Raw genomic sequence first — 57,671 nt, forward strand, 5'->3', positions numbered from 1 at the left:
GCCGGCGACTGCGCGGGCGCTGCTCGCCCGGGTGCGGCGGGAACTCGCCCTCCTCGCTGCGCAGGGCGGCGACTGGCAGGCGATCGTCCCGGCGATCCGCCCCCACGTCCCGGCCCTGTGGGCCGGCGCCTCCGATGCGGAGCGGGCGCGCTTCCTGCGCCACCTGCGCCGCTACTGGGAAAACGCGCTCCACCGCTCGCCCGGCCCCTCCCACGCCACCTTCCGGGCCGTCGCCGCGCAGGGGCGCTTCACCGCCGAGGCGGGCCGGGTCACCGGGCTCGCCCGCGAGGGCGGCCGCCTCGTCGCCACGGTCGCGGCGCGCGGCGGGGCGGTGCGCCCGGTCGCCGTCGATGCCGTCGTGAACAATCTCGGCTGGGACTATTCCTGGATCCGGGCCGGCGCCGTCCGGCCCCTCGCCCGCACCCTGATCGCCCGCGGGCTGGTGCGGCCCGGGCCCCTCGGCTCCGGGCTCGACGCCGACGCGGCCGGCGGCCTGATCGGCCGGGACGGGACGGCGAGCGGGCGCCTGTTCGGCATCGGCCCGGTGCTGCGCGGCCGGCGCTGGGAATCGAACACCGTGATGGAGATCCTGACCCAGGCCATCGCGCTCGCCCCCCTTCTGGCGCGGGCGGAGAACGCCGTTCCCGCCGCTTCGGCGGCCTGAGACGGTTTCCGGAAGATCACTTTCGGAAACCGGATCACGAGCCCGCGCGGCGCCTGAGCGAGGCCGGTTTCCGCATCGCGAAGCGATCATCCGGAAACCGTATGAGACGGCCCGCCCGCGGCATCCGCCGCGTCGCGGGCCGGCGCGGCGGACGGCCATACGCGATCGTGCCACCCCCGGCAGGATCGCGGCAGCGCGCATCGCCGGCCCGCGCCTGCCGCGCTGCTCTCGGTTTCTGATTTTACGGCATTGTCTGCGACGAACCGGCATCCGCTTCGTCGGGCAATGCTCGAGAGAGAGGGGGATTCCCCGCTTCACCCGTCCTCAGCGGGCCGGCTCGCGGTCGCCGCCGGACCGTCGGAACCGCGCCGCCGGATGGCTCTCCGGCAGCCGCTGCCTCCCGGTGCCGAACACCTTCTGGCGCAGGGGACCGGGGGCGTAGCCCGTCTTGTAGCGGCCCCGCCGCTGCAGCTCCGGCACCACGAGGTCGATGACGTCGCCGTAACCCTCGGGCGTCACCGCGTAGCTCAGGTTGAAGCCGTCGATGCCGGTCTCGTCCATCCAGGCTTCGAGCCCGTCCGCCACCTGCTCGGGGGAGCCGATCAGCACCGGGCCGCGCCCGCCGATGGCGTTGTGCTGCACGATCTCGCGGATGGTCCAGCGCCGCTCCGAGCGCGCGAAGGAATCGACCATCGAGGTCACCGCGTTGTCGCGGCGGATCACCGGGAACGGATCGTCGAGCGCGTGGGCGGACAGATCGATGCCGGTCCAGCCGGAGAACAGGGCGAGCGCCCCCTCCGGATCGACGTAGGCGAGGTAGTCGCGGTACTTGTCGTGCGCCTCCTGCTCGGTCCGCCCGACGATGACCGTGATCAGGGCGAAGAACAGGATGTCCGCCGGGTCGCGGCCGCGGGCCGCAGCCCGGGCCCGGGTATCCGCGACCGTGGCGGCCACCGCCCGCTTCGCGGGATCGCTCAGGAACACCGCCTCCGCATGCGCGGCCGCGAAGTCGCGCCCGCGGTCCGAGGCGCCGGCCTGGAACAGGAAGGGCGTGCGCTGCGGCGAGGGCTCGACGAGGTGGATGCCCTGCATCCGGAAATGCTCGCCCGCATGCTCGATGCGGTGGATCCGCGCCGGATCCGCGAAGAGCCCGCGCGCTTGGTCGCGCAGCACCGCCCCGTCCTCCCAGCTCCCTTCCCAGAGCTGGTAGACGCAGTCGAGGAACTCGTCGGCGATGTCGTAGCGGGTGTCGTGCGCGGTGATGCCGGGCCGTCCGACCGCCCGCGAGGCGGCGTCCGAGTAGCCCGTGACCACGTTCCAGGCGATGCGCCCGCCCGTGAGGTGGTCGAGGGTCGAGAAGCGCCGGGCGAGGGTGAAGGGCGGCTCGTAGGAGACCGAGGCGGTGACCCCGAAGCCCAGATGCTCGGTCGCGGCCGCCATGGCGGAGACGAGGAGCATCGGGTCGTGCTTGGGCACCTGGGCGGCCCGGCGGAGCGCCGCGTCCGCATTGCCCGCGTAGACGTCGTGGATGCCGATGCCGTCGGCGATGAACAGCGTCTCGAACAGCCCGCGTTCGAGGAGCCGCGCGAGGTCGGTCCAGTAGGACAGCGTGTTGAAGTCGAGCGAGCGGTCGCGCGGGTGGCGCCACAGGCCGGGCGAGAGATGGACCGGGCTGTGGATCGCGAAGCCGTTGATGCGGATGGGTTTTGGCGGGACGGGAGCGGTCATGGCGCGCCTCACGCGAGGCGCCGGAAGCCGGCGCCCGGATGGGTGGATTTCAGCCGCGCGCCCGAGCCCGGAAACAGCTTCTCGCGCAGGGTGCCCTCCCGGTAGCGCGTCTTGAACACGCCGCGGTCCTGGAGTTCCGGCACCACGAGGTCGACGAAGGCCTCCAGGGTCTCCGGCACGACGACGCGGGTGAGGTTGAAGCCGTCCACGTCCGCCGCCTCGGCCCAGGACAGGAGTTCGTCCGCCACCTCGCTGGCCGAGCCGACGATGAAGGGCGCGCGGGCGCCGAGCGGCCCGAACTGCGCGAAGTCGCGCACGGTGAAGCGGTGATCCGCGTTCACCGTCAGGTTCTCCACCAGCGACTGCATGGCGTTGGTCTTCACGTAGGCCAGCGCCTCCTCGGGCCCGAGGGCCGAGAGGTCGATGCCGGTCCAGCCGGAGACGAGGGCGAGCTGGCCCTGGACGTCGAGGTAGCGGGCGTATTCGTCGCGCAGGTCCAGCGCCTCGGCCCGGGTCGGCGCCACGATCACCGTCGCGCCGAGGAACATCAGGATGTCGGACGGGTCGCGCCCGTGGTCGCGCGCCGCCTCGCGGATGCTCCGCACGGCCTTGGCGGCGATCGGCTTGGTGTGCCCGTTGAGGAAGACGCACTCCGCGTGGCGCGCCGCGAAGGCCCGGCCGCGCGAGGAGGTGCCCGCTTGGTAGAGCACCGGGGTGCGCTGGGGCGAGGGCTCGGCGAGGTGGCGGGCGTCGACCCGGTAATAGGGGCCCTCGTGCCGCACCCGGTGCACCTTCTCGGGCCGGGTGTAGAGGCCGCGCTCCCGGTCGCGGACGACGGCATCGTCCTCCCAGCTCCCCTCCCAGAGCTTGTAGGCGGCCTCCATGAAGTCCTCGCCCGCCGCGTAGCGGGTGTCGTGCGCGCGCGCCTCCGCGAAGCCCATGCCGCGGGCGCCGCTCTCCAGGTAGCCGGTGACGATGTTCCAGCCGGCCCGGCCTTGCGTGAGATGGTCGAGGGTCGAGAAGCGCCGGGCGAACTGGTAGGGGTGCTCGTAGGTGAGGTTCGCCGTCACCCCGAAGCCGATCTGCGTGGTCACCAGCGCCATCGCCGGCACGACGAGGAGCGGGTCGGCATTCGGCGCCTGGGCCGCTCCCGCCAGCGCCGCATCGGCATTGCCCCCGTAGACGTCGTAGGTGCCGAACACGTCGGCGAGGAAGATGCCGTCGAGGAGCCCGCGCTCGGCCGTGCGGGCGAGCGCGGTCCAGTAGTCGAGGGCGGTGTAGCGCACCGACGCGTCGCGCGGATGGCGCCACATCCCGGCCCAGGTATGGCCGGGGGCGTGCATGTGGAAGGCGTTCAGCCTCAGCTCGCGGCGGCTCATTCGAAGTAATCCGGCAGCTTGAACCCGTCGTAGAAGCGGTCGGCCCGGATCGCCGCCTTGAAGGCGTCCGAGCGGTAGGCGCCGACGATGTCGCGCGCCCACGGCGTCTCGGCGGAGGCCTTGCGGACCGCGACGACGTTCACGTAGGGCGAGGTCATCCTCTCGAGGGCGAGCGCCTCGCTGAGCTTGAGCCCGCTGAAGATCGCGAAATTGCCCTGGATCGCCGCGAAGTCGACGTCGTCGAGCACCCGCGGCGCCTGGGCGGCTTCGAGGGGCACCAGCCGGATCCCGGCCGGGTTCTCGATCACGTCGAGTTCGGTCACGTCGACCGGGTTGCCGTTGGGACGCAGCTTCACCCAGCCGAGGTCGCGCAGGATCTTGAGCGCCCGCTCCAGGTTCACGGGATCGCTCGGCACCGCCACCGAGGCGCCGCGGGGCACCGCGTCGGTGCTGCGGTGCTTGCGCGAGTAGAGCCCCATGGGCGGGGTCGGCACCTGCACGATGCCGACGAGGTCGGTGCCGTTCCGGTCGTTGTAGGCCTTCAGGTAGATGCTGTGCTGCATCACGTTGGCGTCGACCTCGCCCCGGTGGATGGCGGCGTTCACCTCGAGCCCGGTGCTGAAGTGGAAATACTGCACGCGGTAGCCCTGGGCGCGCAGGGTCGGCTCGACCCCGACCTTGAAGGCATCCTCGTAGGGGCCCGGCACGAAGCCGAGCTTGAGGTCGGGCTTGGCCGGCTCGGCGAAGGCGCTGCCCGCCGCCGCGAGCGCGGCGATGAGCGGGAGGAGCAGGCGGCGCATGGTCAGGCCCTGCATGGTCAAGCTGCCTGGGCCAGCCGGCCGGCGGCCGCGAGGCCCCGGTCGAGATCGGCCAGGATGTCGTCGATGTGCTCGAGCCCGATCGAGAGGCGCACGTAGCCCTCCGACACGCCGGTGGCGCGCTGCTCGTCGGGCGAGAGCTGCGCATGCGTCGTGGTCGCCGGATGGATGGCGAGGCTGCGGGCGTCGCCGATATTGGCCACGTGGTAGAACAGCCGCAGGCCGTCGATGAAGCGCCGTCCCGCCTCGCGCCCGGCCGCCAGCTCGAACCCGACGAGCCCGCCCTGGCCCCCCGCGAGGTAGCGGTCGGCCCGCTCGCGCGCTGCGCCGGTCTGGAAGGCCGGATGGATCACCCGCGCCACCTCCGGCCGCCGGGACAGGTAGGTGGCGACCGCGAGCGCGTTCTCGGCGTGGCGGGCGATGCGCAGGGGCAGCGTCTCGATGCCCTGCAGGATCTGGAAGGCGTTGAAGGGCGAGAGGGCCGGCCCGAGGTCGCGCAGCAGCCGCACCCGGGCCCGCAGCGCGTAGGCGATCGGCCCCAGCGCCTTCGCCTCCTCGACCCAGACCGCTCCGTGATAGCTCGGATCCGGCTCGGTCAGTGCGGGCTGGCGCTCCGGGTGGGCGCTCCAGTCGAAGCGCCCGCCATCGATGATCAGCCCGCCGATCGAGGTGCCGTGGCCGGCGAGATACTTGGTGGTGGAATAGACCACGATGGCCGCGCCGTGATCGAAGGGCCGGGCGATGAGCGGGGCGGCGGTGTTGTCGAGGATCAGCGGGATGCCGAGCGGCCGGCCGATCGCCGCCACCTCGGCGATGGGGAAGACCGTGAGCTTCGGGTTCGGCAGGGTCTCGCCGTAATAGGCGCGGGTGCGCGCGTCGGTGGCGCGGCGGAACGCCTCCGGATCCGCCGGATCGACGAAGCGCACCGCGATGCCCTGCTCCCTGAGCGTGTTGGCGAAGAGGTTCCAGGTGCCGCCGTAGAGGTCGGTGGCGCTCACGACGTTGTCGCCGGCCCGCGCGAGGTTCTGCACCGCCAGCGCCGAGGCCGCCTGGCCCGAGGCCACCGCGAGGGCCGCGGCACCGCCTTCCAGCCGGGCGGCGCGCTGCTCCAGCACATCCGTCGTCGGGTTCGTCACCCGCGTGTAGATGTTGCCGAGTTCCTTGAGCGCGAACAGGTTCGCGGCGTGGTCGGAGTCGCGGAACTGGTAGGAGGTTGTCTGGAAGATCGGCACCGCGACGGCGCCGGTGGACGGGTCGGCGCGCCAGCCGGCGTGCAGGGCCAGGGTCTCCGGCCGTAATCCGGCCGGATCGAGGGTCTCGGATGCCATGTGACGGGATCTCCCGGGGATCGGACGCCGCCGCCGACAGGCCGCGCGGCGGCCCATGAACGCTCTCGCGGTGGGGCTCCGGTGTCAACGAGAATGTTCTTTTTAAAGAACGATGATTCGGAGTCGTGATCCGCGTTCCGCTGCGGGTATTCGGTGTTTTCCTTCTCGGTCCGCTCGCGACGGGGCGATCATTGATGTTCGCGGTGCCACGGGCGTCGATGGTGCCGCGGCCGGTTCGTTTTGAAAAACGGTCCGGAGCCGCACCGGAGCGCTTGTGCCGGTCTCCAATTGGTCTATCAGATAAATGTACTAATCGCCAGCGTGGCCGTGCCGGCGCGGCGGCGGAGCCCGCCCCGGCGGCCGGGCCCAGGACAGGAGCAGGATGCATGTCGCAGATCCAGGCAGGGTGGGGAGCGGGGCCGAGCGCCCGCTACGACGATCTGGCCGAGCGCTTCCGGCCGGTCTTCCGGCGCATCCGCGAGACGGCCGCGGCGCGCGACCGCGACCGCCGGCTGCCGCACGAGGAGATCGCGTGGCTCAAGGAGGCCGGCTTCACCACCCTGCGCCTCCCGCGGGCCCGCAACGGCTACGACGCGACGCTGCCGGAGCTGTTCAACCTGCTGATCGAACTCTCGGCGGCGGATTCGAACGTCACCAACGCGCTGCGCGCCCATTTCGGCTTCACCGAGGACGCCCTGAACTCGCGCTTCCCCGCGTGGCGCGAGGCCTGGATCGAGCGGATCTCCCGCGGGGAGACCGTGGGAAGCGGCGTCTCGGAGGCCGGCTCCGCCAAGGTCGGCGCCTTCGAGACGGTGGCGCGCCGGGATGGCACCGGCTGGCGGCTCGACGGCACCAAGTACTACACGACCGGCTCGCTCTTCGCGGACTGGATCCACCTCGCCGCGCAGGACGAGAGCGGCGCGCCGGTGGGCGCCGCCGTGCCCCGGCGCGCGCCCGGCGTCGCGGTGATCGACGATTGGGACGGGTTCGGTCAGGCGCTCACGGCCAGCGGCACCGTGCGCTTCACCGACGTGGCATTGACCGCCGACCTCGTGAATCCCGATCCGGGCCGCTTCCGCTACGCGATGGCGTTCTTCCAGCTCGTCCACCTCGCGACGCTCGCCGGCATCGCCCGGGCGGCGGCGGAGGATGTCGCCCGCCTCGTCGGCGAGCGCCGCCGCGTCTACAGCCACGGCAACGCGGCGAGCGTCGCCGAAGACCCGCAGATCCTCCAGGTGGTCGGCCGGGTGCGCGGCGGCGCCTATGCGGCGGGGGTGATCGCGCTCAAGAACGCCGAGGCGCTGCAACGGGTCTACGAGGCCGATCAGGCGGGCGACGCCGAGGGCGCGGAGGCCGCCGGCTCGGTCGCCGATGTCGAGGTCAACCAGTCGGTGACCGTGGTGACGAACCTCGTCCTCGAGGCCACGACCCTGCTGTTCGACGCGCTCGGCGCCTCGGCCACCGCCCGCGGGCTCGGCCTCGATCGCTACTGGCGCAACGCCCGCACCATCGCGTCGCACAACCCGCGCATCTACCGCGACCGCATCGTGGGGGATTTCGCCGTGAACGGCACGGTGCCGCTCAAGCAGTACCGCGTCGGGCAGGGGTGAGGCCCGACGCGGCGAGAACCGATGCGGGACCCCGGGGGCGCCGCTCACGCCCCCGGCCAAATCACGCGCCCGGCCAAATCACGCGCCCGGCCAAGCCGGCACGAAGGCCGGCAGGTTGCGCTCGATGAAGGTCTTCACCGCGGGCGCCTTGAAGGTCTCGATGAAGCGGCGCAGGCGCGGATCGTCCTTGCGGTCCTCGCGGGCGGTGAAGCGCAGCACGAACTGGTCGTCCGCCGAGCGGTCGAGGAGGAGCGCCGTGTTCGGATCGCCGCCCGCCGGGATCAGGTAGGTGAGGTTCACCATCGCGAGCGTCACGTCGTCGAGCGAACGGTAGAGCTGCGCGGCGTCGAGCTCGATGATCCGGAGCGCCTTCGGATTGGCGGTCACGTCGAGCGGCGTCACCGCGAGTCCCTTGCCGGGGGCGAGCGTGAGCAGCCCGGCCTTCTCCAGGAGGCGCAGGGCCCGCGCCCCGTTGAGCGGCTCGTTGGGGATCGCCACCGTGCCGCCGGCCGGCACCGCCTCCAGCGACCGGATCTTCTTCGAGAACAGGCCGATCGGCGCAATCAGCCCGACCGGATCGGCCTGCACCAGCTTGGTGCCGCGCTTGGCGTTCTGCAGGGCGAGGAAGGCGGCGTGCTGGAACAGGTTCGCGTCGAGATCGCCCGTATTCACCGCCTCGTTCGGCGTGACCCAGTCGGTGAACTCGACCACCTCCACGCGCTGGCCGCGCTCCTTGGCGAGGCCGGCGGCGAATTGCACCGCCTGCGCCACGGGGCCGGCGGTCACGCCGATCCGCAGGGGTTTCTCGTCGGCCTGCACCGCGCTGAGGCCCAACAGGACCAGAAGGACACCAAGCACCATCGGCCGCATCGGGCTCTCCATCGCTGTGACAAGATGATCGTGGGGTCCGGAGCGCGATGCGGATGATGATGAAAGAATAGAGTGGCATGCGGCGCCGGATTGATCGTTTCATCACATGCACGGATGGCCGAGATCAACAGAATCTATTGCTGTTTTTGCGGCCCGGGAACGGAGGTCGTTCTCTGGGGCGCGGCGCCCGGGAAAGCCTCCCGGCCAGCGTGCCGCCCTCCGCCACCCGCTCCGAGCCCGGACGGACGCCGATGCCGGGTCCGGGCGGAGAGAATGAAATTTCTCTCCAATACGTTGGTGTGGATGATTTTCAGCTGTATTGATCCATATTTGGAAGTCTCTATTCATTGACCTGAACAGGATCGCATCGGCATAGTGCCGCGCGATCTTTGGCGGCGACGTCTGCGCATGCATGCCGTCACGGAGATCGGCACGTCCAGACTGGCGGCCTCGCGCGGGGCCGCCCGCACCCGCAAGGAATCGTCCCGCCCATGTCCGGCCTCGTCCGCGTCCTCGTCTCTGCCCTCCTGATCCTCGTGGCCGCGGCGGCGGAGGCACGCACCCTGCGTCTCGGCTACCAGCGCTCCTCGACCCTCATCGCCCTGCTGCGCGAGGACGGCTCGCTGGAGAAGGCCCTGCAACCCCTCGGCGTCACCGTGTCCTGGCACGAATTCACCAGCGGCCTGCCGATCATGGAGGCGCTGAATCTCGGCCAGATCGACGTCTCGGCCGACGTCGCCGATACCGTCCCGGTCTTCGCCCAGGCCGCGCAGGCGCAGATCGTCTACGTGGCGGAGGAGGCGGCCTCGCCCGCCGCCCAGGCGATCCTCGTAGCGGGGAATTCCCCCGCGCGCAGCGTCGCCGACCTCAAGGGCAAGCGGGTCGCGGTGACCAAGGGCGCGGGCAGCCACTACCTGCTGCTCGCCGCCCTGGCGGCCGAGGGCCTCTCCTTCAAGGGCATCAGCCCCGCCTATCTCACCCCCGCCGATGGCCGGGCGGCGCTGGCGAGCGGCGGCGTCGAGGCCTGGGTCGCCTGGGACCCGTTCCTCTCCGCCGCCCAGGCGCAGGGCGGCGCCCGCATCCTGCGCGACGGCACCGGGCTCTCGCTCTACAAGCGCTACTACTTCGCCTCCGAGAGTTTCGCGGCCAAGAATCCCGACGTGCTCGCCATCCTGTTCGCCCGCCTGCGCGACACCGGAGCCTGGGTGAAGGCCCGGCCCGACGAGGCCGCCGCGCGGCTCGCCGCCCTCTGGCGCCTCGACCCCGCGGTGGTCCGGCAGGCCAACGACCGGCGCAGCTACACGGTCGAGCCCGTCACCCGCGCGGGCCTCGCCGAGCAGCAGAGGATCGCCGACGCCTTCCTGGCCGAGGGCCTGCTGCCGCGGGCCGTCGACACCGCGGCCCTCGGCATCTGGGAGCCGCCGACCCGCTGAACCCCTTGCAGCCGACCCGCCGGGGCTCGCTCCGGCGGGTCGGAAGCGTCATGGAGGACGTTTCAGGTGCCGGGCCGGCGCACCGCGTCGGCGATGCTGAGGGGCTTCGGCAGCAGGCCGAGCCGGTGGAAGGTGTCGGCGACCCGCTGCTGGTCGGCGATCGCGGCGGCGTCGAGCGGCGCGACGCCGTAGGTCTGGCGGCGCAGCGCCACCGTCAGGACCGGTGCCGGGATGCCGACGAGCGGCGCGAGTTCCTGCGCCACCGCGTCGGTGTTGTCCTTCGCCCAGGCGTCGATCTCGGCCACGGCCGCGAGCGTGGCGTCGAGCGCCTTGCCGTGCTGGGCCACGAAGGCGCGCCGCGACAGGTAGAACTGCCGGTTGGGCACCAGCCCCTCGCCGGTCGCCAGCGTGCGGGCCGCATGGGCCTGCTCGCCCGAGGCCAGGAACGGATCCCAGATGGCCCAGGCATCGACGCTGCCGCGCGCGAAGGCCGCTCCCGCATCCGCCGGCGCCAGGAAGGCGAGCTTCACCTGGTCGTAGGGCACGCCCGCCTGCTCCAGGGCGCGCACCACCAGGAAATGCACGTTCGAGCCCTTGTTGAGCGCGATGGTCCGGCCGCGCAGATCCGCCACCGTCCGCACCGGGCTGTCCTTCGGCACTAGGATCGCCTCGCCCTTCGGCGCCGGCGGCTCGTTCGCCACGTAGACCAGGGCGTCGCTCGCCGCCTGCGCGAAGATCGGCGGCGCCTCGCCCGCCGAGCCGAAGTCGATCGCCCCCGCGTTCAGGGCTTCGAGCAGGGGCGGCCCCGAGGGGAACTCGGCCCAGACCACCCGGTAGCCGAGCGGCTTCAGCCGCTGCTCCAGGAGGCCCTTGCCCTTGAGGAGCACGAGCGTGCCGTATTTCTGGTAGCCGACGCGGATCACCGCCTCCTCGGCCCGCGCCGTCGCCAATGTGAGGAACACCAGGGCGAAGGCCGCGAGCAGCAGCAGGGTCTCGAACAGGCCCCGGCGCCGGAGAACCCGGCGGGCGGCGATTGCAGGCATGAGGATACTCCCGATCGGCGCGGTCTTGTCCGCGCCACGATGGCGCCAGGATCCGCGATCCGGATGCGCCGCATCTCACCGGCTGATCATCATCCGGTCAATGAAATCGGTTTCCATTGTTGCTTGAGGCGGGCGCATTCGATTTTACGAAGACTGTGACGAGGGGAAGATTCGTGTTGCGCGCGTCCGGGGCGGGGAGCCGGGCTCAGGCGAGGGCCGGCGCCCGCCTCCGATCGGGGATGGCCTCGACCGCGGCGGCCACGAGGGCGGCGACCTCCGCGGCCTGGTTGCGGATGTCGGGCACCGCGAGGCATTCCCACGACGCTCCACGCAGGAGCGGCCCGAGGGTCCAGAGGCGGCCCGGCCGGGCGCCCCGCACCCGGTAATCCGGGCCGACCTCCAGGCCGAGCCGGAAGGGGCCCGGCCGCACGAGGCCCCGCGCCGTCAGCCGGCGCAGCAGCGGGTCCGCGCTCTCGTCGATGCGCCCGATCCCGGTCGCGTCGAGGATGCCCTGCACCGGGACCGCGACGTCCCGCCCCGTGCCGCGCGGGCGGAGCGTCACGACGGCCTGCCCGGCCTCGTCGGCGATGGCCAGGATCCGCCCGGCCCTCACCTCCAGGCGCCCGGAGGCGATCTCCGCGCCGATCGCCTCCGCCGAGGTGGGGGCGGCCCGGTGCCGGTGCACGTCCCAGAACGGCCGCAGGTGGCGCAGGAAGCGGGCGCGCTCCGCCGCCGGCAGGCTGCGCCAGAGATAGTCGGTGACCGGCCGCAGGGCGTCGATCACGTCGCGCCAGTCGCGGCCGCTTCGCCGCGCGGCGGCGACCTCCGCCCGGATCCGGCGGGTCAGCCGGGTCAGCGAGGCGAGATCGGCCGGCGCGAATTCGGGCAGCGGCCAGACGGCGGCCGGGGCGTGGACGTTCGGCAGGAGGCCGCGGCGGGAGAGGGCGAGGATCCGGCCCGTGAAGCCGTGGCCGCGCAGGGAGGCCACCGCATCGACCATGGTCAGCCCGGTGCCGACGATCAGCACCGGGAGATGCGGGTGCAGCCGGCCGAAGGCCTCGGGCTGCCAGGGATCGAGCCGGTGGCGGCTCGGGGGCGCGCCGGGGCCGGTGAGATGGCCCATGGCCAGCACCGCCCCGGCCACCGGGTGATCCTGCCCGCCCTCCGTGCGCAGGAGGTAGCCCCCGGGCGCGGGGACGAGATCGGTGACGGCGTCGTGGACGAGGCGCAGCCGCGGCGCGCCCTCGGCGCCGAGGGCGCGGGTCAGGAGCTCGGCGAGGTAGCGGCCGTAGAGCCCGCGCGGCGCGAAGGTGCCGGCCGGGGTGGTGCGGATGCCCAGCGGACCCGTCTCCGCGGGATCCGCCGCCAGCCGGGCGAGCCACTCGGAGAAATGCTTCGGCCGGTCCGGGAAGGCGCTCATGTTGATCGCGCGCAGGTTGAGCAGGTGGTCGGCCGCCGCCGTGCCGTAGGCGAGGCCGCGGCCGAAGGTGCTGCCCCGCTCGCACAGCAGCACGGACCAGTCCCGCGGCAGGGCGGCGAGCAGGTGGAGCGCCGCCATGCTGCCGCTGAACCCGGCCCCCACGATCGCGATGACGCGGCTCACGGCCGTCCTCCTCTCTCGGTCTCGCAGCGCTTCCCGCCGAAGTGGATCCCGGTTCGTCGCAGAAAATGCCGTAAAATCAAATAACTAGCGCAGCAGGAAGGCCAGCGTGGCCAGGATCAGGGTGGCGCAGAGGATGATGACGACGAGCCCGGGGCTGGGCTCGGTGGGATGGGGGTGGACGGGGGCGGACGGGTCGTGCTGCAGGCTCAAGACGCTCTCCCATCGGATGGAGAGCCCCCGGACCGGGGGCTCCCGTCGGGTGCCGATCCGGCGATCAGAAGTCCGGCGCGGCCGGGGCGGGCAGGGCGGCCTTGTCCTTCGGCCGCTCGGCGACGAGGGCCTCCGTGGTGACGAGGAGCCCCGCCACCGAAGCCGCGTCCTGCAGCGCGGTGCGCACCACCTTGGCGGGATCCACGATGCCCGCCTCGATCAGATCGACGAAGGTCTCGCTCTGCGCGTCGAAGCCGTAGGTGTCGGAATCGCTCTCGATCACCTTGGCCACGACGATCGAGCCCTCGACCCCGGCATTGGCGGCGATCTGGCGGATCGGCGCTTCGAGGGCCTTGAGCACGATCTTGATGCCCGCCTCGATGTCCGGGTTGGCGCTGTGCAGGGCCGAGACCGCCCCGCGGGCGCGCAGCAGCGCGGTGCCGCCGCCGGGCACGATGCCCTCCTCGATCGCCGCCCGGGTGGCGTTCAGCGCGTCGTCCACGCGGTCCTTCTTCTCCTTCACCTCGATCTCGGTGGCGCCGCCGACCCGGATCACCGCCACGCCGCCGGCGAGCTTGGCCAAGCGCTCCTGCAGCTTCTCCCGGTCGTAATCCGAGGTGGTCTCGGCGATCTGCGCCTTGATCTGCGCCACCCGCCCGGCGATCTCGGCCTTCTCGCCCGCCCCGTCGACGAGGGTCGTGCTCTCCTTCTCGATGCGCACCCGCTTGGCCTGGCCGAGCTGGGCGAGCGTCACGGTCTCGAGCTTGATGCCGAGATCCTCGGAGATGACCTGTCCGGCGGTGAGGATGGCGATGTCCTCCAGGATCGCCTTGCGGCGGTCCCCGAAGCCCGGCGCCTTCACGGCCGCGACCTTCAGGCCGCCGCGCAGCTTGTTGACGACCAGCGTCGCCAGGGCCTCGCCCTCGACGTCCTCCGCGATGATGAGGAGCGGCCGGCCCGACTGCACCACCGCCTCCAGCACCGGCAGCAGCGGCTGCAGGGAGGAGAGCTTCTTCTCGTGGATCAGGATGTAGGGCTCTTCGAGTTCCGTGATCAGCTTCTCGGCATTGGTCACGAAGTAGGGGGACAGGTAGCCCCGGTCGAATTGCAGCCCCTCGACCACGTCGAGTTCGGTCTCGGCGGTCCTGGCCTCCTCGACGGTGATCACGCCCTCGTTGCCGACCTTCTCGACCGCCTGGGCGATGAGCCGGCCGATCTCCGCGTCGCCGTTGGCCGAGATGGTGCCGACCTGCGCGATGGCGTCGGAGGCGGTCACCTTGCGGGCGCGCCCGGCCACCTCCTGGATCGCCGCGGCCACCGCGAGGTCGATGCCGCGCTTGAGGTCGAGGGGGTTGAAGTTCGCCGCGACGGCCTTGGCGCCCTCCTTGACGATGGCCTGGGCCAGCACGGTCGCCGTGGTGGTGCCGTCGCCCGCCAGATCATTGGTCTTCGAGGCCACCTCGCGCAGGAGCTGGGCGCCGAGATTCTCGAAGCGGTCCTCCAGCTCGATCTCCTTGGCGACCGTCACGCCGTCCTTGGTGATGCGCGGCGCCCCGAAGCTCTTCTCGATCACCACGTTGCGGCCCTTCGGGCCGAGCGTCACCTTCACCGCGTCCGCCAGGATGTCGACGCCGCGCAGCAACCGCTCGCGCGCATCCGCCGAGAACTTCACGTCCTTCGCAGCCATGTCCGTCGTCCTTGCTTCGAATGTCGTCGGGATTTCGCTCAGGCCGCGATGACGCCGAGGATGTCGGTTTCCTTGAGGATCAGGAGATCCTCGCCATCGACCTTGACCTCGGTGCCGGACCACTTGCCGAACAGCACCCGGTCGCCGGCCTTCACGTCGAGGGGCAGGACCGCGCCGCTGTCGTCCCGGGCGCCGGGGCCGACCGCGACGACCTGGCCCTCCTGCGGCTTCTCCTTGGCGGTGTCGGGAATGATGATGCCGCCCTTGGTCTTCTCCTCGCCCTCGAGTCGGCGCAGCAGCACGCGGTCGTGCAGGGGTCGAAACGCCATTGTCCGGATTCCTGTCTGGAAGGGGCCGGGCCGGGCCCTCGCGGGCCCGCTCCCGATGCCGACAGGGTGTCCGGGCGCGTTCGTTTAGTCAACGAGATTGTTCTTTTTAAAGAACACGGGGTCGGAGAGAGAGCCTTCGCCGCGAGCGGCGCTTCCGAGAAGAATCCGTGCGGCCTCCGCCGCGGGGGCCGGGACCGGGGCATGGATGGGCCAGGGACTGCGCAGATCGGCCCGTCGTCCTAAGTTTCCCCGAACGACGCACGAACAGGCGTCGGCCAGGAGGAGCACGCCGATGTCCCTTTCCATCAAAGCCGAACGCTCTCTCACGACGCAGGACGAGTTCGAGTTCCTGGCGCAAACCCACATGCCGGGTCTGCTCGGCCTGGAGGACGGCGCATTGTCCGCCGCACAGCGGCGCCTCCGTGATCTTCGTGCGAAGGAGCGCACCCTCGCCCGGGAGATGAGGAGGGGCATTCGCGGCAAAGGCGAGCCGCGGGGCAGCAGCTTTCCTGGGAACATCGAGAAGCCGTCCCGGCGCAAGCAGATCTTCGCGAGCGCCTTGAAGCGGCTCAACGGCGAGATCGCACGCCGACGCTCACGCGCCGCCCGCGACGCGCTCAAGGCGTCGGCGCGGCGCGCGCTGCAACTCAAGACCAACGCGGCCCGTCGGCACCGCCGGCTCGCCCCCGGCCGGTCGAGCGGCGCGGGTATGAGGCCGATCGAGAGCGAGCGTCCACGCATGGAGGTCAATCCCGCGATGGTCGGCCGTGTGTCGCAGGCAACGAAGACCGCGCAGGCAGCAAAGGATACGCGCTCGCAAGACGAGTGACGCCAAGGAGCCTGGATATGGGCGATCGAGAGATCCGAACGGCCCTGGATCACCACTGGGCCGCCTCCGATGCGAACGACCTTGAGGGAGAGCATGACATCTACCGCGAGGACGCGGTGCTCGAATATCCGCAATCGGGAGAACGCATCCGCGGCCGGCAGAGAATTCAATCGTCTCGCGAGGCGCAGCCGAGCCGGAAGCGCTTCACGGTGCGGCGCATCATGGGTTCAGGGGATTTCTGGGTCACCGAGTACGTCCTCACCTACGATGGCCGGCCCTCCTACACCGTGAGCATCATGGAGTTCCGCGATGGCCAGGTGACCCGCGAGACACAATATTTATATTTCGGCGACCCTTTCGAGCCGGGGCCTTCGCGGGCGCAATGGGTCGAGCGGATGCCGTGAGACCATCCGCCGGGCCGCCCGCGCTCGATCCTCCGGCGCTTCGTCTCCGCCGCGCGGCGTCCGGAGCGCGGGTCGCGGGCGTCCATCCGGCGCTTCATCCATGGATCAAAGCCATGCGCCCCGCGTTGCTCGCCTGCTGATCATGGAGAATGGCGTGCGCTCCGGTTATCGTGCATCGAATTCCCTGGCAGCTCTGACTGTTCTGGCTCTCGCCGCCATTCCCATCACAGCCGATGCGCAGGAGCGTCCCTCGACCACCGACATGACGTGCCGGCAGGCGAGGGGTGTGCTGGCGGAGCGTGGCGCATCGGTGCTGGGCACCGGTGGGTTCACCTACGACCGGTTCGTGCGTGACCGGAGCTTCTGCGAGCCGACGCAGGTGACGGCCAATGCCTTCGTCCCGACGCGCGATAATCCGCAATGCCTCGTCGGCTATCGCTGCATCGAGCCCGGGATCGACTCATTCGGGGATGACGAGTAGCGCCGAAAGCCGTTTGGTTCGGATCGGGCGGCCGAGCCGATCGTCCGGACGCTTCACGGCCGCAAGTGCTCTTGGTCGGGGATCCCGGTCACCGCCCTCGATTGCGGCCTGGGGCCCGAGGCGCAGAGCTGGCTCGCCGCTCACGGCGTGAGCCCGGCTGGGATCACGCCTTCGACCGTCGGCCATGGTGGCGCGGCCTCACCGGCCGGACGGCGCGATCATCGTCTGGCTCGACGCGGATTGCCGGGTCCCGGATTGCGCCGCGGCGATCTCCTGCGGCGGGCGCCGCGCGCGACGGTTTCGCGATCGTGCCCGAACTCGACCGATCCTGCCCGTCATACGGTTTCCGGATGATCGCTTCGCGATGCGGAAACCGGCCTCGCTCAGGCGCCGCGCGGGCTCGTGATACGGTTTCCGAAAGTGATCGTCCGGAAACCGTATCACTCAATGGGGAGGCGTCCGACGTCGCCCATCTCGACGCTTGGCATCGGGCCTGCGTCGACGCCGAGACCGCCCAAGGCGGAGCGGGTGGCGCCCGCCCACCGGCAGGGCTGCTCCCGGGGCCGGAAAGAAGCCCTGCTGGACCGGATCCCCAGGGGCCGATGACCGGGCCCGTGCAGGGCATGGCCGCAGGCGCGGCAGCGCGCACGGAGGATCGCCGTCACGCCGGTTTCCTTCCGGCGCCGGGCGTTCCTGCCAGGGCCGGTTGATTCGGGCGCCCGGTTCGGCCAGTCCGTCCCGTCGCCCCGGCCTGTCGGGACGCGGAGGGAGCGGGATGATCGTGGTGACGGGAGCCGCCGGCTTCATCGGCTCGAACGTGGTCGCGTCGCTCAACGAGCGGGGCGTCGAGGACATCCTCGTCTGCGACCGTCTCGGCTCGGACGGCCGCTGGCGGAACCTGCGCGACCGGGCGGTCGCCGCCTTCGTCACCCCCGAGGCGCTGTTCGAGCGGTTGCGTGGGCGCGGCGACGTCGAGCACGTCATCCATCTGGGCGCGATCTCGTCGACGCTGGAGACGGATGCGGACCGGGTGATGGCGGAGAACTACCATTTCAGCCTGCGGCTGATCGATTGGTGCACCGAGGCTGCCGTCCCGATCGTCTACGCCTCGTCGGCCGCGACATACGGCGACGGCGCGCAGGGCTTCGACGACGATCCCGCGCTCGCCGCCCTGCGGCGCCTGCGCCCGCTCAATCTCTATGCCTGGAGCAAGCATCACCTCGACCTTGCCGTGGCCCGGCGGCGCGAGACGGGAGCCTCGCTGCCACCGCGCTGCATCGGGTTGAAGTTCTTCAACGTGTTCGGCCCGAACGAGTACCACAAGGGCGCCATGGCCAGCCTCGTCACCCAGATCCACCCCCGGGTGCGCGCGGGCGAGACGGTCACGCTCTTCGCGAGCCACCGGCCGGACGTTCCGGACGGCGGTCAGCGGCGCGATTTCGTTCCGGTCGCCTATGCGGTCGAGATCCTGCTATGGCTGATGGCCGGTCCGGTCCACCAGGGCCTGTTCAACGTCGGGACCGGTCGCGCCCGCAGCTTCGCCGACCTCGCCCGGGCGGTCTTCGCGGCCGAGGACAGGCCCGAGGCGATCGCCTATCAGGCGATGCCCGAGACCTTGCGGGAGGTCTACCAGTACGCGACCGAAGCCTCGACCGGGCGGCTGCGCGCCGCGGGCTGGACCGGACAGGCGCCGGCGCTGGAGGACAGCGTGCGCGATTACGTGGCGTCGTATCTGCGTCCGCTCCGTTACCGCTGAAGCCGAAACGGGGCTGACCGCTTCATCGTGGTGCGGCCGGCATGGTAGGGCCCGGTATCCCGCCGTGCCGGAACCTGCCCGCGACCCGGGTACCGGGTCAGGACGCTTCAGACACGCTTCCGGGATGCCGATGCGCACCGCATGAAGACAGCTCTGATCACCGGCATCACCGGTCAGGACGGCGCCTATCTGGCGCAACTCCTCCTTGAGAAGGGCTACGCCGTACACGGCCTCGTGCGCCGCTCCAGCGGCATGGAGATCAACGATGCCCGCCTGCGCTGGCTCGGCATCGCCGACGCGGTGCACCTCGTCGACGGCGACGTGACCGACCTGTCGAGCCTCCTCCGGGCTGTCCGGACGGCGCGGCCGGACGAAGTCTACAACCTCGCGGCGCAATCCTCCGTGATGACTTCCTGGCATCAGCCTCTGCTCACCGGCGGCGCGACCGCCCTCGGCTGCGTCGGCGTGCTGGAGGCGGTGCGGACCGAGCGGCCGGAGGCGCGGATCTGCCAGCCCTCCTCCTCGGAGATGTTCGGCCGCGTTCGCGAGTCGCCGCAGACCGAGGCGACGCCGTTCTTCCCGCGCTCGCCCTACGCGGCGGCCAAGGCCTACGCGCACTGGATGACCGTGAACTACCGCGAGAGCTTCGGCCTGCACGCGTCGAGCGGGATCCTGTTCAACCACGAGAGCCCGCTGCGCGGGATCGAATTCGTGACCCGGAAGGTCACGGACGGGATCGCACGGATCAAGCTCGGCCTCGCGACCGAGCTGCGGCTCGGCAACATCGACGTCGCGCGCGACTGGGGGCACGCGCGCGATTACGTCCGGGCGATGTGGCTGATGCTGCAGCAGGAGGTCCCCGACGACTACGTGATCGCCACGGGACGGACCGTCACCGTGCGGGAGATGTGCGGGATCGCCTTCGGCTACGCCGGCCTCGACATGGAGCGCCACCTCGTGATCGACGCGGCCCTGTTCCGGCCAGCCGAGGCCGCCACCTTGCAGGGCGACGCCTCCAAGGCCCGGGCCCGGCTCGGCTGGGCGCCCGAGGTCACGCTGGAAGCGATGATTCACGAGATGGTCGAGGCGGACCTGCGGCGCCTGTCGGGCGACGCGCAGGGCGTGCCCGTGCGGGAGCGCCCGGCCCGCGCGCCGTGACGCCGCGCGGGGACAGACCGTCCCCGGCACGGGGCATCGGGGGATGGTCGGCTCGATCACCGTCCGGCGCCGGCGCGCTCGGCCACGCCAACATCCTGACGATGGAGCGTGCCCCGAAAGGTCTCTCGCCCGGGATGGTCCCGCATCAGCGGCTCAAGGGCAAACCCGCACTGGCTCATACGGTTTCCGGATGATCGCTTCGCGATGCGGAAACCGGCCTCGCTCAGGCGCCGCGCGGGCTCGTGATACGGTTTCCGAAAGTGATCTTCCGGAAACCGTATCAGTCGAACGTGAAGTTCGCCGCGGTGAGCGCGCGCAGCTCGGTATTCTGCAAGGTCAGCGTGTCACCCGTGCCGTAATCGATCACCGTGTCCGAACCGTCCTGCCGACTCGCCGCCAGGACCGCGGCGAAGGACGAGAAGGCCCCGTTGTTGAACGCGATCACATCCGCGTCCGGTCCGTCGATGACGAAGTCCCGAACCAGATCGGCCCCATCGCCGCGTCCGAAGGCGAAGATGTCGGAGCCGTCCCCGCCCACCAGCGTATCGGCGCCGGCATTGCCGAACAGCAGGTCGTCACCCGCGCCGCCGAACAGCAGGTCGTCACCCTCGCCGCCGCTCAGGTCGTCGTTGCCACCGCCGCCGAACAGGGTGTCGTTGCCCTGCTGGCCCAGCACGCGGTCATTGCCCGCGTCGCCGGAGACCCGGTCGTTGCCGGTCCCGCCATAGACGGCGTCGTCGCCCTCGCCGCCCGTCACCTCGTCGTCGCCGTCGTCGCCGTAGACGGCGTCGTTGCCCAGGCCGCCATCGACGCGGTCGTTGCCGTAGCCGCCGGAGACGAAGTCGTCGCCCGCATCGCCCCGGACCAGGTCGTCGCCGTCCTGGCCGAACACGACGTCGTTGCCCTCGCCACCGGAGACGAAGTCGTCGCCCGTGCCGCCATAGACGCGGTCGTTGCCGGCCTCGCCGTAGACGCCGTCGCGGCCCTCGTCCCCGAACAGCAGGTCGTCGCCGTCCTCGCCGTGCACCTCGTCGTTGCCGTACCCGCCCGACGCGAAGTCGTTGCCCGATCCGGCCCCGATGAAGTCGTCGTCGTCCTGGCCGAACAGCACGTCGTCGCCGAGTTCGCCGAACACCGTGTCGTTGCCCGTTCCGCCGAACAGCGAGTCATTGCCTTCGCCGCCGAGCACGCTGTCGTCGCCCTCGTCGCCGAACAGCGTGTCATTGCCGCCGGCGCTGGCCACGGTGTCGTTGCCGCCCCCGCCGTGCAGGATGTCGTCATCGGCACCGAGATACAGGTACTGCCGGTTGCCATCGCCGTAGACGATCTGCTGGCCGTCGCCCCCCACCAGCGTGGCGTTGCCGACCACGGCGACGAACTCGATGTTGTCGAGCCGGATGGTCACGGGGCCCGGCACCGCGGTGGTGTCGATCACCAGGGCAGTCGGCATCGTGCTGCCGGTGCCGGTGCCACCCAACGTGTTGCCGCTCACCCGCATCTGCACCGGCTGCCCGGGGGCCAGGCCCGGCGCGCGGATGTCGATGGCGCGGACGAGGAGCAGGGCCTGCGAGGACAGCTCGGCGAGGAAGCCCGAGCCGCCGCCGGTCAGGTCGGCCCGCGAGGCCGTCCCCTGGCCGGTGCGGGCCTCGATGGCGGCGATCAGGCCGGCCAGCCCGGTCTGGGCCTGGCTGGCGGTCTGCCGCTCGGCGCTGCCGGTGGCGACGACACCCACCCCGGTGGGAACGCTGACCGTCAGGGTGGCGACGCTGGAGGACTGACCGGTCTGTGGATCGACGACCGTCTCGCGAACCACCGGCACGTCGGCGAGATCGGGGTTGCTGCTGCTGGTGTCCTCGACGCGGCTGGCGTCGGTCGCCGCGATCGTCACAGTGGCGACACGGCTGCCGTCGGTACCGGTGACGACCTCCGAGTTGACGGTAGCACCGTCTATGGTCACCGGCCCAGTGACGGGTGCGACCGGGTCGGGGACGGTCGCGGTCAGCTTCTGCGTCGCCGCCGTGACGGGGGCCGAGGCGTTGCCCGCCGGATCCGTCAGGCGGAGCGCCAGCGTGAGGGTTCCGTCGCCCAGGCTGGACAGGTCCAGGCCGCTCACCCGGGTCGTGCCGGCGGTCGTCACGCCGCGACCGATGACTTGGCCGCCGCCCGAGGAGGTGATGGTCCAGGTGAAGGTGGCGCCGGCCTCGGCGCCGCCGATGAGGAAGGCGCTGCTTCTCTGCTCGACGGCGTCGATGCTTCCGTCCTCGAACAGCAGGGTCGCTGTGGGTGCGGTGGTGTCGAGGGTGAGCGTCTGCGTGCCGGCCGCGGAGAGGTTGCCGGCCGCGTCCCTGGCGGTCGCCGAGACGGCGTTGGGACCGTTCGGGTCGAGGCTCAGCGTGCCTGTCACCGGCACCGCAGTGGCGAGGTCGAGCGACCAGCTCCCGCCCGTCGCAATCGCGGTGTAGCTCGCACCGCCCACCGTCACGGTGACGGCGCTACCCGCCTCCGCTGTGCCAGTGAGGGTCGGGGTGGCGCTGTTGCTCAGCGCCGCGCTGGTGACCACCGGGGCATTCGGGGCGGTAGTGTCGAGGGTGAGCGTCTGCGTGCCGGCCGCGGAGACGTTGCCGGCGGCGTCCCTGGCGGTCGCCGAGACGGCGTTGGGACCGTTCGGGTCGAGGCTCAGCGTGCCCGTCACCGGCGTGGCGGTGGCGAGGTCGAGCGACCAGCTCCCGCCCGTCGCAATCGCGGTGTAGCTCGCACCGGCCACCGTCACGGTGACGGTGCTGCCCGCCTCCGCCGTGCCGGCCAGGGTCGGGGTGGTGCTGTTGCTCAGCGCCGCGCTGGTGACCACCGGGGCATTCGGGTTGGTGGTGTCGAGGGTGAGCGTCTGCGTGCCGGCCGCGGAGATGTTGCCGGCCGCGTCCTCGGCGGTCGCCGAGACGGCGTTGGGGCCGTTCGGGTCGAGGCTCAGCGCGCCGCTCACCGGCACCGCAGTGGCGAGGTCGAGCGACCAGCTCCCGCCCGTCGCAGTCGTGGTGTAGCTCGCACCGCCCACCGTCACGGTGACGGTGCTACCCGCTTCCGCCGTGCCGGCGAGGGTCGGGGTGGTGCTGTTGGTGAGCGCCGTCGTCACCACCGGGGCATCGGGGCTGGTGGTGTCGACGGTGACCGTCAGGGGGGCGGAGGCGAGGCTGGTGTTGCCGTAGACGTCGACCCGCGTCGCCGTGAGGGTGTGGGCACCCTCGCCGAGCCTGCTCGCCTGCGCCGCCCAGGCACCTCCGGCATCCGCCGTCGCGGCGCCGACGATCGTCGTGCCGTCGTAGAGGGCGATGACGTCGCCCGCCTGCGCCGTGCCGGTGATGGTCGGGGTGCGGCTGCGCGTCCTGAGATCATCCTGGACGCCCGTGTCCGAGGCCGGCGCGAGCGCGAGGCCGGTCGGGGCCGCGGCCGCGATGGCGATGTCGAGGAGGAGGGGGCCGGATCGGCCGCTGAGGTTCCCGGTGACGTCGACGGCCGAGGCCGTCAGCGTGTGAAGTCCGTCGGCGAGGTTCGGTGTGGTGAAGAGCCAGGTGCCGAGGCCGCTCGCCGTGACGGTGCCGATGGCGGTCCCGTTGTCGTAGAGCGTGACCGCGGCCCCGGCCTCGGCCGTGCCCTGGATCATCGGCGCGGCGATGTTGATCCGGCCGTCGCCGGCATCGCGCCCGGTGTCCTGGCCGGTGACGAGCATCGGCACGCTCGGCGTGTCGCCGGTCGTGTCGATGGTGACCGTTATGCCGTCGCGAGCGATGTTGCCGGCGCCGTCATCCGAACTGACGGAGAAGGTGTTCGCACCGGTGCCGAGCGGTCCGGCGGTGTAGAACCAGAGGCCCGAGCCGTTCGCCGTCACCGTCGCCACCGGCACCGTGGCAAGCGCGATGGTGACCGCTCGATTCGCACCCGCCTGACCGGTCAGGACCGGCTGGGTGTGCGACGTGATCCGATCGCCGACGAGGCCGGTGTCCGAGCCGCTATCCAGCCCGACCGTGACCGCGTCGGGCACCGTATCGATGGTGATGGTGAGCGATGCGGAGGCCGGGCTGGTATTGCCCGCCCGATCGACGATCGTGGCGAACAGCGCGTGCGGCGCGCCCGTGCCTCCGGTGAGTATCCGGTCGCTGGTGATCGCCCAGAAGCCGGCTCCGTCCGCGACGGCGGTGCCGAGAAGGGTCTCGATGCCGCCGGCCGCCGTCGCCGCACTCTCGTAAAGCATCACGACGCTGCCGGCCTCTGCGAGGCCGTTGACGGTCGGCCGCTGGCTCGCCGTGATGCCGTCGCCGAGGATTCCGCTATCGGACGCCGCGGCGAGCGCGAGACCGGCCGGCTGTGCGGCTGCGGTATCGACCGTGAGCGTGAGACCGGTCGATGCGGTGCCGGTATTGCCGGCCGCATCGGTGGCGACGGCGACGAGCGTGTGCACGGTCCCATCGGCCGAGCCGGACAGCGCGCTGCCGCTGGTGATCGTCCAAAGGCCGCCCGCCCCGGCCGTCGCGATGCCGAGGCTGGTGGTGCCCTCGTAGAGCACGACCCTGCTGCCGGCCTCTGCCGAACCCGTGACCGTCGGCGTCGTGACCGCGGTCACCCGGTCGCTGCCGGATGTCCCGCTGTCCGAGTTCCCGGCCAGGGTGAGCGCACTCGGCGCACCCGGTGCGGTGGTGTCGACCGTGACGTCGAGGACCGACGAGGCGATGCTGGTGTTGCCCGCGAGGTCGATCAGCCGGGCCGTCAGCGCGTGCGTGCCGTCCGACAGGCCGAGGCTCGTCACCGTGAAGGCGCCGTCGAGGCCCGCCGTGCCGGTGCCGACGAGGGCCAGGCCGTCGTAGAGCTGGACCAGCCCGCCCGCCTCCGCCGTGCCGACCTGGCCGACGAGCGTCGGCGTGCCCGTGTCGATCAGCCGGTCGGTCGATGAGAGCCCGCTGTCGACCGCCAGCGCGAGGCCGGTCGGCGTCGCGGCATCGGTATCGATCGTGACGGTGAGGGACGCCGAGGCGGCGGAGGTGTTGCCGGCCCGGTCGACCGCGACCGCCGTCAGCGTGTGTGTTCCGGCGCTCAGGGCCGTGGTCGCCGTCGACCAGACGCCGAGTCCGTTCGCGGTGGCGGTGCCGATCGCGGTCCCGCCGTCGAGCAGCGTGACGGTGCTGTTCGCCTCGGTGGTGCCGGTCACCGTGGGCGTCACGGTCCGGGTGATCCCGTCCGTGCTGGAGACGCCCGTATCGGTCGCGGCGGTGAGCGCGAGCGGCGAGAGCACGGGGGCCACGGTGTCGATGGTGACGGAGAGAGGGTTCGACGCCGCGCCCGTGTTCCCGGCCACGTCCGTGACCGTGACTCTCAGGCTGTGCTGACCATGCGTGAGCGAAGTCCCGGCCGCGACCGTGAACAAGCCCGTGCCGCCCGCGGTCGCCGTGCCGATCGCCGTGCTGCCGTCGAACAGCGTGACGGTGCCGTTGGCCTCGGCCGAGCCGATCAGGGCCGGCATCGCGATCCGGGTGATCCGGTCGGTGTTCGAGCTGCCGACGTCCGAGCCCGGAGCAAGCGCCAGGCCGGTCGCCGCGCTCGGTGCCACGGTGTCGATGGTGACCGCGAGCGGCGCGGATGCCACCGAGGTGTTGCCCGCCCGATCGACGAGCTGGGCCGTCAGGGTGTGCGCCCCGTTGGCGAGTGGGTTGCTCGTGAGCGTCCAGGCGCCCGCGCCGTCGGCGGTCGCCGTGCCCCGCACGGTCGCACCCTCGTAGAGGGTGATGACGCCGCCGGCTTCGGTCGTGCCCGCGAAGGTGGGCGTGCTGTCGTTGGTGATGGCGTCGCCCGTCGTGCCGCTGTCGCTCCGCAGCGCGGCCGCGTCCAGGGCGGGTGCGTCGGCCCGTGTGTCGATGGTGACCACGAGGTCGGCGGAGGGCACGGAGGTGTTGCCGGCCCGGTCCACGGCGATCGCCGTGAGGGTGCGGGCGCCGTCCGTCAGCGCCGCCGTCGTCAGCGTCCAGGCGCCGAGCGTGCCCGCCTGCGCGGTGCCGACCGCGCTTCCGTCGGCATGGACGGTGACGGTGCTGCCCGCCTCGGCCGTCCCGGTGAGAAGGGGCCGGTTCTGGGCGGTGACCCGGTCGCTGTTCGAGGCGCCCGTATCGGAGGCCGGCTCCAGGGCGAGGCTCGGCTGGCCGGTCGAGACATCGACCGAGACGGTGAATGGCGCGGAGGCCGCCGAGGTGTTGCCGGCCGGGTCGACGCTGCGCAGGGTCAGGCTGTGGTCGCCGGCACCGAGGCTCGCGCCCAGGATCGTGAAGGCGCCGGCGCCGTCCGCCGTCGCCGTGCCGAGGGACGTCCCTCTTCCGTAGAGCGTGACGACGCTCAGCGCCTCCGCCTGGCCGGCGATGTCCGGAAGCAGGAGGCGGGTCAGGCCGTCGCCCGGGACCCCCGTGTCGCTCGCGGCCGTGAGGGCGGCGCCGAAGGGAGCGTCGTTGACCGTGTCGATCGTGAGCGTCAGTCCGGCCGAGGCGGTGGAGCTGTTGCCCGCGAGATCGACCGCCGTGGCGGCCAGGGTGTGCACGCCGTCGGTCAGCGTCGGCGTGCGCAGGGACCACGCGCCCGCGCCATCGGCGGTCGCGATGCCGAGGAGCCGCGTCCCGTCGTGGAGCGAGACCGCGGCGCCGGCCTCGGCGGTGCCGGTGACGACCGGGGCCGCGACGTTGGTGAGCCGGTCGCCGAGGGTGCCGCTGTCGGAGCCGGCGTTCAGTGCGGGGGCGGATGGCGCGGCGATGGTGCGATCGACCGTGACGGTGAGCGCCGCCGAAGCCGCCGAGGTGTTGCCGGCCGGGTCGATCGCCGTCGCCGTAAAGGTATGCGCGCCCTCCGTGGCGCCCGCGAGGGTGAAGCTCCAGGCCCCGGTGCCGTCGGCCTGGACCGTGCCGACCGGGTTCGCGATGCCGCCGTCGTAGAGGGTGACGAGGCTGGCCCCCTCCGCCGACCCGGTGAGGGTGAGCGTCGAGGCCCGGGTCACGCGGTCGCTCGCCGACAGGCCGGTGTCGCTCGCCGCCGCGAGGGCGAGGGCGGAGGGCGTATCCGACGCGAGGTCGATCGTGAGGGCGAGCGCCGCCGAAGGTGCGCCGGTATTGCCCGCCGCGTCGGCCGCCCGCGCCGTCAGGCTGTGGAGACCCGCCGCGAGGGTGACGTTCGCGATGCTCCAGGCGCCGCTCGTCGCGTCCGCGGTCACGGCCGCGAGCGCGGTCCCGTTGTCGTAGAGGGTGACGAGACTGCCGGCCTCCGCCGTACCGCTGAAGGTCTGGACCGGCTCGCGCGTCACGCCGTCGCCCGGCGTGCCGGTGTCGGCCGAGGGAGCCGGGGCGGTGGGAGCACCGGGCGCCGTGCTGTCGACCGAGAGGACGAAGTCGGCCGAGGCGGCGCTGGTGTTGCCGGCGCGGTCCACGATCTGCGCGGTCAGGGTGTGCGTGCCGTCGCCGAGCGCCGCGGCGCCGACCGTCCAGGCACCGGACGCGGGATCGGCACTCCCCGTGCCGACGAGCTGGCTGCCCGCGTAGAGCGCGACGCTGCTGCCGGCCTCGGCCGTGCCGGTCACCGTGGGTGCGGTCTGGCGCGTGAGATGGCTGCCGCCGGTCCCGCGGTCGTCGGCGAGGGTCAGGATCGCGGGGGCCGCCGCGTCCGTGTCGACGGTGATGTCGAGCCCGGCGCTGGCGCTCCCGGTATTGCCCGCGACGTCGACCGCCCGCGCCGTCAGCGTGTGTACGCCCGCGCCGAGGGTCGCGGTTGCCGACCATGCGCCGTCCGCCGCGCTGGTCGCGTGACCGACCACGGTGGTGCGGTCGCTGTCGTAGAGGGTGACGAGGCTGCCGGCCTCCGCCGTTCCGGTGACGACCGGGGTCGTGGCCCGTGTGACGCGGTCGCTCGACGAGGCGCCCGTGTCCGATGCCGCCTGCAGCGCGAGCCCGCCCGCGTCGGGCCCCGTGGTGTCGATGGTGATCGTCAGCGGCGTCGAGGTGCCGAGCGTCGTGGTGCCGTCCAGGCCCATGGCGCGCAGAACGTGGGTTCCTTCGCCGAGCGCGGTGGCGGTGATCGCCCATGCGCCGGTGGTGTCGGCCGTCGTGGTGCCGACCACCGCCGTCGTGCCGTTGTCGTAGAGCGTGATCACGGCGTCGGCGAGGGCCGTGCCGGTGATGGTCGGCGCGGCGACCCGGGTGATGCGGTCGCCCGGGTCGGTGCCGCTGTCGCTGCCGGCCGCCAGCGCGAGCCCGCCTGGAATGCCCAGACGCCCGGCCAGGGTCAGCGTGATCTGCGCGCTGCCGACATTGCCGGCGGCGTCCATCGCCTGGGCCACCAGAGTGTAGGTGGCGGGCGCGAGGTCGGGCGTCTTGATGCTCCAGGCGCCGGCCGAGCCCGCGGTCGCCGTGCCGAGCACGGCTCCGCCCGAGGGGCTGCCGTAGAGGGTGACGAGGCTCCCGGCCTCCGCGGTGCCCGAGACGGTCGGCGCCACGCCGTCGGCATCGGCGGTGGGCGTGCCGATGGCCGGGGCGGTGGTGTCGATCGTGACCACGAACCCGGCCGAGGCTGCGCCGGTATTGCCGGCCCGGTCCGCGGCGACAGCCGTCAGGGTGTGGGGGCCGTCGATCAGGGTGTTGGCGGCCTGCACCGACCAGAGCCCGCTGACGGCGTCGGCCGTGCCGGTGCCGACGAGGGCGGTGCCGTCGTAGAGGTCGATCCGGCTGCCGCTCTCGGCGCTGCCGGTGATGACGGGCGCGGTCCGGTTCGTCACGCCGTCGCCGGCCGTGCCGCTGTCGGAGCCGCCGTCGAGGGCGAGTCCGGACGGGGCGGCCGGGGCCACGAGGTCGAGGGTGATGGCGAGTTCCGCGGAAGCCGCGCTGGTGTTGCCGGCCGGGTCGACGGCGACGGCCGTCAGGCTGTGGCCGCCGCCGGTGAGGACGGAACTGCTCACCGTCCAGGCGCCCTGTCCGTCTGCCGTGCCGGTGCCCAGAAGGGTCTGTCCCTCGTAGAGCCGGACGCGATCGCCCGCCTCGGCGAGGCCGCGGATGGCGGGGGTCGACAGGCGGGTGATCCCGTCGCCCGGGTCGCCGGTATCGGAGGCGGCCGTGAGGGCGAGGCCCGTGGGCGCCGGCGGGCTGGTCAGGTCGATGGTGACGGTGAGGCCGCTGCCGTCGCGGGTGTTGCCGGCCGCGTCGCGGGCCCGGGCCGAGACCGTGTGGGTGCCCTCGCCGAGGGTGCTCGACGTGATCGTCCAGAGGCCCGCCCCGTCGGCGGTGCCGGCTCCCACCAGGGAGCCGCCGACCAGAAGGTCGATCGTGCTGCCGGCCTCCGCGCTGCCCGTGAAGGTGGGTGCGGCGACCCGCGTGATCTGGTCGCTGTTCGAGGTGCCGGTGTCCGAGGCTGGCGCCAGCGTCGGCGCGGAGGGCGCGGTCGGCGGCGTGGTGTCGATCGTGACGGTGAGCGATCCCGACGGAACGCTGGTGTTGCCCGCGCGGTCGACGGCGCGGGCGGACAGGGTGTGCGCACCCTCCGAGAGGGTGCCCAGGGTGAGCTGCCACTGGCCCGACGCGTCCGCACTCGCGCTGCCGAGCAGCGCGCCGTTCTCGATCAGGCTGACGACGGCGAAAGCTTCCGCGCTGCCGGCGATGACCGGCGCGTTGACGGCGGTCAGGTCGTCGCCCGCGATCCCCGTGTCGGAGGCGAGGTCCAGGGCCAGGGTCGGGGCCGCCAGCGAGGTGTCGATCGTCACCTCCAGCTGGCTTGAGGCCGTGCCGGTATTGCCGGCCGCGTCCATGGCGCGCGCGGTGAAGGTGTAGGTGCCCTCCGTCAGGGGCTGGGCGGCGGCAATCGACCAGACGCCGGCGCCGTTCGCGGTCGCCGTGCCGATCGCGAGGGCGCCGTCGTAGAGCGTGACGGTGCTGCCCGCCTCCGCCGAGCCCGTCAGGGTCGGCTGCACGACGTTCGTGAGGCCGTCGGTGGTCGAGGCGCCGGTGTCGGAACCCGGCGCGAGTCCCAGGGTCGGGGCGGCCGGCGCCGTGGTGTCGATGGTCAGGAAGAGGAAGGCGGAGGCGGCGCTCTCCGTGCCGGAGGCGACGCTCCGCGCCATCAGGGTCCAGGCGCCGTCGGCCAGGGCCGTGCCCGTGGTGATCGACCAAAGGCCCGCGGCGTCGGCCGTGCCGCTTCCGAGGGCGAGGACGGTGGCTCCGCTGGGCGGCGCGCCGTAGAGGTTGATCACGCTCCCGGCCGCCGCGGTGCCGGTCAGGGTCGGAACGGCCGTGCCGGTCCGCAGGTCGCCCTGAACGCCGGTATCGGATGCGCTGGCGAGGGAGGGAGCGGACGGAGCCGCGGGGGCGGTTGCCGAGAACGGGAAGACCACCTGGCGGCTCTGGCCGGTGACGTCCAGGGTCTGGCCGGTCTGCGCGACATAGAGGGTTTCGACATCGCTGACGAAGATCGTGCCGGCCGCCTCGGTCAGGATGACGACGTCGGTGCCCGCGCCGCCGATCAGGGTCTCCACCGCCTCGACCGCGACCGTGTTGCCGCCCGCGTCGAGAAGGACGACGTCGGTACCAGCGCCGCCGGCCAGGGTCTCGATCCCGGCGACCTGCATGGTCGTGCCGCGGGCCGAGGCGGCGGCCGTCAGGCCGATGACGTCGGTGCCTGAGCCGCCGATCAGGGTCTCCACGGCCTCGACCGCGACCGTGTTGCCGCCCATGTCGAGGAGGAAGACCTCGGTGCCGACCCGGCCGACGAGCGTCTCGACCGCCGACACCGACAGGGTGCCGCCGCCATTGTTGAGGGAGACGATCGCGTCCTGGCCGGACGTGCCGATGATGGTCTCGATCAGCGAGACCAGCATCGTGTTGCCGGCGGTGTTCCACGGGATCGGCCCCGTGCCGACGATCGGCGTGCCGTCCAGCATCGTCAGCTGCACGACGTCGTTGCCGCCACCGCCGATCAGGGTGTTGAGGCTCCCCACCGTGACGGTGTTGCCCTGGTCCAGCAGGATGGCCGTGTTCCTGGAGCTGGTTCCGCCGACGATCATCTCAATGCTCGAGACGGCGACGGTGCCGCCGCCCGACGCAACATTGGCGCTTCCGGCCTTCCACCCGAGCGCCGCGACGTCCCGGGCGGCGGATCCGATCACCGTCTCGACGAAGGCGACGCCGATAGTGCCCCCGCCGGCGAGGGTGAGGACGTCGCTGAAACTCGTGCCGGCGTTGCCGAGGAAGATCTCGATGCCGGTCAGGCTGACGGTATTGCTGCCGCTCGCGTTGGTCGCGATGAGATCCATACCGCCCGCGGTACCGATCAGCGTCTCGACGAAGGAGACCGCCGTCGTGGTCCCGATCTCGCCGGCGGCGCCGAAGGTGATGACGTCCTTGCCGGCCCCGCCGATGATCGACTTGAGGTAACCGACCGACATCGTGTTGCCGGCGGTGCTGGTCAGGGCGATCAGACCGGTGCCGGTCGTGGCACCGAGGACAGTCTCGATGCCCTCCACCGCCATCGTGGATCCGGTGCTGGCGATCTGGACGACGTCCCGGCCGCCGCTGCCGTACATCGTCTCGAGGAAACTGACCGAGATCGTGCTCCCGCCGTTGGACGGCAGCAGCGTGACGACCTCCTTGCTGGTGATGGACCGGGCGCCGGTGATGTGATCGAGCTGGGTGACGGTGAGCGTGCTGCCCCTCGTGTTCAGAGTGACGCCGCGGGTGCCGTTCCCGACGATGCCGCTCCAGACCTCGGTACTGCTGAAGACGTAGTCGGAACCCGTCGAGAGCGTGAGCGTCCCACCAGCCGCCATCGGTCGGATCCCATCCACCTTCTGCGGGACGATCGCGGCTCGTCAGCCGTCCGCCCCCATCCATCGAACACGCCCGGATCATCCGGTGCGCTAGCCAGGGCCCACGCGCCCGACCACCGGTGATGCGTGCCCAGATGTGATGAAGGACCGGTTAACCGGTCCTGCCCGGCGCCGCACACGGTCCGCACGAGACGATCGCGCAGGCCGCCATCGACATCGGATGACAAGTCGAAGACGAGAACCATCTTCGATTCGTCTGAGCAATGTCCTGAAGGGCTTCGCCGATCCGGATGGACGGCGTGAGTGAACTGTCGCCGGGACCGTGGCGATGCCCGTCCCGACGCGGCATTCACTCCGATTGATTCTGTACCCGGTCCGCGGCGAGACTGGGAAGGGGGGCGTTTCGGTCATCCATGGGTTGTGCCGGGGGGTGTGCTGTTTTGGCGACAGGGACGGCTGTGGACGCGGTCGATGGATCCGTCGGGCGCCTGATCTCGGAGGGGATCGATCATCTCGGGGCCGGGCGCGTCGAGGCGGGGATCGCGAGCCTTCGGGCGGCCCTGGCCGGGGCGCCGGGTCGCCGGGACGCCCTGCTCGTGCTCGGTCTCGCCGCGGCGCGTGCGGGCCGGACCGAGGAGGCGGTCGAGGCCCTGACGGCCGTGCTCGGACGCGACCCCGAGCAGCCGGATGCGCTCTTCCACCTCGCCGACCTGCTCGCCCGCGGTCCCCGCGCGCCGGAGGCGATCGGCCTGCTGCGCCGGCTGCTGCGCCTGCGCACCGACTATCCGGGCGCCGCTCTCCTCCTCGGAACGCTGATGGTCGCCGGTGGCGAGCCCGCGGCGGCCGAGGCCGCTCTCCGCCTCGCCCTGATCGACGCTCCCGGCGCGGCCGGGGCCGCCAACAATCTCGGGGCGGCCCATATGGCGCGCCGCCGCCTCGGGCCGGCGGAAACCTGGTACCGGCGCGCCGTCGCGGCCGATCCCGCCGACCCGCACCACGCCAAGAATCTCGGCATCTGCCTGCTGGCCGCGGGGCGGCTCGCGGAGGGTTTCCGGCACTACGAGGCGCGCCTGCTCCAGCCGGTCTGGCGCTGGCGCCCGGATTTCGGGCCGGTTCCCCTCTGGCGCGGCGAGCCGCTCACCGGCCGGACCATCCTGGTGCATTTCGAGCAGGGCCTCGGCGACAGCGTGCAGTTCGTCCGCTACCTGCCGCTCCTGAAGGCGATGGGCGCCCGCACGGTCTTTCTGTGCCAAGCCCCCCTCCGGGGCCTGCTCGCGAGCGCGCCCGGCATCGACAGGCTCGTCGCCGAGGGCGAGGACCTGCCGCCCTTCGACTGCCATCAGAGCCTGATGAGCCTGCCCTATCTCTGCGGCACGCGCCGGGAGACGATCCCGGCCGCTCTGCCCTATCTCGCGCCGGAGGCGGCGCGCGCCGCGGCCTGGGCCCGCCGCCTGCCGCGTCGGGGCCTGCGCATCGGCATCCACTGGCGCGCGAGCGGCGCCCTCCGGGCGATCCCTCTCGCGGCTTTCGCGCCGCTGGCCGCCCTGCCGGGCGTCTCCCTGCACAGCCTCCAGCGCGTCGAGGGGCTGGACGAGCTGGCCGAACACGGGGCCCGGCTCGGGATCGCCCAGGCCGACGCGGATCCGGACGGGGACGCGGACGGCTTTGCCGACGTGGCCGCGCTCGCGGCCAATCTCGACCTGATGGTCTGCTGCGATTCCTCCGTGGCCCACGTCGCGGGGGCGCTCGGCCGGCCGGTCTTCCTGGTCCTGCCCTGGATGGGCGACTGGCGCTGGATGGAGGATCCCGAGCGGACGCCCTGGTATCCGGGCCACCGCCTGTTCCGCTGCCCGCGCCCGGGGGACTGGGCCGGCGCGATGGCCCGGGTCGCGGCCGCGGTCGCCGCCCTCGTCCGGGATGGGGCAGGCGCGGGCGGCACCGCGACGCTCCCGCCTCGCGTCCGGGACGCATCCCGGATGATGGAGACGGCGCTGCAGGCCTATCTGGACGGCCGGCTCGACCGGGCGGAGACCCTGGGCCGCGACGCCCTCGCCGCGACGCCGGAGCGTGCGGACATTCGGCTGCTCCTCGGCGCGATCGCCGCCGCCGCCGGGCGGCCGGAACCGGCCGCGGCTTTGTTCCGGGACGCGCTCTCCCTCGATCCGGGCATCGCGGATGCCTGCGTCAATCTCGGCCGGCTGCTCTGCGAGCAGGGCGATGAGAGGGAAGGCCTGCGCCTTCTGAACCGGGCGGTGACGCTCGATCCGGAGCACGGCGAGGCCTGGCTGATCCGGGGCGCCGCCCGCCTGGCGGCCGGCGACCGGGCGGCTTCCGACCTCGACCGGGCCGTCGCCCTGCGGCCCGAGGACGTGCGGGCCCGCATCCTGCTCGGCGCGGCGCTGCGGGCGGAGGGCCGCGCCGCCGCGGCCCGGAGCGTCCACGAGGCGGCCGTCGTGTGGGCGCCCGAGTCGGTCGAGGCCTGGCACGAGCTCGGCCATACGCGGCGCGGGGCGGGGGACGGCGCGGGCGCCGCCCGGGCCTACCGGCGCGCCGCCCGCCTCGATCCGGACCGGGGCGACATCCTCAGCGCAGGGCTGTTCTCGAGCCGCGCGTCCGGCGACTGGGAGGCGGACGAGGCGATCACGGCGCGCCTGCGGGCGGTCGCGGCGGCGGACGGCGTCGTCCTGCCCCTGGTCAACCTGCTGATCGACGACGATCCGGCCCGGCAGCTCCGCTCGGCCCGGGCCTTCCGGCGGACGATGCTCGGCCCGGTTCCCGCCTGGGGGCCGCCCGACCGGCCGGAGGATCCGGAGCGGCCCCTCACGGTCGGCTACGTGTCGGCCGATTTCCACGAGCACGCCACCGCCTATCTGGCCGCCGAGGTGTTCGAGCTCCACGACCGGGCGGGCTTCCGCGCGGTCGGCTACGCCACGCGGCCGGACGACGGCGGCCCGATGCGCCGGCGGCTCCGGGCGGCCTTCGACCGCTTCCACGAGGTCGCCGGCCTTCCGGACGCCGCGCTCGCCGAGCGGATCCGCGCCGACGGGATCGATATCCTGGTCGATCTCAAGGGCCCCACCGAGCACGGCCGGCACCGGCTCTGGCGGCGGCGCCTCGCGCCGCTGCAGGTGCACTGGCTCGGCTATCCCAGCACGCTCGGCGGCGCGGCGGTCGATTATCTGATCGGCGATCCCGTGGTCACGCCGCCCGAGCACCAAGCCTTCTTCGACGAGCGGCTGGTGCGCCTGCCCGACACCTACCAGCCGAACGATCGTCGGCGGCCCCGCGCCGCCGCGCCCCCCGCGCGCAGGGCGCTCGGGCTGGCGGAGGACGCCTTCGTGTTCGCCGCCCTGAACGCGCCCCACAAGATCGGTCCGGCGCTCTTCGCCCGCTGGATGCGCCTGCTCGGGCGGCGGCCCGGCGCGCAGCTCTGGCTCACCGCGCCGGACGCCGCCTGCTTCGCGCGGATGCGGGCGCGGGCCGCCGCTTCCGGCATCGCGCCGGAGCGCCTGGTCTGGGCCGCGCCCCTGCCGCAGGCCGAGCATCTGGCCCGCATCGGCGCGGCGGATCTGTGCCTCGACAGCTTCCCCTATACCGGCCACACCACGACCTCGGACGCCCTCTGGGCCGGGGTTCCGGTCGTGACCTGCCTCGGCGAGGGCTTCGCCGCCCGCGTCGCCGCGAGCCTGCTGCGGGCGGCCGGCCTGCCGGAGCTTGTCGCCGCCTCCCCCGACGCCTACGAGGAGCTCGCCTCCTGCCTCGCCGCGGAGCCGGAGCGGCTCGCCGGCCTTCGGCGGCGGCTGGCGGAGGGGCGCGGCACCTGTCCGCTCTTCGACACGCCGCGCTTCGTCCGCCACCTGGAGAGCGCGTGGCGCCGGATGTGGCGGCGCCACGCGGCGGGATTGCCGCCGGAGGCGTTCTGCGTGGAGCCGGCCGTTTGATGCGAGTGTCCGGACGATGACCTCCGGAAACCGCACCTCCGGCCCGCGCGGCGCTTGAGCGAAGCCGGTTTTCGCATCGCGACGCGATAAGCCGGAAACCCTATGACGGAAGCGGATCCGAAGACCCGATGAGCATGTCCGGACATCACGCGGCGGCGATCGCCTACCTGGAGGAGTCCCGCGACGTGCTCCAGCGGGCGATCGACGACCCGGCCTTCCTCGACGCCCTGACGCGCGCGGCGGACCGGGTGGCGGGGGCGCTCGCCTCGGGCGGCAAGCTCCTGGCGCTCGGCAACGGCGGCAGCGCGGCGGACGCGCAGCACATCGCCGGGGAGCTGCTCTCGCGCCTGAACTACGACCGGGCGCCGGCTGCGGCGCTCGCGCTGACCACCGACACCTCCGTGCTCACCGCCATCGGCAACGATTACGGCTACGAGGCGGTCTTCGCCCGTCAGGTCCGCGCCCTCGGGCGGGCGGGCGACGTGCTGCTCGCGCTCTCCACCTCCGGCCGCTCGCCGAGCGTGCTGCGGGCGATGGAGGCGGCCCGCGCCGGGGGCCTCGTCGTCCTCGCCTTCACGGGACGGGGCGGCGGCGCCATGCCGGAGCGGGCCGACCTCGTGCTGCACGCGCCCACGGACCGGACGCCGCTGATCCAGCAGGTGCACATCGCCGCCGCCCACATCCTGTGCGGGCTCGTCGAGGAGCGCCTGTTCCCGCGCCCGGAGGCCTGAGATGGCGCAGGTTTGAGATGGTGGAGGTCTGACATGGATTGCGCGGTCCCGCGCCCGGCGGTCTTCCTCGACCGCGACGGCGTGCTCAACCACGATCTCGGCTATGTCGGCACGCCCGAGCGCTTCGTCTGGATTGCGGGCGCCCGCGAGGCGGTGGCCGCCTGCAACGCGGCCGGCTACCGCGTCTTCCTCGTCACCAACCAGTCGGGCGTGGCGCGCGGCCTCTACACGGAGGCGGACGTGGCGGCGCTGCACCGCCACGTGGCGGCCGAACTCGCCGCCGCCGGAGCCCGGCTCGACGACGTGCGCACCTGTCCCTACCATCCAGAGGCTCCGCTCGCCCGCTACCGGCAGGCCCATCCGTGGCGCAAGCCCGCGCCCGGCATGCTGCTCGACCTGATCCGCGCCTGGCCGGTCGACGTCGCGCGCAGCCACCTCGTCGGCGACCGGGAGACCGACCTGACGGCCGGCCGCGCGGCGGGGCTGCGCAGCCATCTCTTCCCGGGCGGCAACCTGCTCGACTTCATGCACGACGCGGGCATCCTCGCCGCCCGGTCCGCGCCCTGAGGAGGACAGCTTGGCTTCGCCGACATTCGCCCTGTCCTGGCAGCTCTCGGAGCTGCACGGCTGGGGACTCGTGGGCACGCATACCTGCCTGCACCTGCTCGACGCGGGGCGGCCCCCGCTGCTCCTCCGCGAGCCGGCGCTCGAAAGCCTGCGCCCGCATAACCGCGCCCGGATCGAGCCCCTGATGGAGAGCTGCCGACGGATCGGCGCGATCTCCGCCGCCCGGGATGGGCGGCCCCTGCGGCTGGGCGGCACCGTGATGCTGCACGCGCTGAGCAACGGCATGGTCTGGGACGAGCCGAGCCGGCTCTACCAGGGCGAGCGCAACATCGGGGTCATCGCCTTCGAGGATACTGGCCTCGACGCGGACGCGATCGAGCGGGCGCGCCGGTTCGACCGGATCGTGGTGCATTCGACCTACAATCGCCGCCTGCTGCGCGAGCGCGGCCTGGCGGACGTGGCCTGCGTCTTCCAGGGGGTGGATCCGGGCGAGCTGGAGCCGGTCGCGCCGCGCCGCGCCTTCGGCGACCGCTTCGTGATCTTCTCCGGCGGGAAGCTGGAATTCCGCAAGGGGCAGGACATCGCCCTCGCGGCCTTCACCCGCTTCCACCGGCGTCATCCCGAGGCGCTTCTCGTCACCGCCTGGATCAATCCATGGCCGCACACGGCCCGCGGCATGGCCGAGTCGCGCCACGCCCCCGTTCCGGTCGGCGTGGCGGAGGGCCGGCTCGATCTGGAGGGATGGGCCGTGGCGAACGGCGCCGCGCCCGGCAGCGTGGTCGATCTCGGCTTCCTCCCCCGCGACCGGCTCGCGGGCCTGTTCGCGGAGTGCCACGCCGCGCTCTTCCCCAACCGCTGCGAGGGCGCGACCAACCTCGTGGCCATGGAGGCGATGGCCTGCGGCGTGCCGACGATCCTCTCGGCCAATACGGGCCATCTCGACCTGATCCGGGAGGGCACCTGCCTGCCGCTCCTCCGCCAGGATCCGGTGCCCGACCCGGAGGGGCGGCGCATCGGCTGGGGCGAATCCAGCGTCGAGGAGGCGCTCGCGCATCTGGAGGCCCTCTATCAGGACCGCGCCGCCGCCCGGGACCTCGGGGCGAGCGGCCGGGCCTTCGTGCGCGCCGAGCGGAGCTGGGCGGACTTCGCCCGGGCCTTCACGGAGGCGGCGGATTGACCGGCCGGACCGGGCACGGGACGTGTCGCGCCGGCCCGCGTTGCGCGGACCGGAGAAGCCGTCCAGAAGCCTCGATGGCGGGGGCCGGCGATGGCGGGGGTGGGAGAGCCGTGAGCGAAGGTGTGGCGATGGCGGCGACCGCCCGGATCACGGAGGAGCGGGGGACGGGCGACGGACTCGGCCTCTCCGTCGCCGTGATGGATCCGGCGCCGCTGCTCGCCCGGGCCACCGCCCTGCACAGGGCCGGCCGGGCCGGGGCGGACGCGATCTACCGCCGCGTCCTCGCCCTCGACCCGGCCAATGCGGACGCGCTCCACCTGCACGGCGTCGTCGTGCTCCAGGCCGGCGCCGCGGGGCGCGCCCTCGGCTGGATCGCCCGCGCCACGGCGGTCGACGGGACCCAGGCGATCTACCGCAACAGCCTCGGCGAGGCCCTGCGCGCCCTCGGGCGGCCGGAGGCGGCGCTCGCCCGCTACCGGCAGGCGCTGGCCCTGCGGCCCGATTATCCGGAGGCGCTCGCCAATCTCCTGAAGCAGCCGGCCGGCCCGGGCGGGGCGGCGCGCTGGCTCGGCCGGTTCTGCCGCCTGCGGCCGGCCGCCCCCGCCCTGGTCGCGGTGGCGACCGCCCACCTGCTGGCCGGCCGCGGCGGCGAGGCGGAGCGGGCCGCCCGCGCGGCGATCATCCTCGAGCCGGGGGGCCCGGAGGCCTACGTCAAGCTCGGCATCGCGGCCTCCCTGCGGAAGGACCAGGCGCTGGCGGCAGGGGCCTATGCCCGCGCCCTGCGCCTCGCGCCGGACCAGCCCGAGGCGTGGAACAACCTCGCCAGCGCCCGCTGGGGCCTCAACGACGGCGCGGCGGCCCTGCGCGGCTGCCGCAACGCCATCGCCCTGCGGCCGGACCACCCCGACCCTTACGCCAATCTCGGCCATATCCTGCGCTCGCATGCGCAGGGGGCGGCGGATTTCCGCGAGGCCGAGACCCTGTGCCGGCGCGCCCTGCGGCTGCGGCCCGGGCACCTGTCGGCCCGCAACAACCTCGGCATCGTCCATCTCGACCTCGGCGACCTGAAACGGGCCGAGACCCTGTTCCGCGGCGTGCTCGATGCCGAGCCGCAGCATCCCGACGCCCGCTTCAACCTGTCGCTCGCCCTCCTGAAGGGCGGGCGGCTGCGGGAGGCCTGGGACCTCTATGAGGCGCGCTGGGAGACCGGGCAGCTTCCCAGGGTGAGAGCGGATCTCCGGCCCTGGCGGGGCGAGCCCCTCGAAGGCCGGACCATCGCGCTGCACGCCGAGCAGGGCCAGGGCGACACCCTGCACTTCGTGCGCTACGCCCCCCTGGTGGCCGAGCGCGGCGCGCGGGTGGTCCTGCTCGTGCAGCCGTCCCTCAAGCGGCTGGTCGCCGGGATGCCGGGGGTCGCCGCGGTCTACGGGACGAGCGAGGCCTTCCCGCGGCCCGATTTCCACTGCCCGCTGCTGAGCCTGCCGCGCCTGTTCGGCACCACGCTGGAGAGCGTGCCGGCCCGGATGCCCTACCTGTTCCCGCCGGCCGAGGCGGTGGCGCGCTGGCTCTCCGTGCCGCTGCCGGGCGGGGGGCTGCGCGTCGGCCTCGTCTGGTCGGGCGATCCCCGCCCCGGCCTGATCAGCGCCCATCTCACCGACCGGCGCCGCAGCATGACCCTGGCCGATTTCGCACCCCTCGCCCGGGTGCCGAACCTGCGCCTCGTCAACCTCCAGATGGGCGCGCCCGCCGCGCAGCTCGCCGACCCGCCGCCGGGCCTCGCGCTCCACGATCCGATGGGGGCGGTGCGCGACTTCGCCGACAGTGCCGCCCTGATCCTGCGCCTCGACCTCGTGATCACCGTCGACACCTCGGTGGCGCATCTGGCGGGAGCGCTCGGCAAGCCGGTCTGGGTGCTCTCCCGCTACGACGGCTGCTGGCGCTGGCTCCAGGACCGCGACGACTCGCCCTGGTACCCGACGATGCGCCTGTTCCGGCAGACCGAGCCGGGCGGCTGGGCCGGCGTCGTCGCGCGGGTCGCGGCGGCGCTGGCGGAGATCGCGGGGCAGCCCCCGTCTCATACGATTTCCGGTTGATTGCTTCGCAATGCGGAAATCGGCTTCGCTCAAGCGCCGCGCGGGCTTGCTGATACGCAATCCGCTTCGATCAAGCGGATTGCGTATCATACGGTTTCCGGATGATCGCTTCGCGATGCGGAAACCGGCCTCGCTCAGGCGCCGCGCGGGCTCGTGATACGGTTTCCGAAAGTGATCTTCCGGAAACCGTATCAGGCCGGGTCGGCCGTCGCCAGCCAGTCCTGCCACAGCGCGCGGTAGGCCGCTTCCACGGTCCGGGCGAAGCGGGCCGGGTCGCCGAGCGGCGCGGCCAGCATCCGCCTGCGCAGCTCCGTGCGGAGCGTCGCCCGCCGCGCCGGATCGGCCGCGAGTGCGGCGGCGATGTCCAGATAGGCGTCCTCCGTCTCGGCCACGAGGTCGGGCAGGCCGCAGGCGTTCAGCAGGCTGACGCCGACCCGGGCGACGTGATGCGTTCCGGCGAGCGTCACCACCGGCACGCCCATCCAGAGCGCCTCGCAGGTCGTGGTGGTCCCGTTGTACGGGAAGGGATCGAGGGCGACGTCGACCCGGTGGTAGGCGCGCAGGTGCTCGTTCATCGCCGCGACATGGCCCGCGAGGATCAGGCGCTCCGCTCCCACGCCCGCGCGGGCGAACAGGGTGCGGTACCGCTCCCGGGTCCAGGAATCGGCGAGGGCGCCGCTCTTCAGGACGAGCCGCGAGCCCGGGACCGCCCGGAGGAGGCGGCCCCACAGGGCGACGACCTGCGGCGTCAGCTTGGCGAGGTTGTTGAAGGAGCCGAAGGTCGGGGGCTCCTCCGGGCCCCGGGCCGGCCCCGGCTCCGCCTCGGCCAGCGGCTCGAAGCACAGGAAGCCGCCGGGCAGCCGCACCAGCCGCTCGCTGTGCCAGCCGTCGCTCGGGCCCGGCGGATCGGCCCATGCGTCGGTGAGGCGGTGGCCGATGGCCGGCATGCCGGTGGTGTCGGGATAGCCGAGCCAGGCGACCTGCACCGGCGCCGGGGTGCGGGCGAAGATCAGGGGGCGTGCGCCCGCCGTGTGGCCCGCGAGATCGACGAGGATGTCGACGCGGTCGGCGCGGATCAGCGCGGCGGCCTCCGCGTCGTCGTGGCCGGAGAGCGGGCGCCACAGGTCGACCCGGCGCTCCAGGCGCTCCGTCACCGCGTCCCGCCGCTCGGAGAGGGCATAGGCCACCACCTCCACCGCGCGCCGGTCGTGCGCGCCGAACAGCGGCAGGATGAAGGAGGCGCAGGCATGGGTGCAGAGATCCGGCGAGACGTAGCCGATCCGCAGCCGGCGCGCCGGGTCGCGCGCATGGGCGTAGACGGGCAGGTCGGGCCGGAATCCTGCGGCGTGGCGGCGGTTCCAGTGCGCGTGCGCGCGGGCCAGGACCGGAGGCGGGACCGCGGGCAGGTAGTGCAGGGTCAGCAGCAGGTTCGCGTGCAGCAGCGGGAGGTCCGGATGCAGCGCCAGCCCGTCCTGGAGCAGGATGGCGGCCTCCCGCGCCAGCCCCTGCGCCTTCAGCGCCTCGCCGAGATTGACCCGGGGCTGCGGCAGATCGGGCCGGTGGCCGAGGGCGGTGCGGTAGCAGGCGACCGCCTCCGCCAGGGCCCCGGCCTCGGCCCGCATGTCGCCGAGATTGCTCCAGGCCCCGGCGAAATCGGGCCGGGCCCGCGTGGCCCGGCGGTAGGCGCGCTCGGCGCCCGCCCGCTCGCCGTGGCTGCGCAGCAGGTTGCCGAGGTGGAACCAGGCCTCGGGAAGGTCCGGCTGGAGGGCGAGCGCGCCCTCCGCGAGCGGGCGGGCGCGGTCCGGCCCCGAGGACTCGGCGACCAGGGCCGCGAGGCTGGCGCGCAGGCCCGCCGCCTCCGGCGCCGCGCGCAGGGCACGCGTCAGCACGGCGATGGCGTCGGCCGCACGACCCGCTGCGCAGAGGAGCGAAGCCAGGTTGCCCGCCGCACCCGGATGGCCCGGCGCGGCGGCGAGGACCGCGCCGTAGCCGGTCTCGGCCGCCCCGGCGCGGCCGGCCTCGTGGTCGCGGCAGGCGGCCCCGAACCGCGCCTCGACGGCGCTCATGCGCCCTCCGGCCGCGGGGCGAGGCCGAGCCCGCCCAGGATCGTCAGCAGGGTCGCGGCCGACTGGTCCCAGGTGAAGTGCCGCCGCAGGTGGTCCGCGGCCGAGGGAAGCGCCGCCCCCTTCCGGATCACGGCCTGAAGGGCCGCGACCGCCGCCTCCTCGTCCGGCTGCCACCAGTCCAGGCCGTGGAAGGGCGCCCAGGGCTCGTCCTCGTAGGGGCGCGTGGCCGGCGCGGTGCCGGCCGGGATCAGATGGGCGATGCCGTCGTGCAGGTAATCGAGGTAGGCGGTGTGGCGCGGCGCGATCAGCCCGAGGCCGAGCGCCCCCGCGGTCGCCATCGGGAGGTCCCAGCCTTCCCCATGCGACAGGCTCCAGTAGTGGGTCGCCGCCCGGTAGAGGCCGTTCATCCGGGCCTCGTCCAGAACCGCGTCGACCAGCAGGATCGGCGCGGCCTGCGCGAGGCGCCGGCCCGTCGCCGCCTCGCCGCGGCGCACGAGGTCGGCGAGTTCGGTCCGGCCGTGCGGCCGGCCGCCGATGGCGAGCTTGAGGATCAGGCAGGCCGGGTCCCGGCGGTCGGTGGCCCGCAGCCAGACCCGCAGCAGCCCGTCGACGTTCTTGCGCGGGATGAAGTCCGAGACGTTGAGGAAGCGGTAGGGGATCTCCGCGACGGGACGCCCGTCCGGCAGCGTCAGGTGCAGGGGCGCGCCGTCCCCCGATTCGGGGTCGATCCCGAGCGGGCAGAGGCGAAGCCGCGCCTCCGGGAAGCCGCGCGCGATCCAGGCCCGGCGGGAGGCGCGCGTCGGCACGACGACGACGTCGCTGCTGCGGCTGTGCACGAGCCAGCTCGGCGGGATGGGATGGCCCTCGAACATCGTGAAGGTGACCGTCGGCAGGCCCGGCACCCGCTCCACCGCCATCGGGATCAGCACGTTGAGCAGCGCGCGCGCCCGCACCGGCCGGTCGAGGGGCTCGAACGGCCAGCGCTCGTCGGCGAGGAGGCCCAGGATCTCCAGGGGGATGCGCCGCCGTCTCAGGGCCTCGATCAGGCGCCGTGCCATGTGGCTGTAGCCGCTCGCCGTCGCGAAGGCGCCGCGCAGGGCGAGCCCGTCCGGCCCGGCGCCCGAACGGGCAGCCCGCGCGGTCGCCCGGTAGCGCGCGACGCGCACGCGGCCGTGGCGCGCATCGGCCGCCGCCGGGTCGAGGCGCAGGGCGCGCGCGTAGGCCGCCTCCGCCGCGTCGAGATCCCCGGCCCGTAAGCAGCAGGCCCCGAGCAGCCCGTAGGCGAAGGCGCCCTCGGGCCGCAGGGCGATCGCTTGCCGAAGGGCCCGGATCGCCCGGTCCGGCGCGCCGGTCTGGCAGAGGGTCGCCGCGAGGTTGAAGCGCTCCTCGATCCCGTCCGGGACGAGCCGCGCCACCCGGCGCAGAACCGCCTCGGCCCCGTCGAGGTCGCCCATCTCGGAGAGCGTCGCGCCGAGGAGCCTCAAACCGTCCCGGAGGCCGGGATCCAGCACCAGGAGGCGGCGCAGGCAGGCCGCCGCGGCGCTTCGGCGCCCGGCGCCATTCCGGAGCGCGGCGAGGTTCAGGAGCGCTTCCGCATGGTCGGGAGCCAGAGCCAGGGCCGCGCGCAGGGCCGTTCCGGCCTCGTCCGTCTGCCCGGCCGCGTGCAGGCAGACGCCCAGCAGGTTCAGGACGGCGGGCTCGCCGGGACGATGGTCGGCCAGAGCGCGCAGCATGGCCACCGCCTCCGCGCCCCGGCCCGCGCGGTAGAGCCCGAGCGCGGTCTCGAACGCGTTCTCCATCCTGCCGACGATCGTGTCCGTGCTGCGCGGGCTCGCCTGGACGGCGAGGCGGTATCTGATAAAGCGCGGACCCCATCTAGGCTAGCGGAGTCCCGGCCCCGATGGACGCGATCATCGCCGATCTGGCCGCCGGCCGCCTCGCCGAGGCCGAGCGGGGCTGCCGCGCCGTCCTCGCCGCCGCGCCGGACCGGGCGGAGGCGCTCCATCTCTGGGGCGTGTGCCTGCTGCAGGCCGGCCGGCCGGCGGAGGCCGCGATCCGCGTCGCCCGCGCAGCCCGCCTCGCGCCGCGCGTCTGCGCCTTCCGCCTCTCCCACGCCGCTGCCCTGCGCATGGCCGGCCGCCTCGCCGAGGCCGAGGCGGAGGCCGTCGCGGCCCTGCGCCTCGCCCCCCGCACGCCGCAGGCCTGGAACACGCTCGCGAACATCCTCGGCGACGGCGGCCGCCACGCGGAGGCGGCCACCGCCCTCGCGCGGCTGACCGAACTCGACCCGCTCGGCACCGAAGCCCGGCTCGCGCTGGCGCGCCACCTCATCCTGGCGGAGCGGGCGGACGAGGCCGTCGAGGTCCTGATGACGCTCCTGGGGATGAACCCGGTGCTGGCCGCCGCCTACGGAAATCTCGGCGTCGCCCTCCGGCGGCTCGGGCGGGATGCCGAGGCGGAGGCCGCCTATCGGAACGGCCTCGGCATCGACCCGGAGGAGCCGGGCCTCCTCAACAATCTCGGGATCGCGCTGCAGGATCGCGGCGACCACGACGGGGCCGGGCGCTGCCTGCACCGGGCGCTGGCGCTGCGGCCGGCGGATGCGGCGTCCTGGCTGAACCTCGCGCTCGGCGCCCAGCACGGGATGCGCCCGCGTCAGGCCGTCGCCGCGGCGCGCCGGGCGATCCGGATCGAGCCCGGGCTGGCCGAGGCGCACACCACCCTCGGCTTCAACCTGCTGATCGAGGGCCGCGACGCGGAGGGCTACGCGGCCTACGAGTGGCGCAGCCGCATGGCCGATTTCGGCGCCTCGCCGACCTTCGCCTCGCCGCGCTGGGCCGGCGGCGACCCGGCGGGGCTGACGCTTCTCGTCCACGAGGAGCAGGGCGCGGGCGACACGCTGCAATTCGCCCGCTACGCCGGCCTGCTCGCCGCCCGAGGCGCCCGGGTCATCCTGGCCTGCAACGGCCATCTCGCCCGGGTCCTCGCCGGGCTGCCGGGCCTCGCCGCGGTGATCCGCAACGGCGATCCGGTCCCGCCGCACGACGCGCACGCCGCGCTGATGAGCCTGCCCCACCTCATGGGCCTCGCCGGGGAGGATCCGCCGGGCCCGCATCCCTATCTCGTCGCGGAGCCCGGGCCCCGGGCGGCGTGGGCCGGCCGCCTGGCGGGCCATCCGGGCCTGCGGGTCGGGCTGGTCTGGGCCGGCAACCCGACCTTCCGGGGCGACCGGGCGCGCTCGCCGGGCCTCGCGGCCTTCCGGCCCCTCCTCGACGTGCCGGGCGTGAGCTTCCTCGCCCTGCAGAAGGGGCCGGGCCACGCCCAGCTCGCCGCCTGCCCGGAAGCCGCCGCGCGCCTCGTCGATCTCGGGCCGGACCTTGCGGATTTCGCCGACACCGCCGCGGCGATGCGCGGGCTCGACCTCGTGATCAGTTCCTGCACCGGCCCCGCCCATCTCGCGGGCGCGCTCGGCTGCCCGACCTGGACGGTTCTGCCCTTCGCCTGCGACTGGCGCTGGCGGACCCGCGGCGACCGGACGCCCTGGTACCCGACCATGCGCCTGTTCCGCCAGGAGCGGCGGGGCGACTGGGGCGGCGTGATGGAGCGCGTGCGCGCGGCGCTGGCCGGCCTGCTCGCGGCCCGCGCCCTGGTCGGGCAGGCATCCCGATCCCCGCCGTGACGCGCGCTCCCGAGCCGGACAGGCCTTCGGTCTGGCGCAGGACGCTCCGGCAAAGGATTCCCGGCACGCCGCGTCACGTCCACGGCCGGAACGGGCGGATCCGCCGCGCCGCGAGGTCGGGCTCCACGGCGAGGCGCAGGCCGGGATTGAGGCGGGCGGCGAGCGCGCTGAAGCCGCTGGCGGCGCTGACGCCGACGATGTCGGCCCGGGACAGGACGTGGAAGTCCTGCAGGTAGTCGAGACCCGGCCAGGGCTCGGCCACGTCCGCCAGCGACAGGGGATCGAACTCGGCGAAATCGGCCCGGACGGCCGCGAGATCGTCGCTCGCGAGGTAGAGCACCGGCCGGTCGAGGGTCGGCCAGAGTTCGCGCAGCCACGCCACGTACCACCCCGCATCGGTGATCGGGTAGCCGCAGGCGACGAAGTCGCCGCGTCGCAGGTGCAGGGCCACCAGGGTGCGGCCGAGGAGCCGCAGCCGCGCCACGGCCGGGTCCAGCCAGGGTGCGAAGGCGGGCCGGGGCCGCAGCCAGGACTGGACCCGCTCCCGCACCGTCTCCGGATAGGCGAACAGGAAGAGCGGCGAGAGCGCGTCGCAACCGGCGAGCGGCGGCCGGTGGGGTTCCCCCAGCACGCCCTCGTTCAGGAGGTGGCGGCCGAAGAGCAGGGGCGCGAGCGGGCCGGCCGGGGCGGGATCGTCGAGGGCGAAGAACAGGCCGCCGACCCAGTCGGGCGTCTCCAGCACCAGCCCATGGCGCTCGGCGTAGAGGCGCAGGAGGACGTATTCGAGGACGTTGTGGGCGAAGCGCCCCCGCGTGCCCAGCGTGCTCGACGCGAGGCGGGGCCGGCCGGGATCGGCCGGGATGCGCACGAGCGTCTCCCCGCGTTCGGCCAGGGCGAGACGCAGGGCCGCGACCGAGCGGAGGGTGAAGGTCCAGCCGGCCTCGCCGGCGACGGGCGCGAGCCGGGCCTGGGCCGCGGCGGGGCGCCCCTGCGCGAGGTCGGCTGCGGCGAGCGCGGTGCGGCCCTCGCCGGCATGGAGCCTGCCGGCGAGCGGTTTCGTCTCGAAGGGCGCGAACAGTGCCCGCAGCTCCGGGATCCGGCCCTGCGCCAGGAGGAGGCCGGTGAGCTGCTCGACCGCGTCCGGCACGGCGGTGCCGGGGAGCGGCAGGGCGGCGCGCAGCTCGGCCTCGGCCTCCGCCGCGCGGCCGAGATCGGCCAGCGCCGCGGCGAGCCGGGTGCGCGCGAGCCCGAGCCCGAGCCGGACCGCGCGCCGGTTGCAGAGCAGGGCGGCCTCGGTCTCGCCGCGGGCATGGCGGACGAGTCCGAGATTGTACCAGCATTCCGGGCTGCCGGGGGCGAGGCACACGGCGCGCAGCAGGTGGGCGAGCGCCCCGGCGCGCTCGCCCCGGCCGAGGAGGGCGTTGCCGAGGCTCATCTCCGCCTCCGCATCCGGCCGGAGCGCATGGGCGCGGCGCAGCGCCCCGAGCGCCGCGTCGAGCTGCTCGGCCTCCCGCAGGGCGAGGCCGAGCCCGCGCCACGCCTCGGGAGCGTCGGGCATGAGGCGCGTCGCGTGCCCGAAGGCGGCGAGCGCGGCCGCAGCTCGTCCGGGTCCGTCCTGCGCCAGGAGGGTGCCGAGACGCAGCCAGGTCGGACCATGGTCCGGGGCGTGTCGCAGGAGGCCCCGCGCATTCGCCACCGCCTCGTCCCGGCGGCCTGCGGCGGAGAGCAGGGCGACCCGGTTCTGCCACGCCTCGACGAGGCCGGGCGCGAGCCGCAGCGCCCGCTTGATCAGGCCGAGGCCAGGGTCGAGTCGCCCCGCCTGCGTCTCCGCCACCCCGAGCATGTGCCAGGCCTCGGGCAGGCCGGGCTCGTCGGCGAGGGCGTGGCGGTAGCGGAGGGCGGCCTCCGCCAGGGCGCCGCCCCGGTGCCGGGCGAGCCCCGCGTCGAACAGGGCCCGGCCGGTCACGGGCGCGTCCTCAGGGCAGCGGCTCGGCGGAGAGGTCGACCGGACCGTGCCGGAAGGGGATCCAGTCCTTGTGGTCGGGTCGGAATTGCAGGCCGTAAGGCGAGTTCAGGAAGATGCGGCCCTTGGCGACGCCCTCCTCGCCGAGGGTGCGGGCCTGATCGACCAGGGGCGAGGGCGCGAGGACCTTCTCCCACAGCTCCGAGAACGGGACCTCGCGGCCGGCATTCTTCGTGTAGTCGCTGATCGCGTCGCTCAGCTCCCAGCTGTCCTCGACCATCCTGAAATAGTCCACGCTCTCCTCCTTCGGGCGCGCCTCTCGCGGCGGGTCCGGTTCCCGTCGCGCCAAGTTCCCGTCGCGCCAAGTTCGCGTCGCGCCAAGTCCCCGTTCCGCCCCGTGCCCGGAGGTATCAGGGCAGGCGGTCGGAGGCCAGCCGGCGCAGGGCGTCGGCGGCACGGGCGAAGACCGGCTCCCAGGCCCGGTCCCGCCCCTGCCGGAACAGGCGCATCGTCGGGTACCAGGGCGTCGCGTCGCCGGAATGCCCGTAGATCCAGTAGGGCACGTGCTGCACGAGATTCCAGACCGGACGTCCGAGGGCGCCCGCCAGATGGGCGACCGCGCTGTCGGTCATCACCACGAGGTCGAGCCGCGCGACCACGGCGGCGGTGTCGGCGAAGTCGTCGAGATGGGGGCCGAGCGGCGTGACGAGGCGCGCGAGACCGCCATCCAGCTCCTCCGCGGGGCCGCCCTTCTGCAGGCTGTAGAGGCGCACGCCCGGAATCTCGGCGAAGCGCAGGAAGGGGGTGAGCCGGGTCGCCCGCAGATGGTTCTCCCCGAAGCTCTCCCGCCCCGACCAGACGATCCCGACCCGCAGGGTGCCGTCGGCGGGCCCGAGCAGGGCGTCGGCCTTGCGCTGCGCCGCCTCCGGCACGGTCAGGCGGACGGGGGGCGGCACCGCCTCGGCCCGGGTCCCGAACAGCCCGGCGAGGCTCATCTGCGAGATCTGGAGATCGAAGGCCGGGAGCGCGGCGCCGGGATCGACCAGGGCCGTCACCGGCAGGCCGGCGAGGACCCGGCGCAGTTCCGGGTGGCATTCGAGGATGACGCGCCCCCCGCGCTCGGCCGCGAGCGGCACGTAGCGCGCCGCCAGGAGCGCATCGCCGAATCCCTGCTCCACCGTGATCAGGAGGGTGCGGCCGGCCAAGTCCCCCCCGTCCCAGCGGGGGCCGTGCAGGATGCGGTTGCGGTAGGTCGCGAGGCCGAAGCGGGCTTCGTAGTCGCGCAGCCCCCCGGCATAGTCGCCGGTCTGGAGCCGCGCGAGCGCGCGCTCCCAGATCAGCGCCGCCGTCGCCGGAGCGAGGGCGGCGGCGCGCTCCAGCAGCGCCAGCGCCGCCGGGAAGGCGCCGGACTGGCGGAAGGCGATGGCGGCGTTGAAGGTCAAGGTCGGGTCGGCGGGGGCGAGGCGGAGCGCCTCCTCGTGCGCCGCCGCCGCCTCGTCGAGCCGCCCGCAATCCATCAGGGCGTTGCCGAGATTCGACCAGATCCCGGCCTGCTCCGGCGCGCGCTCCAGGGCGCGCCGGTGGAAGGCGATGGCGGCCTCGTGGCGGCCCGCCCGGCGCTGAAGCACGCCGAGCACGCTCAGGGCGCCGGCATCGGCGGGGTCGGCCGCCAGGGCCGCCTCGGCCCGCGCCAGGAGTTGCGCGTCCGTCTGCTGCGCATCCGCGTCGCGCCCAGTCTGGTCCGCCACCGGTGCCCCGTGCCCGGGCCGCCCGCCCGCGTCCCGTGTCCCCGGCCGCTCCGCCTCATCCGTCGCCGGCTCCCGCCCGGCCGGGGGCTTCCCTGCCGGATCCGGCCGCAGGTCCCGCACGGGCGGCGCGCCGGGCAAAGCCGCCGCCGCGAGGGCGGCCCGGACCTCCGCCGCGACGGGCGCCCAGGCGCCGGGCCGCGGCTGACGGAACAGGCGCATGGTCGGGTACCAGGACGTCGCCTCGCCCTGCCGGCCCCAGCGCCAGTCGGGGGCGAAGGCCACGAGGTTCCAGACCGGGCAGCCGAGCGCGCCGGCGAGATGGGCGGGCGCGGTGCAGCAGGTGATCACGAGGTCGAGCGCCGCCATCGCGGCCGCGGTGTCGGCGAGATCGGCCAGATCGGGCCCGAGATCGAGGCAGTGGGGCGGCAGCGGCACAAGCCCGAGATCCGCCCGGCCCGGCCCGGCCTGCAGCAGCACCGTCTGCACGCCCGGCACGTCGAGCAGGTCCGCCAGCGCGGCGAGGCCGGGGGAGCGGCGCGCGTCGTCCGGATGCCCGGGGCTGCCCGCCCAGACGAGGCCGGCCCGGAAGGACCGGCCGGGCACCGCCCCGGCCGCGAGCCGGGCGCGCCAGCGGGCCGCGCGCTCCGGTTCGGCGCTCAGATAGGGCAGGGTGCCGGGCGCCGTGCCGGTCTCCGGCCCCAGGAGATGAGGCAGGCTGAGCAGGGGCGCCCACGCGTCGTGGGGCGGTGCCGGGCCGTCGAGGCCGATCACGGCGTCGAGATCCGGCATGGCCGAGAACAGGCGCTGCAGGGCCGGCCCGCAGGCGGCGATCACCCGCGCGCCGCGCGCCCGCAGGGGCCGGGCGTAGCGGATGAACTGGATCGCGTCGCCGAGACCCTGCTCCTCCTCGATCAGGATGGTGCGCCCCGCCGGATCGTCCCCGGTCCAGTCCGGCGCCTCCGGCGCGCGGTGGGCCGCCCATCCGGGCAGGCGCCTGCGCCACTCGTAGTCCCGGAAGCCCGCTTCCAGCGCCCCGCGCGCGAGCCGGCCGAAGGCCAGGACGAGATGAGCCTGGGCGTGCTCCGGATCCCGGGCCAGGACCGTCCGGCAGAGCGCCTCGGCCTCCGCCTCCCGGCCTTGCTCGGCGAGGAATCTGGCCAGATCGACCAGGGCCTGGGGCGCGTCGCCGCCGAGCGCGGCCGCCCGGCGCAGCCACCGCTCGGCCTCCGTCTCCCGGCCCGGCATCCGGGCCAGGGCGAAGCCCGTGTTGCCGAGGAGTCCCGGCTCCGCCGGCATGAGCACGAGGGCACGGCGATGAGCGGCCTCGGAAGCGGCGTAGCGTCCGAGATTCTTGCGCAGGACGCCGAGGTTGCTCAGGCTGCGCCAATCCTCGGGGTAGCGCCGGACGAAGGCGGCGAGTTCCGGCTCGGCCTCGGCGGGGCGTCCCGCCCGCATCAGCGCCTCGACGAGAGCGAGGCGGGCTTCCCCGTCCTCCGGCCGCAGGGAGAGCCAGCGGCGCAGCAGGATCGCGGCTTCGGCAAAGTCCCCGCGCGCCAGGGCGAGGGCCGCGAGGCCGCGCAGGGCCGGGGGCTCGGCCGGCGCCGCGCCCAGATCCCCGAGCAGACCGGCCGCCTCGGCGCAGTTCGGGTCGGCCGCGAGGACGGCCCGGCAGGCGGTGCGAGCCGCATCGAGGCGGCCGGCTGAGGCGTGCGCGCGGGCGGCGTCGAGGACGGCTTCGCGGGCGCGCCGGGCGGCATCCGTCACGAAGCCGCCTCCTGCGGGCAGAGCCAGCCGCGCCGCCGGTATCGGTCGAGATCCGCCAGCACGCTCGCGGGGAAGCGCGCATCCACCGGGACCCGGGCGAGGTCCCGCCACATCCCCGGGACGGGCCCGGCCGAGGGCCGGCCATCGGCGTAGAACCGGGCGAGGCGGGCGCGGTTCGCGGCCGCCTCACGGTCGAACCCGGCGGCCATCTCCCGGTGGGCATAGGCCCGCATCTTCGCCTCGAAGCGCTCCATTCCCCCCATCCACGTGAAGTGCCAGCCGGCCTCCGCGACCGGCCGGCCGAGACCCTGCTTGACGAGGTAGCGGGCATGGTTCGGCCCGATCCGGCGGATCAGCGACCAGGGCGCCGCGGCGACCGAGAGCCAGGGCTCGGCCGCGGCGAGGTCGAGGAAGTACAGGCGCATGGCGAGTTGCGGCGCGAACAGCTCTCCGGGCGCCGTGCGCAGGGCCGCCACCACCTCGGGCCGCAGGATCTCGTCCACGTCGCTGACGAGGACGAGATCGTCGGGATCCGCCCCCGCGAGGCCGTGGGCGATGGCTTCGCGCTGGTGCGCCTCGCGCCGCCACGCGAAGCCACCCGGATCGTCCTCCACCACCACGTGCGCGATGCGGTCGGCATAGGCCGCGAAGCGCGCCCGGTTCTCGGCGAAATGCAGGGGCTTCGGCCGGCCCGCATGGGTGTGGCGGGCCTCGACGAGGACGATGCGGTCGACGGCCGGCCCCATCTCGGCGAGGCGCAGCTCCAGCATGTCGAGCTCGTCGTTGAACGGGAAGCAATCGTGGACCCGGCGCCCGCCCGGCGGGACCGGGCCCGGCCGGTGAGGCTCCGCGGTGAGGCTGAGCCAAGCCGAGAAGCCCCGCAGGGTGCCCCAGACCCGGCTGCGGATGTCCTCGGGGGTGCGGTCGAGGTCGAGCATCCCGTCGACGGTCGCGATCAGCCGCGCGGCCTCCGCGCGCCAGCCCGGCCCCGCCTCGCCCCGCTGGCCCGCCTGCAGCAGGCCTTCCAGCGCGTCGAGCATCTGGAACTGCGCCTGCGCCAGGCCCGCGGCGACCCGCGCCTCGGCCACCGCGGCGCCGCCGGCCGCGCCCGCACGCCGCAGCAGCGGCAGCGCCGCAGCGGGCTGGCCGAGCCGCAGCCGCCGCCGGCCGAGGCCTCCCGCCAGAAGGGAGGCGGCCGTTCCGGGATCGGCGGCTTCCGACACCGCTTCGGCGGTCTCGGCGAGCAGGCCCGGATCCTCCCCGAGCGCGCCGACGAGCCCGGCGAGGCGGCGGAGCCGGCCCACGGCCTCGGCCCGGTCCGAAACCCCGCCGGCGGCGGCCGTCTCACCGAGCCCCGTCCGGGCAAGGTCCGTCTCGGCGGCCGCGACGCAGCCCGCCGCGAGGGCGCGTGTCCGGGACTCGGCGAGAAGATCCGCGGATCCGAGCGCGAGGGCCCGGTCGAGTTGCGCCAGGGCGTCGCCGTGCCGGCCGAGGGCGCTCTGCGCCCAGGCGACGGCGAGGTGCGGGCCGGCCTCGCCGGGCCGGTGCCGGAGCAGGACCCGGCCCGCGCGCACGACGGTGTCGTGGTCGCCGAGGCGGGCGGCCTCCCGCATCAGGGCGCGGGCGAGATCCGCCGCGCCGGCGAGGCCGGCGATCCCATTGATCCGCTCCAGGGCGTCCGCGCGCGCTGGCAGCGACGTGCCGTCGACCCCCTCCGCGATCGCCGGGCCGAGCGGGGCGAGGTCCCGGTCGATCCGCGCGCCGAGGGAGGCGGCGCGCCTCAGCCCCCGCGCCCCCGCCGCCCAGCGCGCCGCCGACAGGTCGGCACGGGCGAGGGCCAGCAGGGCCTCCGCCTCAGCCGGGTCGGCGACGACCCGGCGGGCCGCCCTCCGGCCGCCATGGTCCGGGTCGCCGCGATCGGCCGGCGCGCCCGGCGCTGCGCCGGCGAGCGCGCGGAACCAGGCCGCCCAGGCAGCGGCGCGCACCGGCCAGATCGCCGTGGCCAGGACACGCTCGGCCTGCTCGCGCAGCCGGCGCGCGGTGCCGGCCGGGTCGTCCCGCCGCCGCGCCAGGACGGCGACCATGCGCTCCGCGTAGAGCGCGGCGTGCGCGGCCGGTTCGTCGGGGACCGGCGTCAGATGGGCGAGCCCCATGCCCGTTTCGGGAAGCGCGCCGAGCCGGCTCGTCACCACGAGGCAGCCCGCCGCGAGCGCCTCCATCACGGCGATGCAGGAGGTCTCGGGAAAACGGTTCAGGTAGGCCAGGGCCGTGACGTCGCGCAGGTCCTCCGCCAGGGCGGCCTGCGGGATCGCGCCGCGGTAATCGACCCCCTCGGTCGCCCGGCAGCGCGCGTACAGGTTCTGGTAGGGGTCGGCCTCGCCCGTGACCTGATAGGGGGCGAGGCTCGCGTAGACGCGCAGCACCGTGCCCGGCAGGGCGGCGCGGATGCGCGGCAGGCTGTCGAGGAGCACGTCGAGGCCGCGATAGGGGGTGCTCGTATAGGCAAGGATCGGGGGCCACGGCCGTGCCGCCAGATCCTGCTCGCTCGGGGGCCTTGCGGCGAAGGCCGGGGCCACGGCATTGCGCAGGGTGCGGCAGCGCTCCGGCGGCAGACCGAAACGGGTGAGATAGGCGTGGCGCTGCCAGTCGCTGACGAAGGCGAAGGCGTCCCAGCCGGCGCGCTGGGCGGGGTCGTGCAGCCCGCGCATCGCCGGCTCGTCGGCGGCATGCTGCGTCCACAGGATCAGCCGCACGGACGCGCCGAGCCGGGCGCGCAGCTGTGCGAGCAGGGCCGCGTCGGTGCCGTTGAGCACGACCACGGCCGCGACGCCGGAGAGATCCGCGAGGGACAGGGCCCGGGTCGAGAGCACCCGCACGCCGTGCACCCGCCCGGGCCGGTCGGTCGCCGTCGCCACGGTCACGTCGAGCCCGTCGCGGGCGAGTTGCGCGGCGAGGTGGCAGAGGGCGGATTGCGAGCCGCCCAGGGGCGCGGCCTCGGGCGTCGCGGGCGTGTAGGACATCGCGCCCGGATCGATGAAGGCGACCCGCATCATCGGCCGCCCGTCGTCCCGCGCGCCCGATCCGGGCCAGAGCATTTTCCGACGAAGTGGATCCCGGTTCGTCGCAGACGATGCGGCAAAACCAAAGACCGAGAGCGGCGCCCGATTGCACCGTGATCGGGCGCCGCTCTAAGCGGACATGCGTTGGCAGGCCAACGCTTCGTCCGCTTAGGTTTCTGGTGTGTCGCAGGGTTTTGTCGCAAAACCGGTAGCCATTGTTGCGAAACCTGCTTAGAGCCGCGCTCGCCGGACCGGTCCGGACGGCCGGGCGCGCGTCCGCAGGCCGGGCCGGGCTCCGCGGACGGGGCGCGGCGAGCGGGGGGACGCACAGCAGCGGCCCCGGAGGCGATTGGCGACATGGACCTCGACCCGGCAGCGAAGGCGCGCGACCTGCTCCTCGACCCGGCCGACGCGACCGCCCTGCAATACCTCGCTCTCGCCGCCCGCGAGAAGGGGGACGGCCTGCGCGCCATCCGCCTGTTTGCGCGGGCGCATCGTTTGCACGGCAACCGGGAGATCCTCCTCCGGCAAATCGATAGCGCGCTCCACCTCGCCCTGAACGAGGCCGTCGGCCTGATCAACGGCGGCGCGATCGACCGGGCACTCGACCTTCTCACGCGGATCGCCGGGATCGCGCCGGTCGAGGGCGACCTCGCCAGCCTGCTCGCCACCGTGCGGCTCATCCGGGGCGAGGACGCGGAGGCGGCCCGGCTGCGGGCGCTGCTGCCGCCGGAGGCGGGCGGCCTCGGCGTCGCCGTCGACGGGCTTGCCGCGCGGGCCCGCGAGGAGGCCTATCTCGGCACCGTGGTCATCCCGGCCTTCCGGGCCGAGGACACGATCGGGCGCGCCCTCGACAGCGTGGCCGGCGCCGTCGCCCGGCTGCGCGCCGCCACCGGCCGGGCGGAGGCCCGGGTCCATATCTGCGTCGTGGACGACGCCTCGCCCGACGGCACCGCCGGGGCGGTGCTCGGCTGGGCCCGCGCCAACCCGGACCAGAGCCTCGCCCTGACCGTGTTGAGCCGGAACGGGGGCGCCGGCGCGGCGCGCAACCTCGGCGCGGCGGGGGCGAAGGGGGACGTCCTCTGGTTCCTCGACGCGGACGACACCTTCCTCGCCGATCACCTCCTCGTCACCCTGGCGGTCTTGGACGACCGGCCGGATGCGGGCTTCGTGCGCACCGGCATCGTCTTCGACGCCATCGATGCCGAGATCGCGCCGGCCTGGCGCGAGGCCTCGGAGCAGACCTATCCCTGCAACATCGCCGTCCGCCGGGCCTGCCACCTCGCGACCGGCGGCTTTCCCGACGAGCCCCCCTTCCGGCCGGCCGTCGCGGACGACGTCGGCTACAGCCGCGTCCTGCACGCCCTGGTCCCGGGCCTGCGCGTCCCGGCCCGCACGGTCCGCTACACGCTGCGGCCCGGCAACGCCTTCGACCGGCAGCGGGCGGAGATGACGGGCGCCCGCCCGCCCGGCGCTGGCGCGGCGCCGGACGCGCGCTTCCACGCAATCGGCCTGCTGATCCGGCGGCGTCTCCACGCCCTCGAACGCGGCCGCGCGCGCGCAGGCGGGGCCGCGCGCGCCGCACCCCCGGCCCCCGGGACGGCCGACGCCCTCCTGGGCCGGTTGCTCGACGCACCGGCCGGCGCGCGTCCGGGCATCGAGGAGCTGGCGGATCTCTGGCTCGGCCGGGGCGAGGCGGCCCGGGCCGAGGCCCTTCTGCGGGCGGCCGTGCCCCTGGGGACGGATGACGGGCGGCTCGGCCGGGCCCTCGCCCGAACCCTCGCGGCGCAGGGCCGGCCCGCCGCCGCTTCCCTGCGCCACGCCCTCGTCCGGGAGCCCGCCGACGCGGCGACGTGGTTCGCGCTCGGTCTCGATGCCTACCGGTCGCAGGAGGCGGGAGACGCCCTGCGCGCCTTCCGGCGCACCGCGTCGCTCGCGCCGGACGCGGCGGCCGCGGTCTCGAATATCGGCGGCCTGCTCATGGAGAGCGGCGACGCCGCCGGCACCCGGCGCGCCACGAGGCGCGCCCTGCTGCTCCAGCCCGATCTGGCCACCGGCCTGCTGCATCTCGGCCGGGCCGAGGCGCGTCTCGGCGCGCCGGAGCGGGCGGAGCCCTGGCTCGCGCGGGCGGATCGGCTCGCGCCCGGCCGCCCCGACATCGCCCTCGCGCGGGCCGAGATCCGCCTCTCCGGCGGCGACGCCGCAGCGGCGGCCTCCCGCGCCCGGCGCGTCCTGCTCCTCGATCCGGCCAGCTACGAGGCGCACGCGCTCCGGGCGCGCGTCCACGAGGCGACGGCGCAGCCGGAGGCGGCCCTCGCCGCCTGGGACCGGGCCGCCCGGTGCAACCCGGCCTACGGCGAGGCCTTCACCCGCCGGGCGATGCTCCGGCTCTCCGCGCGCTGGGGAGCGCCCCCGGTTCCGGTCCGGCCCGGGGCGCCCGGGCGGCGCCTCGCCGTGGGCCGGCTCGGGCTCGACGGGCGATTCGGCAACCAGATCCTCCAGTACGGCTTCCCGCGCCTCTACGCCGAGCGGCACGGGCTCGTGCTGGAGACGCCGTCCTGGCTCGGGCAGCACCTGTTCGACCGGGACGACCCGCCCCTGGGCACCACGCTGCCGCGCCGCGCCGGGGACGCAGCGGCCCTCGCGGCGGACCGGGACGGCGCCTATGCCGGACAGGACGTCGCCGGCTATTTCTGCGGCGATCCCGGCGGCTGGGCCGGGGAGCGGGACCGGTTCCGCGCCCTCTTCGCCCCCGGACGCAACCTGCGCCCCTTGGCCGAGGCGATCGGCCGGCGCCTCTCGGGCGGGACGCTGGTGGCGATCCACCTGCGGCGCGGCGATTACGGCTGGGGCCGCTTCTGGATCGCGCCGGAGGCGTGGTACCGGCGCTGGCTCGACGCGCTCTGGCCGGCTCTCGACCGCCCCGTCCTCTACATCGCCACCGACGCGCCCGGCCTCGCGCAGCAGGCCTTCGCCGCCTACCGCCCACTCACCGCCCGCGACCTGCCGGCAGGGCCGGCCGGCGCCGCGTTCTTCCCCGATTTCCACGCGCTCTGCCTGGCCGACCGGCTGGCCACCTCGAACAGCACCTTCTCGGGCACGGCGGCCCTGTTGAACCGCCGCGCCGCGTGCTGGCGTCCGGACCGGAACCTCGGCGGCCTCGTCGCCTACGATCCCTGGCACAGCCCGATCCTGCTGTGAGGACCGCCCGATCAGGCCCTGATCCGCCCCATCGTGGCGGTCGAGGAGTGACCCGCGTGGAAGGCGGTGGTGACCACGCGCCCGCCGCGCGCCCGCACGATGTCGGCGCCGACGATGTCGCCGCCCGCGTAGTCGCCGCCCTTCACCAGCACGTCCGGCTCGATCCGGGCGACGAGGGCGCGCGGCGTATCCTCCTCGAAGCCCACCACGCAATCGACGGTGGCGAGGGCGGCCAGCACCTCGGCCCGGTCGGCCAGGGTGTTGACCGGCCGCTCGGGGCCCTTCAACCGCGCGACGGAGGCGTCGCTGTTCAACCCGACGACGAGGAGGTCGCCCTCGGCGCGGGCCGCCCGCAGCATGCGCACGTGGCCGGGATGCAGGATGTCGAAGCACCCGTTCGTGAAGACGACCCGCCCGCCCGTCGCGCGGCAGCGCTGGACCCGGCTCAGGGTCGCCTCGAGCGTCATGAGCGCCGGAATGCCGGGCGGTTCGCTCCCGCCCTCGCTCCGGCCCAGGCGCTCGGCGATG

General features: G+C 74.0%; 33 protein-coding genes (2 of these 33 only partly in view). 15 read left to right on the top strand and 18 right to left on the bottom strand.

Translation table 11 applies throughout. The annotated features are described in order from the left end of the window. Window positions 1–664: the 3' end of an FAD/NAD(P)-binding protein gene (locus ACE101_RS25580; protein WP_379135753.1), read on the top strand. The gene continues 794 nt to the left of window position 1, outside the view; only the last 664 of its 1,458 coding nucleotides appear in the window; its start codon lies off the left edge, out of view; the stop codon is at window positions 662–664. A 324-nt stretch (window positions 665–988) separates the two neighbouring features. Here the strand turns inward: ACE101_RS25580 and ACE101_RS25585 are convergent, their stop codons facing one another. The 4 genes from ACE101_RS25585 to ACE101_RS25600 are packed head-to-tail and all read right to left on the bottom strand — an operon-like array spanning window position 989 to window position 5,917. Further along, on the bottom strand, window positions 989–2,392 hold the full coding sequence (locus ACE101_RS25585; RefSeq protein WP_379135756.1) for an LLM class flavin-dependent oxidoreductase: 1,404 nt from the start codon (window positions 2,390–2,392) through the stop codon (window positions 989–991). Window positions 2,393–2,400: 8 nt separating this feature from the next. Next, the gene (locus ACE101_RS25590; protein ID WP_379135758.1) at window positions 2,401–3,771 is read right to left on the bottom strand and encodes an LLM class flavin-dependent oxidoreductase; all 1,371 of its coding nucleotides are present in this window, start codon (window positions 3,769–3,771) and stop codon (window positions 2,401–2,403) included. Beyond that, complete coding sequence (locus ACE101_RS25595) at window positions 3,768–4,586, bottom strand: MetQ/NlpA family ABC transporter substrate-binding protein (RefSeq protein WP_379135761.1); 819 nt, start codon at window positions 4,584–4,586, stop codon at window positions 3,768–3,770. Before ACE101_RS25595 ends, ACE101_RS25590 begins: the two co-directional genes overlap by 4 nt. A 2-nt stretch (window positions 4,587–4,588) precedes the next feature. Further along, entirely contained in the window at window positions 4,589–5,917 is a 1,329-nt protein-coding gene (locus tag ACE101_RS25600; RefSeq protein WP_379135764.1) for an O-acetylhomoserine aminocarboxypropyltransferase/cysteine synthase family protein, read from the bottom strand. Between the two features lie 386 nt (window positions 5,918–6,303). On the opposite strand from ACE101_RS25600, the gene ACE101_RS25605 reads away from it, so the two are divergent. Continuing rightward, window positions 6,304–7,527 (top strand): acyl-CoA dehydrogenase family protein, encoded by a 1,224-nt coding sequence (locus ACE101_RS25605; RefSeq protein WP_379135767.1) that lies wholly within the window; start codon window positions 6,304–6,306, stop codon window positions 7,525–7,527. A 78-nt stretch (window positions 7,528–7,605) separates the two neighbouring features. Here ACE101_RS25605 and ACE101_RS25610 read toward each other — a convergent pair whose 3' ends face one another. Continuing rightward, window positions 7,606–8,388: a MetQ/NlpA family ABC transporter substrate-binding protein gene (locus tag ACE101_RS25610; RefSeq protein ID WP_379135769.1), complete on the bottom strand. Its 783-nt coding sequence runs from the start codon at window positions 8,386–8,388 to the stop codon at window positions 7,606–7,608. A gap of 500 nt (window positions 8,389–8,888) precedes the next feature. Here ACE101_RS25610 and ACE101_RS25615 point away from each other — a divergent pair, with 500 nt between their 5' ends. After that, on the top strand, window positions 8,889–9,830 hold the full coding sequence (locus ACE101_RS25615; protein WP_379135771.1) for an aliphatic sulfonate ABC transporter substrate-binding protein: 942 nt from the start codon (window positions 8,889–8,891) through the stop codon (window positions 9,828–9,830). Window positions 9,831–9,892: 62 nt separating this feature from the next. Here the strand turns inward: ACE101_RS25615 and ACE101_RS25620 are convergent, their stop codons facing one another. The 5 genes from ACE101_RS25620 to groES form a co-directional block, all read right to left on the bottom strand. After that, entirely contained in the window at window positions 9,893–10,873 is a 981-nt protein-coding gene (locus ACE101_RS25620) for a sulfonate ABC transporter substrate-binding protein (protein WP_379135773.1), read from the bottom strand. Between the two features lie 205 nt (window positions 10,874–11,078). Further along, window positions 11,079–12,476, bottom strand: a complete 1,398-nt coding sequence (locus tag ACE101_RS25625) for an FAD/NAD(P)-binding protein (protein ID WP_379135774.1) — start codon at window positions 12,474–12,476, stop codon at window positions 11,079–11,081. Between the two features lie 84 nt (window positions 12,477–12,560). Continuing rightward, the gene (locus ACE101_RS25630; protein WP_379135777.1) at window positions 12,561–12,686 is read right to left on the bottom strand and encodes a hypothetical protein; all 126 of its coding nucleotides are present in this window, start codon (window positions 12,684–12,686) and stop codon (window positions 12,561–12,563) included. 64 nt (window positions 12,687–12,750) lie between these two features. Further along, the gene (groL, locus tag ACE101_RS25635) at window positions 12,751–14,373 is read right to left on the bottom strand and encodes a chaperonin GroEL (protein WP_379135779.1); all 1,623 of its coding nucleotides are present in this window, start codon (window positions 14,371–14,373) and stop codon (window positions 12,751–12,753) included. A 38-nt stretch (window positions 14,374–14,411) separates the two neighbouring features. Continuing rightward, window positions 14,412–14,702: a co-chaperone GroES gene (gene groES / locus ACE101_RS25640; protein ID WP_379135782.1), complete on the bottom strand. Its 291-nt coding sequence runs from the start codon at window positions 14,700–14,702 to the stop codon at window positions 14,412–14,414. A gap of 292 nt (window positions 14,703–14,994) precedes the next feature. Here groES and ACE101_RS25645 point away from each other — a divergent pair, with 292 nt between their 5' ends. The 5 genes from ACE101_RS25645 to ACE101_RS25665 all read left to right on the top strand — a co-directional run bounded on the left by ACE101_RS25645 (window position 14,995) and on the right by ACE101_RS25665 (window position 19,330). Further along, window positions 14,995–15,531: a hypothetical protein gene (locus tag ACE101_RS25645; RefSeq protein ID WP_379135785.1), complete on the top strand. Its 537-nt coding sequence runs from the start codon at window positions 14,995–14,997 to the stop codon at window positions 15,529–15,531. 17 nt (window positions 15,532–15,548) lie between these two features. Continuing rightward, window positions 15,549–15,935, top strand: a complete 387-nt coding sequence (locus ACE101_RS25650; protein WP_379135787.1) for a nuclear transport factor 2 family protein — start codon at window positions 15,549–15,551, stop codon at window positions 15,933–15,935. 142 nt (window positions 15,936–16,077) lie between these two features. Next, window positions 16,078–16,416 (top strand): hypothetical protein, encoded by a 339-nt coding sequence (locus ACE101_RS25655; RefSeq protein ID WP_379138938.1) that lies wholly within the window; start codon window positions 16,078–16,080, stop codon window positions 16,414–16,416. Window positions 16,417–17,191: 775 nt separating this feature from the next. Continuing rightward, window positions 17,192–18,172, top strand: a complete 981-nt coding sequence (gene rfaD / locus ACE101_RS25660) for an ADP-glyceromanno-heptose 6-epimerase (protein ID WP_379135789.1) — start codon at window positions 17,192–17,194, stop codon at window positions 18,170–18,172. Between the two features lie 141 nt (window positions 18,173–18,313). Beyond that, a complete protein-coding gene (locus ACE101_RS25665) occupies window positions 18,314–19,330 on the top strand; it encodes a GDP-mannose 4,6-dehydratase (protein WP_379135791.1) in 1,017 nt (338 codons plus the stop codon). Window positions 19,331–19,610: 280 nt separating this feature from the next. Here the strand turns inward: ACE101_RS25665 and ACE101_RS25670 are convergent, their stop codons facing one another. Continuing rightward, a complete protein-coding gene (locus tag ACE101_RS25670; protein ID WP_379135793.1) occupies window positions 19,611–31,154 on the bottom strand; it encodes an Ig-like domain-containing protein in 11,544 nt (3,847 codons plus the stop codon). A gap of 458 nt (window positions 31,155–31,612) precedes the next feature. Here ACE101_RS25670 and ACE101_RS25675 point away from each other — a divergent pair, with 458 nt between their 5' ends. The 5 genes from ACE101_RS25675 to ACE101_RS25695 all read left to right on the top strand — a co-directional run bounded on the left by ACE101_RS25675 (window position 31,613) and on the right by ACE101_RS25695 (window position 39,663). Continuing rightward, window positions 31,613–35,095: an O-linked N-acetylglucosamine transferase family protein gene (locus ACE101_RS25675; RefSeq protein WP_379135796.1), complete on the top strand. Its 3,483-nt coding sequence runs from the start codon at window positions 31,613–31,615 to the stop codon at window positions 35,093–35,095. A 128-nt stretch (window positions 35,096–35,223) separates the two neighbouring features. Next, window positions 35,224–35,826 carry an SIS domain-containing protein gene (locus tag ACE101_RS25680; protein WP_379135799.1) on the top strand — a complete coding sequence of 201 codons (603 nt, stop codon included), beginning with the start codon at window positions 35,224–35,226 and terminating at the stop codon, window positions 35,824–35,826. Between the two features lie 33 nt (window positions 35,827–35,859). After that, entirely contained in the window at window positions 35,860–36,393 is a 534-nt protein-coding gene (locus tag ACE101_RS25685) for a D-glycero-alpha-D-manno-heptose-1,7-bisphosphate 7-phosphatase (protein ID WP_379135801.1), read from the top strand. Window positions 36,394–36,403: 10 nt separating this feature from the next. After that, the gene (locus ACE101_RS25690) at window positions 36,404–37,570 is read left to right on the top strand and encodes a glycosyltransferase family 4 protein (protein ID WP_379135804.1); all 1,167 of its coding nucleotides are present in this window, start codon (window positions 36,404–36,406) and stop codon (window positions 37,568–37,570) included. Between the two features lie 110 nt (window positions 37,571–37,680). After that, window positions 37,681–39,663 carry a tetratricopeptide repeat protein gene (locus ACE101_RS25695; protein ID WP_379135807.1) on the top strand — a complete coding sequence of 661 codons (1,983 nt, stop codon included), beginning with the start codon at window positions 37,681–37,683 and terminating at the stop codon, window positions 39,661–39,663. 191 nt (window positions 39,664–39,854) lie between these two features. Here ACE101_RS25695 and ACE101_RS25700 read toward each other — a convergent pair whose 3' ends face one another. After that, complete coding sequence (locus tag ACE101_RS25700) at window positions 39,855–41,729, bottom strand: O-linked N-acetylglucosamine transferase, SPINDLY family protein (protein WP_379135809.1); 1,875 nt, start codon at window positions 41,727–41,729, stop codon at window positions 39,855–39,857. Continuing rightward, window positions 41,726–43,528 (bottom strand): tetratricopeptide repeat protein, encoded by a 1,803-nt coding sequence (locus ACE101_RS25705; protein WP_379135812.1) that lies wholly within the window; start codon window positions 43,526–43,528, stop codon window positions 41,726–41,728. The genes ACE101_RS25700 and ACE101_RS25705 overlap by 4 nt, the downstream gene beginning before the upstream one ends. A 101-nt stretch (window positions 43,529–43,629) precedes the next feature. On the opposite strand from ACE101_RS25705, the gene ACE101_RS25710 reads away from it, so the two are divergent. Beyond that, complete coding sequence (locus ACE101_RS25710) at window positions 43,630–45,408, top strand: tetratricopeptide repeat protein (protein ID WP_379135815.1); 1,779 nt, start codon at window positions 43,630–43,632, stop codon at window positions 45,406–45,408. A gap of 73 nt (window positions 45,409–45,481) precedes the next feature. Here the strand turns inward: ACE101_RS25710 and ACE101_RS25715 are convergent, their stop codons facing one another. From ACE101_RS25715 to ACE101_RS25730, 4 genes are all read right to left on the bottom strand, one after another. Then, the gene (locus ACE101_RS25715) at window positions 45,482–47,374 is read right to left on the bottom strand and encodes a tetratricopeptide repeat protein (RefSeq protein ID WP_379135817.1); all 1,893 of its coding nucleotides are present in this window, start codon (window positions 47,372–47,374) and stop codon (window positions 45,482–45,484) included. A 10-nt stretch (window positions 47,375–47,384) separates the two neighbouring features. Beyond that, window positions 47,385–47,666, bottom strand: coding sequence for a hypothetical protein (locus ACE101_RS25720; protein ID WP_379135819.1), 282 nt, complete (start codon window positions 47,664–47,666; stop codon window positions 47,385–47,387). Between the two features lie 115 nt (window positions 47,667–47,781). Continuing rightward, a complete protein-coding gene (locus tag ACE101_RS25725; protein WP_379135821.1) occupies window positions 47,782–50,883 on the bottom strand; it encodes a tetratricopeptide repeat protein in 3,102 nt (1,033 codons plus the stop codon). Then, entirely contained in the window at window positions 50,880–53,978 is a 3,099-nt protein-coding gene (locus tag ACE101_RS25730; protein WP_379135824.1) for a glycosyltransferase, read from the bottom strand. Before ACE101_RS25730 ends, ACE101_RS25725 begins: the two co-directional genes overlap by 4 nt. 321 nt (window positions 53,979–54,299) lie before the next feature. Between ACE101_RS25730 and ACE101_RS25735 the strand changes: the two genes are divergently transcribed. Further along, a complete protein-coding gene (locus ACE101_RS25735; protein WP_379135827.1) occupies window positions 54,300–57,143 on the top strand; it encodes a glycosyltransferase in 2,844 nt (947 codons plus the stop codon). Between the two features lie 11 nt (window positions 57,144–57,154). On the opposite strand, the gene rfaE2 is transcribed toward ACE101_RS25735, so the two are convergent. Next, window positions 57,155–57,671: the 3' end of a D-glycero-beta-D-manno-heptose 1-phosphate adenylyltransferase gene (gene rfaE2, locus ACE101_RS25740; RefSeq protein WP_379138941.1), read on the bottom strand. 917 nt of this gene lie beyond the right edge of the window; the window shows 517 of its 1,434 coding nt (coding positions 918–1,434); the start codon falls outside the window, past its right edge — the gene reads right to left on this strand; it ends in the stop codon at window positions 57,155–57,157.

The organism is Methylobacterium carpenticola, assembly GCF_042748905.1.
GTDB lineage: Bacteria > Pseudomonadota > Alphaproteobacteria > Rhizobiales > Beijerinckiaceae > Methylobacterium > Methylobacterium carpenticola.

Bases quoted from the DNA above. Each gene is read 5' to 3' on its own strand.
- ACE101_RS25585 (WP_379135756.1), bottom strand. From the start codon at position 2,392: ATGACCGCTCCCGTCCCGCCAAAACCCATCCGCATCAACGGCTTCGCG.
- ACE101_RS25590 (WP_379135758.1), bottom strand. From the start codon at position 3,771: ATGAGCCGCCGCGAGCTGAGGCTGAACGCCTTCCACATGCACGCCCCC.
- ACE101_RS25595 (WP_379135761.1), bottom strand. From the start codon at position 4,586: ATGCAGGGCCTGACCATGCGCCGCCTGCTCCTCCCGCTCATCGCCGCG.
- ACE101_RS25600 (WP_379135764.1), bottom strand. From the start codon at position 5,917: ATGGCATCCGAGACCCTCGATCCGGCCGGATTACGGCCGGAGACCCTG.
- ACE101_RS25605 (WP_379135767.1), top strand. From the start codon at position 6,304: ATGTCGCAGATCCAGGCAGGGTGGGGAGCGGGGCCGAGCGCCCGCTAC.
- ACE101_RS25610 (WP_379135769.1), bottom strand. From the start codon at position 8,388: ATGGTGCTTGGTGTCCTTCTGGTCCTGTTGGGCCTCAGCGCGGTGCAG.
- ACE101_RS25615 (WP_379135771.1), top strand. From the start codon at position 8,889: ATGTCCGGCCTCGTCCGCGTCCTCGTCTCTGCCCTCCTGATCCTCGTG.
- ACE101_RS25620 (WP_379135773.1), bottom strand. From the start codon at position 10,873: ATGCCTGCAATCGCCGCCCGCCGGGTTCTCCGGCGCCGGGGCCTGTTC.
- groL (WP_379135779.1), bottom strand. From the start codon at position 14,373: ATGGCTGCGAAGGACGTGAAGTTCTCGGCGGATGCGCGCGAGCGGTTG.
- groES (WP_379135782.1), bottom strand. From the start codon at position 14,702: ATGGCGTTTCGACCCCTGCACGACCGCGTGCTGCTGCGCCGACTCGAG.
- ACE101_RS25645 (WP_379135785.1), top strand. From the start codon at position 14,995: ATGTCCCTTTCCATCAAAGCCGAACGCTCTCTCACGACGCAGGACGAG.
- ACE101_RS25650 (WP_379135787.1), top strand. From the start codon at position 15,549: ATGGGCGATCGAGAGATCCGAACGGCCCTGGATCACCACTGGGCCGCC.
- ACE101_RS25655 (WP_379138938.1), top strand. From the start codon at position 16,078: ATGGAGAATGGCGTGCGCTCCGGTTATCGTGCATCGAATTCCCTGGCA.
- rfaD (WP_379135789.1), top strand. From the start codon at position 17,192: ATGATCGTGGTGACGGGAGCCGCCGGCTTCATCGGCTCGAACGTGGTC.
- ACE101_RS25665 (WP_379135791.1), top strand. From the start codon at position 18,314: ATGAAGACAGCTCTGATCACCGGCATCACCGGTCAGGACGGCGCCTAT.
- ACE101_RS25670 (WP_379135793.1), bottom strand. From the start codon at position 31,154: ATGGCGGCTGGTGGGACGCTCACGCTCTCGACGGGTTCCGACTACGTC.
- ACE101_RS25680 (WP_379135799.1), top strand. From the start codon at position 35,224: ATGAGCATGTCCGGACATCACGCGGCGGCGATCGCCTACCTGGAGGAG.
- ACE101_RS25685 (WP_379135801.1), top strand. From the start codon at position 35,860: ATGGATTGCGCGGTCCCGCGCCCGGCGGTCTTCCTCGACCGCGACGGC.
- ACE101_RS25700 (WP_379135809.1), bottom strand. From the start codon at position 41,729: ATGAGCGCCGTCGAGGCGCGGTTCGGGGCCGCCTGCCGCGACCACGAG.
- ACE101_RS25705 (WP_379135812.1), bottom strand. From the start codon at position 43,528: ATGGAGAACGCGTTCGAGACCGCGCTCGGGCTCTACCGCGCGGGCCGG.
- ACE101_RS25710 (WP_379135815.1), top strand. From the start codon at position 43,630: ATGGACGCGATCATCGCCGATCTGGCCGCCGGCCGCCTCGCCGAGGCC.
- ACE101_RS25730 (WP_379135824.1), bottom strand. From the start codon at position 53,978: ATGCTCTGGCCCGGATCGGGCGCGCGGGACGACGGGCGGCCGATGATG.
- ACE101_RS25735 (WP_379135827.1), top strand. From the start codon at position 54,300: ATGGACCTCGACCCGGCAGCGAAGGCGCGCGACCTGCTCCTCGACCCG.